Source organism: Mesorhizobium sp. WSM4840 (assembly GCF_055811755.1).
The window spans coordinates 1-53,943 of record NZ_JBVVQD010000025.1 but is presented as its reverse complement, the minus strand read 5'-3'; the positions used below and the strand labels follow the sequence as shown (position 1 = coordinate 53,943).

Below are 53,943 nucleotides of genomic sequence, written 5' to 3'. Positions count from 1 at the left end.
AGTTCTTGTTGCCGACCGCTACCGCCAGCATGTTATGGTCACCTATACCGGCGGTCCCAAGGTGTCAGCACCGCATGGCCTGTCGCTCCTCGAAGTCAGCCGCCTCTACAATATCCCGCATGCCTCGGCCTGCCGCGGGCGTGCCCGCTGCTCGGCCTGCCGGGTCAGGGTCGTCGAGGGGCTTGCCGAACAAGCGCCGGCCGATGAGACCGAAAGGAAAGTGCTCCAGCGCGTCGGCGCGCCGCTCAATGTGCGGCTTGCCTGCAGCTCAAGCCCGAGGCCGATCTCCAGATCACCACCCTCTTTCCGGCAAGCGGCGATGCGATGTCGGTCCCCATGGACAAGTTCCTATGGGGCGTCGAGCAGGAAGTGACGCTGCTGTTCTCCGATCTGCGTGGCTTTACCAAGCTGTCGGAGCACCGGCTGTCCTATGACGTCGTCTTCCTGCTCAACCAGTATCTCGGGCGGATGAGCGAGGCCATCGAGGATACCGGCGGCTATGTCGACAAGTTCATGGGCGACGGCATCATGGCGATCTTCGGGATCGACAAGCCGGTCAGCCAAGGGGCGAATGAAGCCGCCTCAATGCGGCGCGCGCAATGGGCGGCGTTCTCGATGCACTGAACCAGAGCCTGCATGAGGAGTTGCCGAGCCGGCTCGATATGGGTATCGGCATTCATACCGGCCCCGCCATCCTCGGCCACATCGGTGCGGCCGGCGGCGTCGACACAGGACGCCGCATCACCGCGATTGGCGACACCGTCAACACCGCGAGCCGTCTCGAGAGCGCCTGCAAGGAACTTGGCGTCCAGACGGTGATTTCGAAACCGGTCCTTGCCGCGGCGGGGATCGCCGCGACCGACGCGCTCGAGGAAAAGTCGATCGAAGTGGGCGGCCGCACCCAGCCGCTCAAGATCTATGCCGTCAAGCGGGCGACGCAAATCCCGCTCGGCAGCGATCAACCGAAATCCGTGAGGCGATAGATGTAATACTAGATAGTCGCGCCTTATTGCTTTCCTGCCTGGATGACAACAAACACAATCGCTGCGTGGAATAATTTCGTATCCCCATGCGTTAGCTGAATAGTTCGCGTTGAAAGTGCTTCAAGCGAGAGCATGCCGATGGTCGGCTGTTCAACTGAGGAAGGGCACGAGAATGAAAAAATCTCATGATAAACATCAGGAATCGGCGAATGCTGACTCAAGTCCAAGTCTGTCCCGCCGAAAATTTCTGAAGGTCTCCGTTACCAGCGCCGCGATTGTTGGCGCGGGAGGGCTTTCTGGCTGCATGTACAGCCCGACGATGATGCAGGCCGCCGGCACGACTCCGAAGTCCGTAGCGCGCTATCGAGGTTCCCCAAATCGCGGCCGGCGCTGCGCCGGATGCACTCATTTCCTGAAGCCCGACCGATGTGAGATCGTCGCCGGTCAGATCAGTCCCAATGGCTGGTGCCGCTTTCACATGCCAGTGCCGGTCTGATCGAAGTGTGATTTTAGCCGATCGTCCGCGTAGCGTTCCGCCACGATCCGCGCCTTTTTCTCCGTGCTTCGCGACCGCCGCCGACCAGCGCCCGTCGACGCGTTTCCATCCGTCAGTCGTATCAGCGCGGCACACACCTGCGACGTGTCCGATAGAAATGTGAGTAAAGCTCCATGACCGTTTCCCCCGATCTGGACGACCGTACCGATTTCGTATCGATCGCCGCCGATATCGTCTCTGCCTATGTGTCGAACAATCCGGTACCGACCGGCGAGTTGCCGAAGCTGATCGGGGATATCCATTGCGAAGGATCGGCACGTCTGCGACCGCAACGGAAGTCAAGCTGGAGCCAGCGGTATCGATCAGGAACTCGGTAACGCCGGACTACATCCTCTGCCTTGAGGACGGAAAGAAGTTCAGAAATGGAGCCTGCCCGCCGACTATCCGATGGTGGCGCCAAACTATGCCGCAGCGCGCTCGGCGCTGGCTAAGGCTTCCGGGCTCGGGCATCACCCCAAAATAGCCGCGCCCGAACCCGTCGTAGCGGAGAAACCGAAACGGACGGCTCGCGCTGCGAAGGCCAAAACGGCTGCAAACTCGCCGGCGAAGACAGCACGCAAGGCTCCCGACAGAGCGTAGCGCACTTAACCGAAGGGAAGGCCAGACAGCGACGGGCTTAAATATGGAGAAGGGGGCTGCGCGTGCATCCAATCGGCGGCGGTTTGCACCCTGCTGGCGGCGGTGAAGATGGCGGATGGACCGTGCGTCAGTACCTCGAGCCGCGATGCAATGGCGGGCCGCATGTTCGATACGGAGATTATTGGCGAGATCGGCCATCTACCCTTTTGCGACTTTGACCATGGCGCGCGACTGGAGTCCGGAAGCGCGTCGCTATTCACACTTTAATGATGTTCAGGAGCCTATCTGCATGGACGCTTCGGGAGCGGTAACTTTCGCCATCCTGACCGCCGCGGAAACTCACAAAGGCGTGAAGGCAAACGGCGGGAATTTTTGCTCCAATGCCGCCGTTAGCGTCTTGGGGCCAATATTTCCTTAGTATCATCAATCTGGAGGAACTTCATGAGAAAGCTCATACTCGCCATCTCAACCCTCGCGCTCGCCGGAACAGCTGCATTGGCCGACCCGATCGCCGATCGCCGGGCGGTCATGAAAGAGAATGGAAAGCACGTCGGCGTGCTTGTGAAGATGGTCGAAGGCGAGGCGCCATTCGACGCCGCGGCGGTTCTGGCTGCTTTGACAGCGCTCAACGACAATGTCCAGAAGATCGACGTCGTCGCGTCGTTCCCCGCCGGCAGCGACAAGGGTGATACATTTGCCTCCCCGAAAATCTGGGAAGACATGGCCGGGTTCCAGGCCATGGTGGACAAGTTCAAAGCCGTTGCCGCCGCTGCAGTCGCGGCCCCGGCCCAGGATCTTGAGGCGCTGAAGGCGCAGGTTGGCACGATCGGGCACACTTGCGCCGGATGCCACGAGACCTTCCGCCTCAAGAAAGAGTAGCCTTCGGCCAATGGGCCTGATCAGGAAACTGGCCGTTGCCGCCTTGGTGCTGGGCGGCGCCGGCGTTGCGGCAGCGTGGTTCCTGTCGGCGCCGCAGCGTCTTGGCGCCGAAGCGGCCTCAGCGCTCGGGGAGGGCGACGCCGGGAGAGGTGAACGCATTTTCTGGATCGGCGGCTGCACCTCGTGTCACGCCCGGCCGAAGTCCGAAGGACCTGCAAGGCTGGAGCTTGCGGGCGGCCTCCAACTCAAGACACCTTTCGGGATTTTTGTCGCGCCGAACATCTCTTCGCATCCGGAGGACGGGATTGGCGCCTGGTCGCTCGGGGATTTCGCCAATGCGATGATGCGCGGCGTCTCGCCAGGTGGCGAGCATTATTACCCGGCGTTCCCTTATTCTTCATACACGCGGATGCGGTCGGCCGACGTCGCCGACCTCTACGCCTTCATGAAAACGCTGCCCGCCGTGGAAGGAAAGGCGCCTGGCCATCAGCTTGGCTTTCCGTTCAACATCCGCCGCGGGCTCGGCCTGTGGAAACTGCTCTATCTGAGCGACGAGCCGGTATTGGCGCTCGGCGAAGGCATACCGGAAAACGTGCTGGCGGGCCAGTATTTGGTCGAAGGCCCGGGCCATTGCGGCGAATGCCATACTCCGCGGCAATTCACCGGCGGATTGAAGAAGGGTGAATGGCTGGCTGGCGCAGTCGCGGCCGAAGGTGAGGGGATCGTGCCCAACATCACGTCAGGCGAGGGCGGCATCGGCGAATGGTCGGAAGGCGACATCGCGAGCTTCCTCGAAACCGGCTTCACGCCGGATTTCGACTCGGTCGGCGGCGCGATGGTCGCGGTCCAGAAGAACATGGCGGAACTCTCGTCCGAGGACCGCGAGGCGATCGCTGCCTATCTCAAAGCCGTGCCGCCGCACCCGAACGGCTATCCGGCGCGGCAGGCGTCGCAGCCGGAGGGACAGGGGCTTGTCAATTGCTGCAGGCGCAGGCCTGACGCCCGAAGTTGCTCCTTTGTATACTCTTACGACCGTGGTCAAGGGTGATTGGGTTGAACCCCATATCGTCCGAAAAGCCTTCCTCATAGCTCTGTTCCATCACTGGGAGCGATATTGCAACAAATGCCTCGGCTGGCAGAAATATAGTCCTCCCCGGAAATGGCTAGAGAGCCATGGGCATGCCGATTGCGCCGTCTCGATCCGCGAGCTTCAGAAAGCTGCAAACCGCGCGAAGCATGGTCCGGGGAATTCCTGCAAGGAATTGTACCGCATGCGGCCTGAGCTGTTTCCTCGTGTAAAATCGCCAACCAGTTTGCCATTCTCGACGTTTGCCAGAAGCAAGCTCCCCAAACCTCCGTAGCTGTTTCCTGTCTCATAGCCGATGACGATGAACTCGTCGCGCTGGACGCACTTGGTCTTCACCATTCATCACGCCGGCCAGATCGATATGAGCTGTCACGAAGCTTCGAAACAATGTCCTCCAAGCCGAACTTGCACGCATGCGCGAAAAGCGCGTTAGCATCGCCGCCAATCTCATCACTGAAGACGATGCCCTCCGGCGGCGGCTCTCCGACCAGGTCGCGGAGCGCGGCTTTCCGTTCCATCAGCTGTCGATCGCGGAGATCTTTACCGTTGAACTTGAGCAGATCAAAGACGGCAAGCATGATGTCATGGCGCCGGCCGTGTCGGCCAAGCGCCTGCTGAAGCGATGAGAAATGCGACAGCCCTTTCTCTGTTAGGGCTGCTGCGAAGAGGCAAGCATTGACATGCTTTGGGCACCATCAGGCGGTTTGGCCGCCATCGGGAGCGGTCCGCCTTAATCGAGCCCCGGGACAGTTTTCGTCTTGCCGCTCAGTTTTGCTCCGAACGTCAGAATCGCAGGGAGCATGTCGACGAGCGGACCGACGATTGCAGTGCTACCGGGGAAGGCGACGATGCGCGCGAAGGCCGCAGCTGCCAGGATGCGCAGGCGAAACTGCTGTCGCCAAACTGCCGAATATCGGTGGCCGATGTTTTCACGCACGCTTTTTTTGTCCAGATCGCCGGCTCGGGCAAGTTCCGCGGCGAGCAGCCAACCCGACTGGATCGCCATCGAAATTCCTTCGGCAATGAGCGGATGCGACTCGCCTGCCAGATTGCCGACACGAAAGGTATCACCAGCATAGCAGGGGCGAATGCCCGGACGAACCGGCCCGGCTGCGAGCCAGCCGCCGTCGAGCGATCCGCCTCCGACCGCTTCGTCAACGCCCCGGCAGCTTGCCGAAATGTGCCGGAACACGGCCTCACCTCACCCGCAGGGAGACTGCCGCCTTCATTGCGGGCTTCAGCCAAAACATCGCGCCTTATGCAGCTGGAGATCGAAAGCCGGCCATGGTCGGACCACACCATGCCGCCGTAGCCGCCGGGAAAAATGAAGAGCGGCATCAATTCGGTTGCGAGCCGCGCATCCCTAAAATGGGCCTTAAAGCCGAACAGATCGGATGGACGGTTGGTCTTTTGCAATTGGCTCGGCAGTTTCCCTTGCTCCCACGACCCGTGCGCGGCAATGACGACGGGAGCGCGCAAAGCGTGCACCTCGTTGCCTGAACTGATTCTGACTGTGCGGAACGTGGAATCGTCGGCGATCCCGACGGCATGCCAAGGCTGAAAGACTTCTGCGAGGGATGAATGACAGGTGATCCCCCAAAGGCAAGTATTCTGTTCCGACATAAAAGCTAGATGCCGACGACGCTGGCGCGTCCGAATGGCAGCGTGTGACAGCCATCCGCGTCGCCACGTCCCGCCGATCCATTTGAGACGGCAATTGAGAGCGACAACCTGCCGAGCTTTACAGCCAAAAGGAAAGTCGGCGGCCCATCCTTCAATGAGCATTGCCTGAACCCGCCGACCTGCGGATTGCCAGTGGCCCCGCGATTCGCAGCTTTGCCGGAACGGAGGTGTGCCGTCTAGCAATGTAGGCGTGTACCGTTCAAGGTGCGGAAGTTTTAAGACTCTGCCTTAAACCGCAGCGGCCGGCCGATGATCCCGGGTATTTCGTTCTGTGGACCTGCTTCTTGCGCGATCCGACTTTCCCCCATACGAAAGCGGACTTGCAATAGGAGTTGATGAATGACCGAAGAGAACAGTCGCCAGAACGCGGAATTGATGGAATTGACCGCGGATATTGTCGCGGCGTTTGTCCAAAATAACGCCGTGCCCGTAGCAGGCCTGCCCGATCTTATTTCTTCGGTGAACTCCGCTCTCGTCAGCTTAGTCAAGCCCGCTGTGGTTGAGCAGCCAACACAGACCCCGGCGGTCAATCCCAAAAAGTCTGTGTTTCCCGACCACATCATTTCCTTGGAAGACGGCCGCAAGTTCAAGTCGATGAAACGGCACTTGGGCTTGCTTGGCATGACGCCCGATGAATATCGAGCCAAGTGGGGGTTGGCGCGGGACTATCCTATGGTGGCACCAAGCTACGCTGCACAACGGTCAGAGCTGGCGAAGTCAATCGGACTTGGTCGCAAGGCGGGCGCCAAAATGCCCACCAAGAAGGAGCCAGCCAAGAGGGCACCAGCCAAGCGGGTGAAGGCCTAAGAAGACCCTGCCTCAGACGAGGGCACGACGTCCAGTGATCTTCTCGATGTTGATGCGGAAGAAGAGGTGGGGCGGACTGGCCACCTTGTCCTCGGAGTGAAGTGTCTCGCTGCCAGGTTCCCACCAGTTGGGGCGCGCTTCCTGCAACAGCGACCATGCATGGTCGCGCTCATTCTGCCGGGGGCCCGCTTCGGAGAGTTCTTCGTAGCGACCGAAGGCAATGACACTCCACCAGCTGCGAGGGCTGCGAATCTCGTCGACTTCGAAGCAAACCTGAGGATGTCCCCGCATCGACCAGACCTTGTGACCAATCAGGGAGAAGCTGTAGATGTGGCCGTCTTCGTAAACGAAGCTGATTGGCACGACGTACGGCATCCCGTCTCTTACGCAAGCGAGGCGCCCGACCCTGCTCGCGGCCAGGTGCATCCTGCATTCTTGGGCGGTCATCTCACTGACGATCACGGGACTCCCCTGGTGAACGAGCGAGCTTCGCTCTGTGCATCTCGATGCCGCGGAAGCGGACTTCTTGCTTCCACTGGATTCGCGATCGCTCGCGGGGCTGCTATACGCCATGTTCCATGCGCCACGCCGGCAAAGACGGCGAAGGGGTGCGCCGATGCAAGCTGCGCCGGACTCAGGCACCTCCTTGTTTAGCCGGCCGTCTCAAGAAATCGATCAGCGAAGTCGGCGAGGGCGTTCCAGTCAGTGAATTCGTGATCGCGCTCGGGGCTCTGATCGCTGCTGCGTTTCATGACGACGAATTTGACGAACTGCTCCTGGAAGTAATCGTACTTGGTGAAGCGCAAAGCACCCCCGAGAAGGAGGGTCATGCGTGGTTGCCACCCTGTCACGGACACGAAGCGATCCACGTAGTTTTGCGCTTCCGTCTTTTGGTCTTCCAGCGCCGCCGACAGACTGACGGATATGAGGGCTGAAGGCTTAGTGTTCAGCAGTTCGTGATGGGCAAACACGAAGTTCGTGACGATTTCCTGGTGGTGCTCCTGGTGGACCGACGCGGCAATGACGAACGCGTCGAAAGGTCCGAGCTTCAAATCGGATGCGAGCGCTGCGCTATCTTGCAGCTCGACCTGGTGCCCGCGCTCGCGAACATGCGTTGCCGTCCACGCGGCAATTTTCCGCGTCTGCCCCTCGGTCGTTCCATAGACAATCAGGACGTTCACGATGTCCCTCCGACAGTGGAAGAGACATTCATAGGGACGACCGATACGAGCCCCGGCATGCCGGTACCTCAATGCTTCGCAACCGCAATTGGCCGCATTATAGCCCATGGAATAGGCTCCACGAACTGCTTTTCGCTGCGACCTGGGTGCTTAGAGCACAAAGAACCCGATTGTGGCCAGAGCCATGATCAGCACCGCAAGCCATCCGACTACGACCATCCACCGCGGGGCGGTCAGCCTTCCCATGACGCGTGGGCTACTGGCCATCATCACCATGATTGCCATGAGTGGGACCGCAAGTATGCCATTGATGACCGCTGTCCAGTAGAGCGCGCGGATTGGATCGAGTGCGGTAAAGCTAACTACAACACTGCCGAGGGTCGCTGCGGTAATCGTTGTATAGAAAGCCTTGGCCTCACGGGGCCGCCGATCCAGCCCCTCCGGCCAGCGGAACATCTCCGCGACGGCATAGGCAGCCGAGCCGGCAAGCACCGGGACGGCCAGCATGCCGGTGCCGATGATGCCGGCGGCGAAAACCGCGAAGGTGACTTCGCCGGCAATCGGCCGGAGCGCCTCTGCCGCCTGCGCTGAAGTCTCGATCTGCGTAGTGCCGTTGGCGTGGAGCGTGGCTGCGGTGGCGATGATGATGAAGAGAGCGATGAGATGGGAGAATGTCATGCCGAAAAGCGTATCTGTTCGAATGCGGGCGAGCTCGGCACCTGCCGTACGCGGATGAGTGCTGAGCCGTACAAGGTGGCGACGATGCAGCTCCTCCACTTCCTCACCGGCTTGCCAGAAGAAGAGGTAAGGGCTGATCGTCGTGCCGAGAACAGCCACCAGGGCCATGGCATGGTCGTGATCCAAGGCGAATTGCGGAATGAGTGCGCCGCGCAGCGCGGCTGCCCACGGCACGCCCACAGCCAGCACCACCGCGACGTAAGCAAACAGCGAGAGGGTTAGCCACTTCAGGATGGTCACATAGCCCTTGTAGGCAATGAAGATCTCAAGGCCGGCGCAGAGCAGTCCGAAGGCAGCGGCGTAGAGGAACTGAGATCCACCGACGAGAAGCTTAAACGCGGCTCCCATCGCCGCCAGATCGGCGCCGATGTTGATGAAGTTGGCGACGAGCAACAGGAGAACGGCAAAACGCATCACCCAAGGCGGATAGTGTCGCCGCAGGTTCTGCGCGATGCCTTGACCGGTCACGGCGCCGATGCCCGCGCTGATCCCCTGGATCACGACCAGGAGGGGGTAGCTGAACGGTATTGTCCAGCAGAGGGTATAGCCGAATTGCGCGCCAACCTGGCTGTAGGTGGCGATTCCACTGGGATCGTCGTCCGCCGCGCCGGTGATGAGGCCGGGCCCCAACGTGTGCAGGAAGCTGGTGCGCCGACGCGGCGAGTCTCCGGGCAACATTGGTGATTGATGCTCCATCTCAGTTTCTCGCCTGTCGCCGCAACGCGTCCCGCTCCGGTGTCGTTTCAGTTCGCATTTGGTTCGATGGCAACGGTCGCTGGTTCCGTCCACACGATGAAAACACCTGGCCCTGCACTGATACATTGTAAGCGGGTTCTTATGTACTTCTCATGTCGAATGGCGGGCTGTTGTGCGTAATGGACGCGTTCGCAACGTCCGCAGTTTGTTGATGAACGGACCTTAGGGGTACATCCGCGAAGTGACACTAATGGCGCAACTACGATGTCCAGAGTGATCGCCGGCAACGTCTGCTATGGGCAACAGCAAAGATCACCTCAATGGCCGACATGAGGCGCATAGCTGCCACTCGGCACGGAGACCTATACCGCCTTTCGTGCTGACGTTAACGACCTACAAGGTCGCGAGCGTCAGAAAACCGAAGCCCTCTGAAACCTATCCTAAAATCGAATCTAGTGGCCTAATTCGTCCATAAGCACACGCAATTCGGATTGAGGCTCCACCCATGTCCCTCTGGGGGCTTGGCCGCTTCCCGCGTGGCAACGACGTCAATAATGCTCTCCGCAAACCGCAGCTTGGCCACGATCTGATTATACCGCCTCGTGATCTATCGCGCGAGAGATTCGATAGCCAACTTTGATGAGCAGCCACTCGTCGCACATGCGGTGGGCGTCCAGACGGCGTGTGACCAGTACGCATACTGCGTAGCGTTCTAAATACCGATTGCGCAGCCGTCCTTGCGTGGGTCTGAACCGCCCTGCAGCGTCCCATTCATCCAGTCGATCATGATCGCTTGGGCGCCCCCGATCGGCTCTGCCGCCGGGACGATGCGGAACCCTCGACCGGCCAGTTCTTCCTGAACCGCGACTGGAAGCGTGTTCTCGACCTCCACTTCCATCGTGCCAGGAATTGGAAAGACGCGGGGCAGATCAATGGCTTGCTGAAGGTCGAGGCCAAAATCAAGAACTTTTGACAGGAAGTGCGCGTGACCCATGGCCTGATACGCGCCACCCATCACGCCGAAAGGCATGACTGCGCGCCCATCCTTCACCAGCATGCCCGGAATGATGGTGTGTAGCGGGCGCTTGCCTGGTTCGATGACGTTGGGGTGGTCGGGATCCAGCGAAAAACTTATACCGCGATTGTTGAGTATCACGCCCGAGCGCGCCGCGACGATGCCTGAGCCAAAACCATAATAGATCGAGTTGATGAAACTGACGGCGTTGCGATCCTTGTCGACGACGGCAATATAGACCGTGTCGCGATGCACCGGCATATCGAATGAAGGAAGATCCGCGCGCGCGCGCCCAAGATCAATCATCCCCGCCAGACGATCCGCGGTCGCGCTGGAAAGCAGTTGCTCAACCGGCACCGCCACTTTCGCCGGATCGGCGAGCAAAGCATCGCGCGCCGCATAAGCAAGTCGCGTCGCCTCGATCTCGATGTGCAGCCGGTCGGCGGATTGAGGGTCACCCTTGGCCTCGAAGCGCGACAGGATATTGAGGATCATGAGCGCTATGACGCCCTGGCCATTTGGCGGACATTCGTAGACGTCGTGGCCGCGGAAACCTGTCTTTATCGGCGTCACATATTCGCCCCTGGCGCCCATGAAATCATCCAGTGTGTGCAAACCGCCGAGGCTTCGCAGGCGCGAAACCATGTCCTCGGCGACCTCCCCCATGTAGAAGGCGTTGCGTCCATCCGACGCGATCTTGCGGAATGTTGCGGCGAGTGCGGGTTGCCGGTGCACCTCGCCGATTCTTGGCGCCCGCCCCCCAGGGAGAAAGATGCTTTTTGCGGCAGAATCGGCGGAAAGCAGCGCCGCCTCCTGTTCCCAGTCGAAATGCACGCGTGGGGAGATGGCGTAGCCGCTTTCGGCGAACTCGATCGCAGGAGCGAGAAGCTTGCCCAGCGGCAGTTTTCCATGATCGGCATTGAGCTGGGTCCAGGCGTCAACCGCACCAGGAACGGTTACTGCATGCGGTGAGTGACGCTCAATTTCTGTGATGCCCTGAGATGCATACCAATCGGCTGTTGCGGCCACCGGGGCACGGCCGGATCCGTTGTAGGCGATGATCTCGCTGGACCCTTGTTTCGACATCAGTACGAAACAATCTCCGCCGATACCGGTCGATCCCGGTTCGACCACGCACTGGACGGCGCTGGCGGCGATGGCCGCATCGAGTGCGTTGCCGCCCGCCTCCAGAATCCGAACGGCTGCAAGCGTGGCCGAGGGATGGGACGTCGCAGCCATGCCATGCCGTGCGACCACGACCGAACGGTTTGGTTTCTCGAAATCCCTCATATGCGAAAAAACTTCCTAAAACGATTGCTGTGAGGGCCCGCCGATCACATTGGACTGGTCGCTAGGCCCGATGCAGGGCGCAGATGCCGTGACAGATTGTATTCGAGCCTACCCAGCGTCCGGGTGATGATGAAATTTAAGATCAGGTAGATAGCGCCTGCGCAGACGAAAACTTCCATTGCCCGGTAGGTTTGCGAGATGATGCCCTGGGCGATGCCGGTGATTTCCATCAGCGTAACGATGGATGCAAGTGAGGTTCCCTTGACCATCAAAATGATTTCGTTGCCATAGCTTGGCAAAGCCTGGCGCAGTGCGATCGGCACGACGATGCGGCGCAGCGTCATCAGTCGCGTCATGCCGAAGGCCTGCGCCGCCTCAATCTGGCCCGTCGGCACCGACTGCATGGCGCCGCGGAGGATTTCACTGCCATAGGCCGCGGTGTTGAGGGACAGCGCCAGGATGGCGCACCAATAAGGTTCGCGGAAAAGGCCCCACAGACCGAGTTCCTGCAACGTCGGCCGAAACTGGCCAAGGCCGTAGTAAATCAGGAATATCTGGACCAACAGGGGCGTGCCGCGAAACACCGCGACGAAACCCTTGATCGGCCAGTCAATCAAAGGCTGCCGGAGGCGCTGGGCCAGCGCCAAAGCCAAAGCGAGGATGACGCCGAGCAGGATGGACGTGCCGGCAAGCTCAAGCGTCAGCGGCAGGCCGGCAAGCAGCTTTGGCAGTATTTCAGCGAAAAAGGCGAAATCCATCACACCCTCCGAATGCCCCGAAGCGCGCGGCGTTCAGCGCGCTTGAACAGCAATCCCGTCGCTGAGGCGATGGCCAGGTAGAGCGCAGCGGCAGCCGTGTAGAAGAGAAACGGCTCGCGAGTCGATCCGGCCCCGATCTGTGCCTGACGCATCAGCTCGACAAGTCCGATTACCGAAATCAGCGCTGAATCCTTGAGCACCAGTTGCCAGACATTCCCTAGGCCTGGGATGGCATGACGCATAAGCTGGGGTGCGATCACCCGGCGCAACATGAGCGCAGGCGGCATGCCATAGGCGCGCGCTGCTTCGATCTGACCGCGGTCGATGGCGATGTAGGCACCGCGGAATACCTCCGCCTGATAGGCACCCGAAATTATGCCGATTGCCGTTGTGCCTGTGGCGAAAGCGGGTAATCCGAGGAAGCCCTGGGCGCCAAACCAATGGCCGACCGCAGTCAGCGCCATGCTACCGCCGAAATACAGGAGATAGATGGTCAAGAGGTCGGGAACGCCCCTAAATACCGTGGAATAGGCATCGGCGAGCAGGCCGAGGGAGCGCGACCCGCTGACCCGGGCCGCAGCTGCCAAGGCGCCGATCACTGAGCCGAACATAAATCCGGCGACCGAAAGCAGTAGCGTTACGAGAGCAGCGCTGAGCAGGGCCTCCGCCCAGCCACCGTCGCCAAACCCTAGCAGACGAACGCCATCCAGCATCAGCTAGTTCGCTCTCCGGGAAGGGATGCTCACTTGGGCGGCGTGACGTCGGCCTTTAGCCATTTCAGCGAAAGCTTTTTGATGGTGCCGTCGGCAATGGCTTCATCGATCGCCTTGTTGAACATCGCCTTGAGCACCGTATCCTGCTTGCGCAGCCCTGCCCCGGTGCCCCGTCCGAAAACCCCGCCGACAAAACCGGGACCGGCGACGGTGTAGCCTGAGAATTCCGGCTTAGCCAACGTTGCCGCCAAAGCGGTCTGTTGTGCAAACAGGGCATCCACACGGCCGGCCGCGAGATCGAGGTCGTGCTGTTCCGTGGTTTTGTACTCGCGGATTTCGACCGTGCCGTCGAAATACTTTTTCAGGAACTCCAGGTTCGACGTCGCGGCCTGGACGCCGACGATCTTGCCGGCGATTAGCGGCTTGATCTTGTCGATTGCCGCCTTGGCAGGGGCCTCGTCTTCCAGTTTTATCTTCTCGGTCGAGCCGGCCAACGCACCGAGCGGGCTGTCCTTTGCCACGGCGAATCCGGAAGGATCGATGGCGTAGGGCTGAGTGAAGTCGATGACTTCAAGTCGTTTGTCGGTGATGAACATGCTCGCCATGATGACGTCGAACTTACCAACCGTCAGCGCCGGGATGAGCCCGTCCCAGTCCTGCGTAATGATGGTGCATTCGACTTTCATACGTTCACAGAGATTGCGTGCGAGTTCGACCTCCATGCCATCAGGCTTTCCATCAGCGGTGGTAAAGTTCCAGGGCGCATATGCGCCCTCCGTCGCTATGGTGATTTTTTTTGGCGTATCCTCAGCCGAAGCCGACAGAGCGGCAGCTAAGCTCAATGCGGCCGCAAGACATGCAATGGGTAATAGTTTCATGGTTCTGTTCCCCTTTTCCAGCCCTTGGAGGGCATTTTGTCGAAGTCGAGTATGCCTCTAGCGACCCCTTAACGTCGGCTCGGGCTCGCGAACTCGGCCAGCAATGGCGCCGTGTCGAGAATGTGGCTGCGCATCACCGCTTCGGCGGCCCCGGCATCGCCGCCGCGTAGCGAATCGATCACTGCCAGATGCTCCTCTTCGGCGCTGAGCGGTTTTTCGACATAGTCAAACCAAATGCGCAGATAGGGTTCGATGGTCACATGCAGTGATGCGATATGGCGAATAAGCTTCGGGCGGCCGCTAAGATTGCAGATGTAGCCGTGAAATTCCTGGTGCCGTGTTACCCAATCGGCGCCACCAGCAGCGCCACTGCGTTCCATCCGGCTCAATAATCGCTCAAGTTCGGCAATGGTTTCGGCGTTCATCCGAGGCATTGCCAGGCGAACGGCAAGCCCCTCCAGCACCGACCGAATCTCGAACGTCTCGTTGATCTCGTCCAGCGTCAGCCCAGCAACTATACAGCCACGATTTGGGCGGATCACCACCAGCCCGTCGACTGCCAGTCGCTGGAAGGCCTCCCGCACAGGCATCCGGCTCATGCCAATCTCGGCCGCGATCTCTTCCGGGATGAGCCGGTCGCCTGCACGGTAACGCCCGAGGCGTATTGCAGATTGCAGATGTAGAAAAGCTTCCTGCTCCGCAGTGGCAGGCGTCTGGGCGTAGGGAACTCCGGAATGGCTCATCTAGGGATCTTTTTTTTGCACGAATTTCTGATCATCGCAAAATTGGATTTTTGTATCCACAAATACAGTAGAGTTTTCTCGTGCAGTCAAGGCAAATCGGCAAGAGCTCTTGGAGGCGGCGTAAAGCGCTGCGGCAGGACGATCACGGCCTCGACAAGCTGTGCCGTTCGGCCCGACCCGGAAACCTGGGGAGGTCGGAGTGGCTGAGACTTATATCGACTTCCTGTGGTTCGTGCCGCCCAAGCTGCCTGACCGACCACGCCACCGATACGCCCGGTCCTGCCGCTTGAGGGTGGCTGGAGAATTTCGATTCTGCTCTCGCCGAACCACCCGTCGCCTGCAAAAACCCTCTTGCGCTGAAGAACGGCGCATCGCCGCGCATCTCTTTAAAATGACCCACATGGCCTTGGTGCCACCGGCATCGGCCTCGACGAAGTCGACGCCACGAGGCTCCGCCGTAAGCGCCGTCCAGTGTTCGTCATTCCAGTCGATCGCCTCTTCCGGTGAGAGCTGCTGGCGGCTCTGCGCGACCAACGCCTCGTAGTGCCTTTTGTTGGCTTCGCTTTGCTTGCTCGCCATTTTCTGGATCTCCATCTCTTGAGCCGAGTGGATCGAAGAACTGCCTTCGACCGGTCAGACCCGGATACGGACAAGCGGGAGAAAGGGATACAGGCACGACGGCATTCTGCAGCGCCGGCACCGCCATGCGCTGGACGAGGAACAAAGGTCGGGGCCACTGCCCAGCCATCTCGCATACTTGGGCATGTGGTCTCGTAGTCGCTTTGAAGTCTGGGGGAGAGCTTCTGGCAGCAGAGCGGACACCCGTGAGCGGCCGCGTTTGCCCGCCACGTTCGGCTCGGCCACGGCATTTCGAGAACGCAAGGCCGCGGAATTTTGCAGAGCAAATCTTCGCAGCACCGTCGCCCAATTTGCGTGGTAAGACCGCGACGGCGGAACCAGCGGAGTCTCATTTGACCGTGCCTTCTTCTACCACCAAGCGTGCGCTGATCACCGGGGCGGGTGCTGCCGATGGCATCGGCTTTGCCATTGCGCGGCAGCTCGGCCTTGCCGGTCATGCCGTTTTCCTGAACGGTGCCAGCGCGCGTGTACTCGATCGCGCCGCCGAGCTTTGCGCCGAAGGCATCAATGCCAAAGCCGCGGTCGCCGATCTCACCATCGCAGCCGAAGTCGCGCGGCTGCGGGCTGATGTCGGCGCTGTCGACATCCTGGTCAACAATGCAGGCATGGGCTCGCTGGCATCGCCTTCGGCCGATAAGGCGTTTCTCGCCATGACCGAGGCCGACTGGGACCAAGGGATCGACGTCAGCCTGAAGACCGCGTTCCTGGTCACCCGCGCGTTTCTGCCGGCGATGGTAGAGGCAGGCTATGGGCGCATCGTCAATGTGGCGTCGGTTACCGGGCCGCTGGTGTCTTTCGAAGGCACATCAGCCTATTCCGCCGCCAAGGCCGGCATGGTCGGCCTGACGCGCACGCTGGCGCTCGAAGTGGCAAAATGCGGCATCACGGCCAATGCCGTGGCACCCGGCTGGATCGAAACGGGCTCGTCGAGCGCGATGGAGCGGCAAGCTGCCCTCCACACGCCACCGGCGCGGGCCGGGCGACCGGACGAGGTTGCCGCAGCGGTGGTGTTCCTGGCATCGGAAGGCGCCAGCTACGTCAACGGCGCCCTGCTGGTGGTCGACGGCGGCAACAGCCTTCAGGAGCGCAAGGGCTGACTCCGAAACGACCGGTCGTTCACGATCGGGTCGCGGGGTGATGGAAAGCATGGCCTGTTGCACGCCCATAGCTCAGCTGGATAGAGCACCAGACTACGAATCTGGTGTCAGGAGTTCGATCTCTTCGGGCGCGCCATTGCAACTCGATGAAATTCTTTGCATTTTAGCAGTTAACCGGCCGCGAGATACACCATCCCCTCTGGCACACCAACGACCGCCCGGCGATATGCGCCGGCTGGCCAGAATGGATAGCCGCCGAGGCAACATCCGGGCTGCGTATAAACGCAATGGCAATGAGAATGCGAGTTCCGGAACGGCGCGTCCGTAGCGGTCATTCGCCGCCAGTTCTTAACGGCCGCATTGGGGCCCTTCAGAAGCGACCCATAGCTGCCGTTCCCGCGATACAAAAGCTGTTGCAAGCTGGACAGCAATTGAGCCGTCGCTGAGTCGTTGCGGAACGCGTACGGAAGCATAATCTTGGGCAGTGCGATGCTGCGCGAGGTTCCCCAATGGCTTACGAGGCCGCCAAAAAACCGTTGTTCCGAAAACTCGACAACTATCTACTGCATGTAAGCGATCTTGAGGAAGCCATATCCTTTTATCGGGATCGGCTCGGCCATGCCCTCATCTGGCGGGACGCGGAAGCCGCCGGCTTCGCGTTGCCTGAAACTGATGCAGAACTAGTAGTTCATCTTCGTATTGGTCCAGAGACCGATATTCTGGTTGATGACGTGGACGCGGCATTTCGAGAACTTTTGGCAGCGGGCGGAAAGGCAGTGGAACCACCCTTCGACATCGCGATCGGGCGATGCGCCCGTGTTTGTGACCCTTTCGGCAACGTGCTTGTAATATTGGATCAATCGAAGGGAACGTTCACCACGGACGAGGAGCAGAATGTTGTCGGCGTAGAGCCCGCGCGTTAACCAACCTGACCGTCGACATTCACCTAAGCTCGGCCATCAGGCGGAGGAGCGGATTGCGCTGGAAGCGGCCATCCAGCGCTGCCAAATGGCCGCTCCAACGTCAGATCTCGGTGCGTTCGGCGAGCAAGAGCGCATCCTCTATGTCGACGCCCAAGTATCGCACGGTGTTCTCGATCTTGGTGTGACCGAGCAGGATCTGGACGGCTCGGAGGTTGCCGGTCGCCTTGTAGATCATCGATGCCTTCGTGCGTCGCAATGAATGGGTACCATACTCCGCTCGTGCTCATGTGTCGCGAGTGATCCACGCGGCTTGGAAATGCGTGGTCCGCGACCGATCCACCGCGCCTCTCCAGCCAGGCCAGCAAGCTCGCACGCACGTCGGCAGTCAGCTCGAACTGCACCGGACGCCCCGTTTTCTGCTGGACGACAATCGCCCGGGTTCGGATGCCTGATCCGGCAACCAGATCGCCGATCTTGGTCTTGACCAAGTCGCATCCGCGCAGCTTACTGTCGATTGCCAAGTCAAACAGCGCCCGATCCCGAACGCGCCCTTCCCGATCGAGAAAGAAGCGGATGGCCCAAATCTGTTTCTGGGTCAGCGGCCGCTTCGTACCTACCGTTTTCCCTGCGTTCCAAGCAGCGCGGCCTTGCACCGCCGGATCATATTGTGAGTAGCCCATTGCTTTTCTCCTTGGCCTCAATGGCCGCAGGAGAAACGGAACTGACGTTCAGCCTTGGGGCCGACAGCAGACCGGCAGCTTCGGGCTGCGAATATTCAAGAGCGGCCATTCAGGTTGGTGTGGGCATCGTCGTGACCTGACCCAAACGCGACCTTGAATTCGAAAAAGTGAATGCCGGCCTCAGAGCGGAAAGCTGACGTTCAATCCATGAGGTCATTGCGGCCGGGCACTACACGATCAACGGCAGCATCAGGCCGCTTGCAGCATAGTTCAGCACCCCACCATCATCGGCGTAATAACGGGAAGGACGCAAAAGCGATCTGCCCGGCGAGGCCGAGCAGATGCGCGGGGCCCTTGTGGAGCGCTAGCTGTTCAGTGATCGTCCGGTCCGAAAGCACTGCCGACAATGCCGCTTCGGCCAGCATCAATAGCACGAAAGCCACCGCACCGGTGCCCGCAGCTTCGGAGAGCGTTAGTTCACGGTCGCAAAGCAGCCATCCGCAGATGATCCATGCGGCGGTCAGGATCACCGGCAGCTCGACCGCTACGGCGCCAAACTCCCCCAGCCGCGGAACCGGGACCAGCGTGCGGATCGTGCCGAGCGCGACCCCGCAGCAAAAACGGCTGCGAAGTAGAGCGTGCCGAGACGAATTGCCCTCATGCCGCAATCACTTCCCGGACAGGGCGGCGCAGCGAGCGCGGCATCGGCGGAGCGTAGCCGAACCGCAAGACCAGATCGGGTCGGCGATCACCAAGCCCGAGAAGGGCCTGCAGTTCCCGGCGGATGGACGGCACCTCGACCGGCTGGTTCAGATGCGTGTGCCGGATACCGAGCACGGTCGCCTGCAGGGCAAATCGCTGGTAGCTACGTCCCGCCTGGACCCAGTGCGCGGGATCGTCGCGGTCCGAGACGACCACGGCGAGCCCGCTGCTCGACCGCACCTGTCTTGCGTAACGGTCGTTCTCCGCATCGGGTTTGAAGAAGGCCCCGAACATGATCCGCCCCAGGAAAGTCGGCAGCGTCGGATTCCCCGAGGAGCCGGAATAGAGCCCGTCGCCCGTCTCGATCGCCGCGCGCGCGTTGAAGCGCAACCAGGATCTCAGTTCCGCGGCAAAGGCCGGATCCGAAACCTGTGCAGTGTTTGCTGCGAGGATCAACTCCAGAACCTGTTCGATCTTCGCGCGATCTTCGATCAGCACCACTTCGCACCCGGAAATCCGCGCCGCGCCTCGCATCACGCTCAGATCGGCGCTAGGTACCGCGCGGCCGCTGTAGTCCGACCGCGTGCACTGGCGTTCGAAGATCGCGTCGAACAACCCGTCGCGGCTTCCCGCTCGCCCGAATGCGATCTCGATCCGCGCCTCGCCATCGGTGGCGAATTCCATCGCCGAGGACCGTCCGGCAGCGCCCGCCGCAAACATCAGGTTCTCGGCCGCGCAACCCAGTGAAGCGTAGAGGTGGTGGTGATCGGAATCGGCCACCGGCAGAGCGCGTGTCTCGTCGGGTAAGATCGCTACCCCCTCGGCCGTCTGACGGAAGCGCCAGGCCTGCGCATTGTGGCTGTTGGCGGCGAGCGTGGCGTAGTGCACCAGGCTCGTGAACTCGGCCGGGTCTCGGTGGGACCGAAGCGCAGCGGCGGCGGCATCGTAGTCAGGTCCCCAGTTCAGCATGAGGGTGCCTGCTCCGGCAATTGCGGCAGCTCCCCCGGCTATCAGGACGGATCGGCGCGAGACCATGGAGATTCCTTTCGGTAATGACCCGCCGACTGTAGCCCGGCTCACAATGCCCAGCATGATCGAGATCAAGCGGATGGATGAGGCAGTGCGCAGGGAAAGGCCTAACGCGCCAGCGCGCATCTCGCAGCTGCTCCATGGCGAAATACTAGGCGTTCAGGGTACTGCATCCGCCCCGGGCGGCGTTCATGAGCTTGAGCCAAGTCAATAGGCTCGCGAAACGGACCGATAGAATGTCGGCAGTCGGGCCTTCGGAAAACAAGGCAGCAGGGAAAGCTAATGCGTCGCACCAAGCCGCTGCTGTCCCGCTACAGGTGCGCCGATCCTAGGCCAGGGCCCGGGATTCGTGGCCACGATCGCGCAGGACAATCACAGGAACGGCGATCACGCCAGAAACCAGAAGCGGCCAATCTTGGACTACACCCAGCAGCCAAGCTGCACTGCCGCCGATCAGGCTCCAGATGAACGGAATGACGAGAAGCCAGCGCGGAACGGGAGCTTGCGTGAGCAGAAGAAGACCGAAGGTAAAGATCGTCAGTGGGCAGGGCGTGACGCCGAACATTGGGATTTCAGGATAAACGTGTCCGGACAAGATGCCGATGAAAGGATAAAGGACAGCAGCATAGCCAAGGTACGCAACTCCTAACCAGCCGACAGCGCCGGATGGTATGTCGAACTGAAGCTGATCACGAAATACACCGAAATACAGGAAAAGGACTCCCTGCACGGCGAAGAACGCTCCGAAAAGGAGTGCTGCTGGGTTAATGGCCGCAAAGTAGACCCCATGGTAGACAATCCCGGTCCACAGCCACATTGTGGCCAGCCCCCCGACAACAAGCCGATAGAACGCCTGCGACCGCCGAAACAGCATCACGGCGATTCCAAAGCCGATCAGGTAGGCAAGGAATTGTACGGGCCAAATGGCAAGATTGTAGTCGACGAAGACCGCAATAAGCTGTTCCCTGGTGAAAGGCAGCATAGCCAAACCTCCTGATTTTTGCCGATGCTAAGCGTCCGACGCGGTTCCCTCTGACGAGAGTCTAGCTGGCTGGAGACGGGCCGCACCTGATCATCAACCATATTCAAGTGAACTTTAGCGGGACGCCCGTCAGACGACATCGGCGCGAGTTCAGGAAGCTTTCGCCAACGGCTCGGCGTCGGCTTTGGCGCGCGCAAACTGATCGAAGGCCTCGATCGCATGGCTCGCATACATGGCCGACGGACCGGCGCCCATATAGATCGCCATGCCGAGCGTTTCGAGCACCTCTTCGCGGCTCGCTCCCTGCTCCACGGCGGCCTTGGCGTGGAAGCCGATACAGTCGTCGCAGCGGATCGCGACGGAAATGCCGAGCGCAATCAGCTCCTTGGTCTTGGTGTCGAGTGCATTGGCCTTGAGCGCGGCTTGGGCGACGCCGGAAAAGCTCTTCATCACCTCGGGCGCCCCGCCGCGCAACTCGCGCAGCGGCCCGATGAGTTCGCCGGTCAGGTTCTTCCAGTCGATATGCATGATGTCTCCATGAGCGATGTGTTTAATCAGGCCGGCTCGAGCTCCTGCTGTGGCCTATGCGGCTCCGACACGTCCGGCTCCTCGTCCGCTCCCGGCCTCCCCTTCCGCCCGTCACCCCTGAGTGCGATGTAGATCGCCGGGATGACGAGCACGGTGAGCGCGGTCGAGGAGGCGAGGCCGAACAGCAGCGAGATCGCCAGGCCCTGAAAGATCGGATCCGTCAGGATCACTGCTGCGCCGATCATGGCCGCCACCGCCGTGAGCAGGATCGGCTTGAAGCGAATGGCGCCGGCTTCGAGCAGCACGTCGATCAGCGCCCGGTCCGGCGTGCGCGCCTCGCGGATGAAGTCGACGAGCAGGATCGAGTTGCGCACGATGATGCCCGCCAGCGCGATGAAGCCGATCATGGAGGTCGCCGAGAACGGCGCGGCGAACAGCCAGTGGCCGATCATGATGCCGATGAAGGTGAGCGGGATCGGCGTCAGGATGACCAGCGGCAGCTTGAACGAGCCGAACTGCGCGACGACGAGGATGTAGATGCCGAGGATCGCGACCATGAAGGCGGCGCCCATGTCGCGGAACGTGACCCAGGTCACCTCCCACTCGCCGTCCCACAGCAGAGTCGGGACCGACTCGTCGTCCGGCTGTCCGTTGAGCTTGATCACCGGCTTCGGCACATCGCCCCAATCGGCGGCCTCGATCGCGTCGGCGACCGCCACCATGCCGTAGACCGGTGCCTCGAATTGACCGGCCAGTTCCGCCGTCACCATCTCGGCAGCGCGGCCGTTGTGCCGGAAGATGGGATAAGAGGCGGGCTCGCGGCTCATGGTCACCACGTCGCCGAGTTCGACGATGCCGCGCCCGCCCGGCAGCGCATTGGCAGGGACCGGCGTGGTAAGCGCTCGCTCACCGACCACCTTCTGACCCTTGGCGAGCGCGATGCGGATCGGGATCGGCTGGCGACCCTCGCCGCGATGCGAATAGCCGACAGTCGAGCCCGCATAGAGATAGCGGATCGAATCGTATACGTCGCCCTGCTCGACCCGGTAATATTCGAGGTTGTCCTGGTCGACGCTGAGGCGAACGCGCTCGTGCTGCACACCGAAGGAATTGTCCACATCCACGACGAACGGGACGCTCTCGAAAGTCTCCCGCACCTTGGCGGCGACAGCGCGCCGGGTCTCTGGATCCGGGCCGTAGATTTCGGCGAGCAGCGTGCCCATCACCGGCGGCCCAGGCGGTGGCTCCACCACCTTGATCGACGTGCCGGCCGGCAGGTCGAGGTCGCCCAGGCGCTCACGCATGTCGAGCGCGACGTCGTGGCTTGCGTGATCACGCTCGCCCTTGGGTAGGAGGTTGACCTGAACGTCGCCCATCTCGGGCGAGGAGCGCAGGTAATAGTGCCGCACCAAACCATTGAAGTTGAACGGTGCGGACGTGCCCGCATAGCTCTGAAACGAGACGATCTCGGGGACGCCGGCCAGACGGTCGACGACCTGCTGGAGGACGCGATCGGTCGCCTCGACGGAAGAGCCTTCCGGCAGGTCGACCACCACCTGCAGCTCCGCCTTGTTGTCGAACGGCAGCAGCTTGACCGTTACGTCCCTAGTGTAGATGAGGCCGAGCGAAGCCATCGTCGCGAAGCCGACGAGAAGCAGGAATGTCCAGGCTCGCGCGCGCGACTTCAGGATAGGCCGCGCAACCGCGACATAGGCCTTTCCGAGCCGGCCGCCGTGTTCGGCGCCGTGACCGTGGCCATGGCCCGCCGCGCCCGACTTGCCGGTGAACTTGATCATCAGCCACGGCGTCAGCGTTACCGCGACGAAGAAGGAAAACAGCATGGCGGCCGAGGCATTGGCCGGGATCGGGCTCATATACGGCCCCATCAGGCCCGACACGAAGAGCATCGGCAGGAGCGCGGCGACGACCGTCAGGGTCGCAACGATTGTTGGGTTCCCGACCTCGGCGACGGCCTCGATCGCTGCCTGGGTGCGCGTGCGGCCATCCTTCATGGCCCAGTGACGGGCGATGTTTTCGATCACCACGATGGCGTCGTCCACCAGGATGCCGATCGAGAAGATCAGCGCGAACAGGCTGACCCGGTTGAGCGTGTAACCCATGATCCGGGACGCGAACAGCGTCAGCAGGATCGTTGTCGGAATGACGACCGCGACCACGAGCGCCTCACGCCAGCCGATCGCGAAGGCGACGAGGAGCACGATCGAAACCGTGGCAAGACCGAGATGAAATAGAAGCTCGTTGGCCTTCTCGTTGGCGGTCTCGCCGTAGTCACGCGTGATCGTCATCTCGACATCTTCAGGAAAGATCTGCCCGCGCACCTGTTCGAGACGGTGGATGATGTTCTCCGCGATGACGACGGCATTGGTGCCGGGCCGCTTCGCGATCGCCAGCGAGACTGCCGGCATGCGCTCGAGTCCGTCCTCGGTCCTGCGCACTTCCGTCACGCGCGTCTCGTTCGGCTCCGTTGCCAGCAAGACATCGGCCACGTCGCGCACATAGACCGGCCGCCCGTCGCGTGCGGTAAGCAGGAGATTTCCGATCTGGGCCTGCGTCTGCAGCGTTTGGCCGGCGACCAGCGTGCGTTGCTCACCGTCGTCGCGAACACGCGCGGCCTGGAACGACCGGTTGGCGCCTTCGACCTTGGCGGTCAGCTGCTGGAGCGTGATGCCGTGGAGAGACAGCTTTTCCGGATCGGGCTCGACGCGGATTTCCTCGGGCTGCTCGCCGACGATATAAGTCAGCCCGATATCGGGCAGCTTCGCAACCTCGACCTGCAGTTCGCGTGCAAGCCGCGTCAAACCGTTCGCTGTCCAACGTGGCGCCGCCTCTGGCTTCGGTGTGAGGGTCACGACGACGATGGCGACATCGTCGATGCCGCGTCCGACGATCAGCGGCTCCGGAACGCCGACCGGGATGCGATCCATATTGGCGCGGACCTTGTCGTGCACGCGCAGGATTGCTGCATCGGCGCTCGTGCCGACGAGGAAGCGGGCGGTGATGAGCGCGCCGTCGTCCTGTGTCTGCGAATAGACATGCTCGACCCCGTCAATGCTCTTGACGAGGGTCTCGAGTGGCTCGGTGACCAGTTTGACTGCATCCTCCGCCTTCAGCCCGTTAGCCTGGACATGGATGTCCACCATGGGCACGGAAATCTGCGGCTCTTCCTCGCGCGGCAGCGTGATCAGCGCGACGAGGCCGAGCACGAAGGCTGTAATCAGGAAGAGGGGCGTGAGCGGCGAGGCGATGAACGAGCGCGTCAGGCCGCCGGCTATTCCGAGCTTCATGGGATCCGCACCTCGTCGCCGTCGCGCAGGCCGGTGAGTATCTCCACCAGCGGACCACCTTCGTCCAGGAAGGTCTCTCCGAGGATGACCGCGACGTCCGTCTTGCCGCCAGCGGTTGCCACGCCGACATAGTCGACGCCGTGGCGTGTCGTCACCGCCTCCGGCGGGACGGCAATGGCGCTGCGGCTGCCGACGGGAATCCGCACGAGCGTGCGCTCGTTCACGAAATAGTCGCCGAGGCCGTCCACCTCGACGTCGGCGATGACGCGGCCTTCCGAGATCTCGGGATAGACCTTGACGACACGTCCCTCGCGCTCGGTCTCCGCCTCCGGATTCCTGCCGAGCCCGCGCCTGCCGATCAGCACCATGTTACCTTCGGTGATCTCGGCGGCATGCCGCTCGGGCAGCGAGAGGCGCAGATAGTATTGCCCGGTTGCAACGCGCGCTATCTCCTCGCCGGGCATGATGACGGAGCCGGGCGTGACCGGCACGGTCAGCACGCGCCCCGATGCTGGGGCGAGAATCGCACCCTCGCGCGCCTGCTCCTCGATGACCGCCTTGCCCGCCTCGGCGGCGGCAAGCTGATTGACGGCGACCTCGAATTGCGTCTTGGCCTGATCAACACGGCCCTGGGGCGCGATGCCGCGCGCGAAGAGCTGTTCGGCCCGGTCGAGTTCGGTCCTGGCGTTATCGAGCTGCGAGCGCAGTTCCATGATCTTGGCTTCGGCCGCGCCGAGCTCGAGAGCGATCTTCTCATCGACGACCGTGGCGACGACCTGCCCTTCCTCGACCTGGCTGCCCTCGGCGACATTGACCTCGCGGATCGTGCCGCCGATGCGGGCGCGCGCCGGCACCACCATCCGGCTCTGCACCTGTCCGAACACCGCCTTCATCTCTGGAATGGTGATCGTCCTGGCCGTGAATTCAGCGCCCGCGGCCGGAAAAGCGGCACCGGCTATTAGCAGGGCTAGGACAAGGGCTTTGGACCGAGACATCGGAACCTCTATGGAAATGCGCGGAAGGTGCCGCGGGCCCTTTTCAGGCCCGCGGGGAATCAAGCAGTTTTGGTATTCCGCTACTTGAAGGCGACGCCCGGCTTGCAGCCGAGCTTCCTGAAGGCGATCGCCACCGGACAAAAGCCGGTGACGGAGGCCTGCATCATGTTCAGCCCTGCGAAGGCCGTCAGCAGATACCAGTAGGGCGACACGTAGAAGCCAAGCGCGAGGGAGGAGAGCACCAGGAACCCGGCAAACATCAGGACGGCACGATCGAGAGTCATCTTCATCTCCTAGTATGGGAACCGCACTCATTCGGTCGGTTCGAGGTGGACTTGCTTGAGCTTGTTGATGCCCAGCATGTCGAGGACGAGGTTCTCGTAGAACGTCTCGCTCTTGCCCTGCCGGACCTTGCGGAGGAATACTTCTCGAAGCCGATCTTGGCCGCGTGCACCCACTTGCCCTGCGACGACCAGTTGACGTTGCGCGGCGGAATCTGCGGCTGCGCCACGAAGGCGATGTCCTCGTCGCCGAAGTCGGCAAGACAGACCGCATTCCAGCTCGCGACCGCCCTCGGCTCTTTACCACGCAGGAGGGCGCCGACATTTTCCGCAGCCGCCGTCACCATCGATTCGATCATGAAGCCGGTCTTCGGCACGCCGACCGGCAGCGACGTCTTGCCGACGGGGGGAATGGCGACGCCGACGCCGATCGCGAATACGTTCGGGAAATTCGGGTTGCGCTGATGCTTGTCGATCGTGACGAAGCCGCGCGGATTGGTGAGTCCTTCGATCCCGTAGACCGCCGGCACGCCGCGGAAGGCGGGCAGCATCATCGAGAATGCGAAGGGAAGCTCATGGGCGGCCTTGGTCAGGCCGTCCTCGTTGACCTCCTCGACGAACATGCGGCCCGGCTCGACCTTCGTCACCTTGGCATTGGTGATCCATTTGATGTGACGCTCGCGCATCGCGCTCTCGAGCAGGCCCTTGGTATCGCCGACGCCCTCGAGCCCGAGATGGCCGATGTATGGCTCCGGCGTGACGAAGGTCATCGGCACCTGGTCTCGCTTCTTTGCGCGCCTCAGGGCAGTGTCGAGTATGAAGGCGAACTCGTAAGCGGGGCCGAAACAGGAGGCGCCCTGAACCGCACCCACCACGATCGGCCCTGGCGACTTGACCAGTGCGTCGAATGCGCCTTTTGCATCAACTGCGTGGGCGGTCTGGCAGACGGATTGCGTGTTGCCGGCCGGTCCGAGGCCGGGAATCTCGTCGAAGGCAAGATCGGGGCCCGTGGCGAGGATCAGGCAATCGTATTCGAGAAACGAGCCGTCGTTGAGCTCGACCCGATTTTCCGCGGGATGGACGCGCCTGGCGCCCTCGGGCTTGAGATCAATGCCCGTGCGCTTGAAGATCGGCGCGAGATCGACAGTTATCTCCTCCGGCCGGCGCCAGCCGACCGCGACCCAGGGATTGGACGGTACGAAAGAATAGGTGGAGCCGAGATTGACGACCGTCAGCCTGTCCGACGGGCGCATCTTGTCCTTCATCTCGTAGGCCATGATGACGCCGCCGAGATCGGCGCCGAGAACGACGATATGCGACATGGGCATTTCCTCCTTGTGCGGGACCGCCGACATTGTTTCTTCCACCCGCCGCGCGCTTGCGCCTTGATCCGGCTCAAATCCCGCTGGAAGATGACCGACTGCGCATCACGGCAAACACTCCGATTTCGACCGGATAGTGTTTCGGCACCAACCGGCTTTCGTGCTTGCATGTAACATTCAAATATTTTAAATTCAAGATCATGAATGTAAAAGAAATGATCCCCGCCTCCGACAAGGCTGCCGAGCTGATGCGCAGCCTGTCGCATCCTCAGCGATTGCTGGTGCTATGCGCGTTGGGTGGGGAAGAGAAATCAGTCGCCGAACTGCGTGAGGCGCTCGGCATCGATCAGGTGCCGATGTCGCAGCAATTGATGCGCTTGAGGGCGGACGGGCTGGTCGAATCGCGCCGGGTGGGAACGACGGTCTATTACCGGATCACCCGACCCGAGGTCCTGACCGTGGTCGAGGCGCTCCACGCGGCGTTTTGCAAGTCAAGGTGAGGCCCCCAGTCCAAGGAGCGCCCCGAAGCTCTCCTTCGCCCGAATCCGCGATGACAGGACCTACCAGTTGCCGCCAAAGGGCTTGCTGCCGGATCGATGAGGCCGAGTCGAAGCGGCGCGAGAATTCGTCGTCATGACAGGCGGCATCGCCGGCATCAGCGCGCTCGAAGATGCGCTGGATATCATCGAAGGTCGCGCCGGCACCAGGATCGCCAGTCGGGAACCCACTCGGCCGAAAGTGTGGCGTATCGATGCGCCGCTTTGACCTGATCTGTTCTGAGGTCAAGGTTCCTCTTCGAAGTGATGACCTTCCGCCATCCAATACGCGTCCGTCACACAAACGCTGGGCGCCAAGGTCGTGTTTCAGACGCTAACCGGATGCACAGCAAGGACCGGAGCAACGACTGCACTTGGCACAACAGGCTCGTTCCGACGGACGCAGGGAACGACAAAGTTCCACCCACAGCCGTCGTTTAGCATGCTCTAATATCTGGCGGGCTCCACTCGCTAACGTTGTGCTACATTATTCACGCGTGGGGGGCGATCGATTGGGCCGCGAGGTTTTCAATTCCGGTGTTAGGCGCATTGCTACCGCGCACTGCAGCGTGCGTCCGGATGCCGCTTGGCGTGTCGCCGAAGCGCGCACGGAATAAGCGATTGAAGTGCGAAATGTCGGAAAAACCGACCTCCAACGCGATGTCGGAAATCCGACGTGGGCTGTCGCGCCCATCGGTGAGCAGCGTAAGGACCCGTTGCAGCCTCAACTCATTCACGCGCTCGGTGAACGAGGTTGCCGCCATCTCCAACAAACGCTGCAGATAGCGCGGCGAAATGTTGAGATGTCGCGCGACAGACCCAATGCTAAGTTCCGGATCTTGGAAGAACGCGGCGATGTAGTCGAGAACCTCACCCAGGCGGGCGGCTGCAACAGCGCTTAAGCTGCTCTCTCCGAAAGGGGCGTGTGCCCCACCGCGAGCGCTACAAGATCGTAAACGTGCGTCGCTACCGCATCGCGCAGTTCGGATGGGGCCGGACGGACCTTCCCACGCACCAGCCTCAGATAAGCTAGCAGAAGACGCAGCGCCTCGTTGCGCTGCGAGATAAGCCGCATGGTCGCGTCGTCGATATCTGTCAAGCGTGACTCAAGTGCTTCGCGTGGAAGTACCAGCGCAAGATGCGAGCCCCGTGCATAAGTGACAGTGGCCGGCTCCGTGTGCAGAAGAGCGATAGCCTCACCGGCACTAAGCGCTGTATCCCGATCACGCTGCGAAACGGTCGCGCTCGCGCTCAAGTTGACAATCATGCCGATAGTTTCATCGCCATCAGCAAGGTTCGCTTGCGTGCGCTGCAAGCGCATGGGCGAGCTCGTAAACGAAAGGGTGCGCAAACCATGCAGCGAGTGCAGCGTCGCATCAACATGAAACGGCGCACCCGGCAAGGGTTCGATGTCGACGTGCAGCATCCTCTGCCCGAATTCCTCGCGCCACATCGGCATGCACTCACGATCGGGAAGCTCGCTTGTCAAGAATCTCAGCGCCACAACGTCCGACGCGCCCGCCAGCATCGGCACGGCGCAACGCGACACCTTCAGCACGCGTATCCCCGACTTCGGCGACCCCGCGCTGATGCCGGAGCTGCGCAAGCAGCATGTCATGATCGACGTTAACGTTCCGTCGGCATGGGCCTGGCTGCTCGGGCGCGTTCCCTTCCCGATACTGATCTTTCTCGGCATCATGGTCGTCGGGGGCCTCGTCAGGCTTGTGGGCGGATCGAGGGCATCACCAGGGTCTGCCATGCCCACGTATGGGCTGATGGGACTTCTCGCCGGTCTTTTGGGAAAACAGCAGCAAGCGGCGAGCCCGCCAGCGCACGAGAGCGACGAGACGAAAAATCCTTAGATAGCTCCCACCGGGGATCGCGAGAGTTCGCCGGTCGCAGTCTCTAGCCGGCCGTCGCGCAACCGGAATATATGGTCGAAGCGGTCCAGAATCATCTCGTCGTGCGTGACCACGATGATGGCTGCGTTCTGGTCGATCGCGATCCGGCGCAACAAATCCATCACGATGCGCGCGCGCACGGAATCGAGCGGTGCAGTCGGTTCGTCCGCGAGAATAATTCGCGGCCGATTGGCGAGCGCGCGGGCGATCGCCACGCGTTGGGCTTCGCCGCCGGAGAGCTGTGCTGGCATCGCATGCTTGCGGTGACCGACCTCCAGATAATCGAGCAGGTCGACGGCGCGGTTGCGCGCTGCCGCAGCGCCGAAGCCGGCGAGGTGGAGCACGATGGCGACATTGTCGCTGCCGTCGAGGAACGGCAGCAGATTGGGGTACTGGAAGATAAAGCCGATCTTGTCGAGCCGAAGGCGGCGCAGATCGGACTTGAGCCAGCGGTCATCATAGACGACTTCGCCGTCCAGCGTGATGCGACCGCTGCTCGGCTCCAGAATGCAGGCGACGCAATTGAGCAGCGTGGTCTTGCCGGAGCCGCTCGGGCCCATCAGTCCGACGACCTGGCCGGGAAAGACCTCCAAGTTGATGTCGATCAACGCGTCGACCCGCGCACTCCCCGCGCCGAAATGCTTGGAGAGATGTTCGACGCGCACAACGGCCTGTCTGTCCGTCTCCGCCATCGTCCTACCCCGAAGCTGCGAGCGCTGCGGCGGGGTCCACCTTCAGGGCTAGCCGAATGCCGAGCGTGCTCGCAGCCAGGCAGACCACGATCGTGATGACGAACACGACCGTGATGCTTTCGGGATCCAACACGAGCCGCCTCGGGAAATAGGGCTTGAATGTAAGAACCAGAGCGAGGCCGGCGAAATAACCTAACAGCCCCATCGACAGGGCCTGCTGGACGACAAGGCCGACGATGGTGCGATCAGGAGCACCGACGAATTTGAGCGTGGCGATCGAGCGCACCTTGTCCATCGTCATCGTGTAGATGATCAAGGCAATAATCACCGCCGATACAATCACCAGCAGCACCATGATCATCATCTGCTGACTGCGCGCTTTCTCGATGACGAATTTGCTCAGCAAGGTCTCCTGCTGTTCCTGCGTGAGTGTAGTGAGGTGTTTCCAGCGCGACAGCGCCGTGGCCACCTCATTGATCGGGACAAAGGGCGACACCTTGGCGATGACCGCGTTGATCTGGTCGTTGGTTTCAGCCGTTCCGCCGCGGGCGGCCTCGCGCCGCGCGGCCGGAGGGGCAAGTTCGAACTGCAGCGCTTGAGCGTCGTGCAAGGTGATGTAGCCGACGGGATCGCCGGACGATGTGACTTCCGCACGCATCAGGCCGACGACCGTGAAGTTGTGCCCGTGGGTGCCCAGCGGCACTTCCTGTCCGAGCTTTAGACTGGCGGAGCGATCGATGATCATTTCGTAATGGTCGCGCAGAACGTCGCGCCCGGTCGACAGCTTGCGGGGCCCGCCGGGCCGGCCGGGCTCGAAGCCGATGAGGAACAGGCGGAGCGGCTTGCCGTTCAGCTCGGTCTGCACCGATTGATAAGTGACGGCGCCGGCGCGCTCTATACCGTAAACCCGGCTGACTAATTCCCTGGTGTCGCCCGGAATACGCGATGACTCGGCAAACGGCCCGTTGGTCCCGGCCTCGACCACCCAGAGATCCGCGTTGGCCGCACGGGCCTGACGCAATGCGTCATCGATCAGGCCGCCATAAACGCCGGTGATCATGATCACGATGCCGAGCAGCAGACTCAATCCGAAGTTGGTCAGGACGAAACGCAGCAGATTGTGCTTGATGTCCCGGTAGGCCAGATTCATCGACTTGACCCTTCGGCGACCTTTGCCGCACGGCCGACGCGCAGTCCGCTTCGTAACGTCGTGACGACGAGGGCGTGCTCCGGGACGCCCCCGGTGATCTCAAAGCGCCCGTCCAGCAACCGGCGCCCAAGCGTCACGTTGCGCTGCTCCAGGTATCCGTCCTCGACGGTCCATACGGTTCCTTGATTGGCGCCGAGCCCGGTGATCGCCGCTTCCGGGGCCAATAGGGCTTGCGGAAGCCGGACGGTCGTGATGTGGGCCTCGGCCTGTTCGCCGAGGTACAAGTCAGCCGGCAGCGTGTCGAAGGCAATCTCGACGCGCCGTTCCTCGTTGACGCGATCGCTTTCCGGCTGGATGCGCACCACGTGGCCAGCGATGCGCCGACCTGGCTGAGATCGCAGCACAATCTCGGCGGGCTCGCCGACAGAGATCTCGCCGGCCTTGCTCTCGTCGATATAGGCGAGCGCCCACACGGTCCTGGGATCGATCAGCGTGAACACCGGCTCGCCCGCGCCGAGCGCCGAGCCAAGTTCCTTGAGGCGCGCGGTCACCATGGCGTCGTAGGGTGCGGTAAGGGTGTAAAATTCCAATATAGTTGATTGCAGCAACTGCTGTGCTTTGGCATCGCCGATGTTGGCCTTGGCCACCAGGACATCGCTCTGTGCCAGATTCACATCGGCAAGCGCCGCATCCTGTGCCGCCTGCGCCGTCTGCGCGGCTTCGACAGAGGTGCTGTTGCCCTTCAGCAGCATTTGCCGACGCTCGTTGATGCTCTTGGCGTTCGCGTAGTTCGCCTGAGCCTTTTCGACGCTTGCAGTAGCCCTTTGAAGATTGGCTTCGGCCTGTTGGACCATCGCGTTTGCCCGGGCGACCTGTGCGCTCTGCTCCCGGTCATCAAGGCGGGCGAGAACCGCACCCTTGGCGACGTGCTCGCCAACATCAGCGCGCAAATCGACCACGACGCCGGATACCTTGAAACCGATCTTGGATGTGACGCGCGCCTCGACCGTCCCGAGGCCGAACACCTGCACGGGCACGTCTCGTTCGACGGCCGCGACGTGAACCTCGATTGGGCGCAGGAACATCGCCCATGCGCCGAGACCCGCGCCAATGGCGACGGCCAGCACGATGGCGAGCAAGAGCACACGAGCGGTCACAGGTCGACGTGCCTTCCCGACGACTTGGTCCTGTGCCTTTCCGGCGACGGAAGGGGTCTCCTTCATGATCGGCTTTGGAACTTCAAGCATATACGTTCCTTACGATGAGCACGGCACGGCTCATGCTGTCTTGCTGCACCTTGGCCGCGGTACTCGCAATGACCTGAATCAAACTGCGGCGTCTGTTCGTCAGGCAGGAAGGAGGCCGTTGTGCCGTCGACCTGCCAAGCCGCCCCCGATAGGCAACGTCCACTTTTTGGGCCTAACCGACCGTTGGATTACAGGGGGCCGACGTCCGGACATGGCGCAACCGCGACCTCCAGCGTAGTCGCCGGCGATGTCTGCTTTCAGACAGCGTCACCAATGTACTTTGTCTGAATAATAAGAATGGACCTGATGGTCGGCCGGTCCTTCGTGGCAACCGCCGGTCCCGATCCGCGCCATTTCCGAAGAGGCGGACAGCGCGACGGTTCGCCACCTCGGCTGAAGTGCAGCGAGCCATCGGCTTCAATATCGACGTGCTGGTTGTCTGGCAGCAGGAGGCAGACGCCCGTCGGCGGGCATTGCAGCCCAGTTCGATGCCGCGTCTGGTCCACGACGGCCGGATCCAAGTGGAGGTGCCTCCCAGGGCCGCTCCCGGCAAAGTGGTGCCCCGAACCGCCCCCCAGCGGCAGGCATTGATCTCACCGTCGCCGACGTGACCACGATCGAGGCGACCCGTACCTTTTGGGACAAGGTGGTGATCGCCCATGGATTGCGCCGCTGGTACGAGCGGCGCGGCGAACTGCGGCAGGAAGGCCAGCGGGTGTCTCGGCACTACTATGACCTGCACTGTCTTCTCGGATCCGAGACCGGAAAGGCCGCGCTCGGCGATCTCGATCTTGGCGCCGATTGTGTGCGGCACGCACGAATGTTTTTCGACCGTCCCGACTATGACCTCGCTTCAGCAGTCCCAGGCAGCTTCGCAATCGCGCCGAGCCCCGAGATGGTGGACGCGCTCGCGCGCGACTATGCCAACACGACCGCCATGATCTTCGGCGCACCGCCGAGCTTCGACGATATCCTGGCCTCGGCCCGGCAGATCGAGCAGAGCATCAACGGCAAGTAGCTGTTCACAACCGCGTCCGCCTTCTCTCTCATGAGCGAGCCGCCTCTTTGCGGCCCTTAGTTCGTCGAGAGTTGGCTGCCACCAAACGGCGCCATCGATCTCCGTCTTGGAACCCCGAGCGCGAGAGCCAGGTTTGATGAGCTCACCCAGGTCGGCAGGACGCCATTGCCCCCAGACTGTGAATCGGCGGCATCCATTGCCCCTCCTACTTGCAATGAAATCAACTGAATAGGACGCCGAACGGCATCGAGACCCCACTCCGATTCACGCCGGAACATCAGGCCATTAGTGATGGATGGGATCCGGCTGAGGCCCGCTGTTGGGTTCCGCACTGCAATCTTATGCGACTTTGACCCTTAGGTTGATTGGCGATCCTGCCCAAGTCCACCCGGTTCCCGCGCGGCAACGCCCCGAAGCCACAGCTACCGTCGGGGCGGCCGTCTCAACTTCAGGCGCGCCGGCATTCTGCCGACAGGCGCTCGAGCAGCGCGCCTCAGCAAGCTGACGGCGCTTCCCCCTTCCACGCACGTGCCAGCAACGCCCTGAGGCCAGACGCATCAAGCGGGCGTGGATTCCCGTAGGGATTGGCAAGCGCCTCGTCGACGGCGGCGTCAATGCCCTCTTCGGGCATGCCGAGATCGCGGAGCGCCATGGACGCGCCGAGGGACATCGCAAGATCGTGGATGCCTCGCGACGCGTCCGGCGCGTCGATGGCCCGCGATATCCGCTCCATCGCATCAGGCGCGGCGGCCGCGTTGTAGGCCATGCTGTGCGGCAACAGGGCCGTGTGGGTCTCCGCATGCGGCAGATCGAACATCCCGCCCAGCACATGGGCGAGCTTGTGATGCAGCGCCATCGTCGTCACGCCGAGGACAGAGCCGCACAGGAAAGCCCCGTAGAGGGCGTCCGTCCTGGCCTCCGCGTCGCTGGGGTCGGCGGCTATCCGCGGAAGCGCCCGCGCCATCCTTGCTATGCCTTCCTCCGCCATGAGCAACACCACCGGGTTGCCGTCCTCGGCGTAAAGAGCCTCCACCGCATGCGCGATAGCGTTCATGCCCGAGGTAGCAGATACCGAAGCGGGAAGGGTCAGGGTCAGCTCGACATCGTAGATCACCGTCTCCGGCAGGACCTTCGGGTTGCGCTGCGTCGTCTTGCGGCCCTCGGCCGTCTCGCCGAGAACGGGAGTCATTTCCGACCCGGCATAGGTCGTCGGCAGCACGATCTGGGGCAGGTCGGAGCGGAGCGCGAGCGCCTTGGAAAGCCCGATCGTGGAGCCGCCTCCGACCGCAACAAGAATGTCAGCGCCCGTCTCCTGCACGGCTGCGAGCGCGCTCTCGGTGACCTCGACGGGCGTGTGCATCGCGGCCCGGGCGCACACGCCTGCGCCGAGGGAGCCGAGATGTCCGGCGATGTCTTCGGCCAGGCGTTCCCCCCGTCCTGGAGTGCTGAGCACGATGGCCCGTCTGCCGCCGAGCCGCTCGGCCTCGGCCTTTACGTGCGAGACCGTTCCGCTCCCGAACACGACGCGCGCAGGAAGCGCCTGGTAAATGAAATTCTGGATCATCGCGAACTCATCCCGGTCAGCAACGGTGCGTCGCAATGACGCCCCGGCTGGATCACATAAGGAACTTGCCAAGCGCGGCGAGTTCTTCCTGCCGTATTTCGTGGCCGCCGCCATGCAGCGCGAGTTCCACTTGAGCGCCCTGCGCTTCCAGCCAGGCGACCAACGACTGCGTCATCGGAAGGGGGCAGATCGGGTCGCGCTGTCCCGCCGTGACCAGCACCGACACTGACTTCAAAGCCGGGTTGGGCGTGGGCGTCCAGGGGATGAGGGGATGCATCAGCACCACTCGCTCGAATAGCTCCGGCGCTTCGAAGATGACGGAGGCCAGGATGTTCGCGCCGTTCGAGTACCCCAGCCCATAAACGGGTGCTCCGGGATTGACTTCCTTATGGGTCCGGATGAACCCCTTCATCTTGTCAGTGCGAGCAGCGAGGTCATCCATGTCGTAGACGCCTTCTCCTGTCCGGTGGAAGAAACGGGCGGCGCCGTGTTCCGAGACATCGCCGAGCGGCGAGACGATTCCCGCATCGGGCAGGAGTTGCTGGAGCAGCCCAGTGAACTGGTGCTCGTCGCCTCCCGTGCCATGGAAGGTGAAGACCAGCGGAGCGCCTGCGGCGGGCGCCTTGGCGATGTGGTGATAGGCCGATTTGGACATTGTTCGAATCCTTCGATGGGTGAAAACCGCCGCACCTGGGCGGCGGTTTCGTTTGGGACTTCACCCTGTGATCGGCGTCAGGATCTGCTCGATCCGGGGGCGCAGGTGCTCGTGCTGGGCGGGGATCTTCAACGCCTCGCCGAGATGAGCCGTGTCCTCGTCCCTGTCGAAACCCGGCTCGTTGGTCGCCACCTCGAACAGCACGCCGCCCGGCGTGCGGAAATAGATCGCCCAGAAGTAGTCGCGGTCGATCACCGGGGTGACGTTGTAGCCCGTGTCGATCAGCGCCTTCCGCACCTCGAGCTGGTCCTTGCGGTCCTTGACCGCGAAGGCGACATGATGGACCGACCCTGCGCCCTGACGCGCGGGAGCCGCGCCGGGCAGGACCTCGAGGTCGATGAAGTCGGCGCCGTTGCCGCCGGGCATGGCCAGCCGGGTCAGATCACCCTGGCGGTCGACTTCCTCGTATCCCATGTATTTCAGCAACTCGCTGGTGGCGCCGCCGTCCCGAAGGCGCATGGTCACGCCATGGAAGCCGTGCACCCCGACGCTCTCCGGCACCGGACCGCCGTCGAAGGGCTTGCGGTTGTCGCCGTCCACTTCCACCAGCGCGAAGCCGTCGCCGTCGGGTCCGAAGAAACGAAGCCGCTTCCCGCCGAACCGCTCCTGCTCTTCCAGCCCCGAGACGCCCTGCGCCTCAAAACGCTCCTTCCAGTAGCCGAGCGTTCCGCGCGGCACGGCGAAGACGGTTTCGGAAGCCTCGCCGGCGCCCCGGCGTCCCTTCGCGATGTGCGGGAAGGGAAAATAGGTCATGATCGTGCCGGCGCTTCCGGTCTCGTCGCCGTAATAGAGGTGATAGACATCGGGAGCGTCGAAGTTGACGGTCTTCTTGACCCGGCGCAGGCCTAGCTGCTTGGTGAAGAAGTCGTTGTTCTGCTGGGCGTCCGCCGCCATCGACGTGACGTGGTGCAGGCCCTTGATCTGTTCGATCATTGTGGATCTCCGTGGGTTCTGGTGTTTCGTTGCCCAGAAGGTAGGGTTTGCCGCAGAGCAACAGAATAGACATAATCCGGCAGATATTGTTGCGCCCTTTGCAATGGTGATGAGATGGGCGAGCTCGAATCCCTTCGTGTCTTCCTGGCGGTCGCCGAGCACCGGAGCTTCAATGGAGCCGCTCGCCAGCTCGGCATGACTCCCGCCTCCGTCACGCGTGCGGTGGCCGCGCTGGAGGAAAGGCTTGGCGTGCAGCTTCTCCTGCGGACCACGCGGCAGGTGTCGCTCACCTCGGCAGGAGCGGTTTATGCCGCGCGCGTCGCTCCGCTGGTGCACGGAATCGCCGAAGCGGCTTCCGAGACGATGGAAGCGCAGGGCATCACGTCAGGCCTGATCCGTGTCAGCGCGCCTATGTCGTTGGGACTGAAGCTACTGCCGGCGGTGCTGTCGCAGTTCGCGACGCTCTTTCCGCAGACCCATGTCGCGCTGACGCTATCCGACCGTTTCGTCGACATCGTCGAGGACGACTACGACTTGGCCATCCGTATCTCCGGTCCTCCCTCTGACAAGTCGACGATCTGGCGGAAAGGTCTGCAGGGTGCCCCGGACGCTCGTCGCCGCTCCCGCCTACCTGGCCCAGCGGGGCGCTCCGGAGAAGCCGGAGGACCTGACCGGGTTCTCGTGCCTGAGCTACAGCCAGGACGCAGGGATAGAGACCTGGGAACTGTCCAAGGGAGCGAGCCGCCGCAGCCACAGGGCGGAAGGCGGCTTCAGCGCCAACAACGGCGCCTTCCTTGCGCGGCTCGTGATGAACGGGGAGGGCATAGCGCTCCTGCCGCGCTTCATTGTCGAAGACGATCTTGGCACAGGACGCCTGGTGGAGGTCCTGCCGGAGTGGACCGCGCCGGAGATCTGGCTGACGCTCTACTATCCGCCCTACGCGCAACTGCCGCTGCGGGTGGCGACGTTCTCGGATTTCTTCGAGCACTACGTGAAAGACACCCGGCCTCTGTGAGCCGACAGAGTAGTCGGGCAAGTCGGGGGGTGCCGTCGGCCGCTTCTCCGCTACCTCCAAAGAAGGGAGGACCCTCTCGATCCTGATTGCCTGCCTCGAGAGGAGCGAGTTCGGGAAGTCGTTTCTCGCCGACTTCGGTGTTCGCGCGGGCTCTCGGGCTAAGATTGAAACCTACACGAAGTCGTCCTGAAAAAGGGCGGAGACAAGACGTTCCGGCCCGATGGCCTGCTGATCCTGAAGACAGGAAGCAAAACCTGGACGGCATTGGTGGAAGCCAAGGTAGGGAACTCGGAACTGACACCGCAGCGGCTCGACAGCTACCTCGATATTGCGAAGATGAACGGTGTAAACGCGCTCATCACTATCTCGAATCAGTTCGCACCGTTGCCTTCGCATCACCCGGTGCAGTTGAGCGCCGCCTCCGTGAAGAAAGCGACCGTCCTTCACTGGTCATGGATGTACCTGCTGACCCAAGCGACGCTCCAACTCGGGAACGGCGATGTCCAGGACAAGGAGCAGCGCGTCATCCTGAACGAGATGGTTCGCTTTCTCAGTCATCCCAGCGCGGGAGTGAAAAGCTTCGACCAGATGCCCGCGGCATGGTCGGCCATCGCCAGTACCGTGCAGGCCGGGGGAACGGTTTCCCCGAGGTCGGACGAGGCATGCGAACCGCGAAGCGCTTTACGACTGTTTCCCGATTGCGATCTGGGACGATCCGGCCGAGGACAGCATGAATATCGAATGGGCGCGTGCGATGTGGAACGCGCTGAGGCCCTATTCGACGGGAGGGGTCTACGCCAACAATCTCGGCGACGAGGGCGAGGATCGCGTGCGCGCAGCTTACGGCGCGAATTATCCGCGCCTCGTCGCACTCAAGACCACATACGATCCAACCAACTTCTTCCGCTTGAACCAGAACATCCAGCCGACGCTCTAGCTTACGGCCGGTCACGAAGAGCGGGGCCCCGCCCGCACGCCATTGGCGCGCGGCTATGGCCGTTCGATTCACGGCGCTGCGGCCCACACACGCAAGCTCGTCTCGTTACAAACCTCACAGGTTGGATCGGCTCCGATCTTGCAAGGCTTTCTGGTCAGAATGGCTGAGTATATCGCGCTTTGGCCGCTCGAGCCGGCGCGTCCGTATTGCGAAGCGCCCGCGCACGGTGAGCGGCTGGGCTGGCTGGCGCTCTGTCCAGATATGCCCGAGGCCGATCGCGCTGCGTGAGGCGGTGGATATGGCTCAGGTCTCGCACGGCTGGGCATTCGCGGGGCGGACGCTGCAGCGCGCGCTGCCGATTTGGAGGAACTCTGCATCGACGTTGCCGCCCTGCCACGGCGACGCGACCGCATGGTGGAAGGGCTGCGGGCGGCCGGCTACGACGTGCCGAGGCCAGAGGGCACCTTCTATCTCATCCCACGCTCCCCGATGCCGGACGATGGGGCATTCGCCGCGCGGCTTGCCACCGAGGGCGTCTGGGTGCTGCCGGGCAGCCTCGCCGGGCTGCCGGGCCGACTGCGGGTCAGGATGACCGCCACCGACGCCATGGTCGACCGCGCTCTGCCGGTCTTCGCGCGGGCTATCTCGGAACTGCTGAGCTGAGCCCCAGTTCTCGAAAGGGAAGGGACACTTCAGGTCGAATGCGACCTTAGCTGTGCCCGGCGCAGACGTCCAGGAGTTGGTGCGACCGCAGGGCGGGTGGCGCGGCTTCGCAAAGCGCACATGATTTCGTCACGAGAGATGCCGATGTCGCCAAGGACGCCATCGGGTAAACGGCTCAACTGGTCCGTTGCCGATAACAGAGCCTTTCGCTCGGCGTGGAGGCGTAACCACCTGCGAAATGGACCAACTGCGACAGCATGAATTGCAACCATGATCAGATCGTCCCTTCATTGATCTGAATTGACCGGTACGGAACGGCGCGGCTGGCACTCCGGGCAAGAGCGCCAGCCGTCCGCGAAGCAGGTTACGCGTAGTGGTCGATGGACCGGTTTTGCTGTGGCGTGCCCGCACGGCGGGCGGTGGCTGGCCCCGGGCCACGCATATAATAAAGCTCCGGCCGGTAGCGCCGCGCGGCGAATTTGCGAAACGCCGCAGCAAGTTTTGTGAAGGGAGCCAAGAATTTCATGACCGTTCCCGTTCCCTTTCCCTTCGCCTGCTTGAACACGAGCCGGCGGGCCTGGATGTTGCAAACAAGGATATGCCAGTCGGACCAGGCTCGGCTGTGGGAATTCCCACACGGGGGAAAACATTGGAAAAATCCGCTCCCAGTTTTGCTTTCCGGAAAGCGGGGCCTGCGGCCATCAAATTTCCTTGGATAGGGAGTAAGATGAAGTACACCTGATTGAACAAGAGACCGTTGTGACAGGCTCTCCGGCCTTCATCTCAAGACTTTGCGATGCCGACCTCGCCGCGCTGACCAAACGGTGGCACGAGCGCAGCTATCGACACAACGAGCTGATCATTTCCCACGGCGACACTGGTCGCGAAGTCTACTTCCTGCTGGAAGGACGGGCTCGCGTGACACTGGTTTCAGCGGACGGCAGGGAGATAGCGTATCGCGATGTCGAACCGGGTGACATTTTCGGGGAGCTCGGAGGCATTGACGGGATTGCACGCTCTGCTAGCGTCGTCGCGCTGGAGGCAACCCGCGCTGCACGGCTGTCCGGCACAGCATTCCGGGATATCGTGATGACCCATCCGACTTTCGCCTGGATGCTGCTTGAGCATCTGTCTGCCCAGCTCCGGCGCATGACCGAGCGGGTATTCGAATACAGCACTCTGGTCGTGCGAAAACGGCTGATCGTCGAACTCCTGCATCGGGCGGAGAAAGCCGCACCCGTGGACGGCGAGGTGTCCATAAGCCCGGCACCGACGCACTCCGAGCTGGCGGCAACGATGAGCACGCACAGGGAGGCGGTCTCGCGCGAAATGAGCGACCTCGCCAAGAGAGGGCTGATCGAAAAGCACGGCAGCCGGTTGTTGCTGCATGACGTCTCGGCACTACGGGCGCTGGTCGACAAGAAGGAATAGCGGAAGGCTGTCGCTGCGGCGAGGGGGCGATCTCGAATTGTACCGGCCGCCCCGTCTTCCTTTGGACAATCACTGCTCGGTCGCGGACTACGCCGGAAAGCGCAATGTCGCCGACCGTGATGGTGACTAGGTCGCAACTTCGAAGCTTGCTATCGATGGCGAGATTGAAGAGTGCCAAATCCCGTTCCGCGCCGGACACCTGCAGTCGTGTTCGAATGCTCCAGACCTCGCGCGGTTTGAGAGGAGGCTTCTGACCGACGATGTGGCCTCTGTTCCTGTTAGGCATGGTTCTTCTCCCATGCCACCCTCCGCAGCCGCAGCGCTCAACACGAGCAAGCGAATGTAACAATGGGCTGAGAGCGTCGCCGAGGATTTCAGCCGAAAGGGTTACCGGGCTCCCGGTCGATCGAAGCCGCAGGCCGGTTAATGGGCGCAGTCGCGCCGATTGCCGACCTTCCTGGCGCTTCTCCAGAGCCGTTGCGCTACGGCTTGAGTCGACCCGATTCGGACTTTGGGATCCTGACGATTCGAGGTCCGCCTTGCGCCATTTGCAGACCTCCGCGCTAGATGCGCAGAAAGTCGGCTTCGCGGCCGGCTCCAGTCATGAGGTTTCGACTTTCGGGAGGAAATCTCAGCCAAGCTCATTTTCGGAACCGTTCTATCGAGTGAAGATTACCCTCCCACTTGGTATCGATCCGCAAGGCCTCATCCACACTCTTCAGGTTCATTGCGAAACCGGCACCACTTCATAGGTCCAAACTCGAAACGCCTTCAGGACGTGCGGGCCGAAGGAATTGATGAGCGGGATGTCGGCCGCATCACGGCCCCGTGCGACTATTATCCTGCCGATCCGCGGCGTGTTGTTGCGCGGATCGAACGTGTGCCATGCGCCGTCCAGGAAGACCTCGATCCAGGCGCTGAAATCCATCGGGTCGACGATCGGAACGCCGATGTCGCCGAGATGGCCATTGACGTAGCGTGCGGGAATGTTGAGGCAGCGGCAAAACGTGACTGCAGGATGCGCGAAGTCGCGACAGACGCCCACCCGTTCGTTGAAAGCCTCGAACGCGGTTCGGGTCGACCGGGCCTGCATGTAATCGAAGCGGATGTGGGCATGGACGAAGTCGCAGATCGCCTGCACCCGACCCCAGCCGGGTGCAACACCGCCGAACCTATCCCACGCAATTTGGCTGAGCAGGTCGGTTTCGCAATAGCGGCTGCCCATCAGATAGACCAGGCAATCGTCCGGCACTTCCGGCACCGTGAGTTCCCGCGCGCCAGGAACTGCCCTGTCCGGTTGGCCGTCATCCTCGATCGTGGCGTCGCCCCAAATCGTCAGGTCGGCCGCCGGCGCGACAAGCCGCCGGCATCGGTTGCCGAAGAGATCTCGATAGGTCGTTGTGGGAACATCAGGAATGGTGAACAGCGTTTCGGGAGCGCGAATGTCGGCCGCGCGGTCCTCGTGGACGATAACAGACACACCAATGCCGTCGGCTGTTGGCAGGTCAGCGTGATCTCATAACCGTAGCGGATGAGCATGGAGGATACTCGCTCCTGATCCGACTTACCCGAAATCCGCGGCCGTCAAAGTGTAGAAGTCGCGACGTCGGTGAGAATAAGCCCTGCGCGCTGCGTCGTAGATCGACGTGCGCATTGAATCAAAAGCTGCGAGGCACTTCGCCTCCGATGGTGCTGCCCCGCGCAACTGCGTGCCCGATTTCTCTAATGCACCGGCCTCTACCAGGAATCGCACTTGAGACATGCCGTCATGGCCGCTGAAGCGGACGGCGTTCTGCTCATCATCGAAGCTGCGGCTCGGGTTTGGAAAGGACAGTATCATGACCGGCACGCCACCGTTGCACCCGACGCATCCCGGGCGAGTGCCGGCAAGCGGATGCGCTGGTTGCGGCGTTCGGTGTTGTGAAGATTGAGAGACATCATGCTGCTTGTGGCCTGCGACCTGCTGAGGCCAATCAAGTCATCGTTGCCGACACGCGCCGTAACGCCCGCGAAGACATGATAGACCGTCTAGGACCGATCGGCTTCGACGAGGCGTCCATACTGATGCTCCGTGAATTCACGGCCCGGAGCGCCACCCTCATTTTCCCAGATCGCGATCGCGGTTGTATTCCGTTTAAGATCGGTTTGGTTGCGTTGACCGTTCATGGTTGAAGCCTTTCGTCATTGGCCGCTTCAGCGTTGATAACGCCGGAATAGAGTGTCGCGCCGTTCGCATCGGTGATCGTCATGGCGTCCGGTCGCTGCGGCATATTCAGTGTTTGCGAAAGCTGCCGCGCGACCTCGACAGCGTCATCGGCATTCACCGCTTCCTTCGTTTCGCGGCCCACGACGGCATGAGCGTCGTCTGCGTTCCGGGTGCGGTAAAATTCGATCACAATCTTCATTGCACGAGCGTTCTGGCCGTCAGTTCTTGCCTTTGCCACGCGGGGCATTGCTCTCGGCGAGCTTTATTTGCGCGCCGAATGCGCCTTCAGGTTTCGGCGGTGCCTTCACCTGTTTGGGCTTCCTGATCTCGCGACTGCTGCGCTTCTGTCCCTTGGCCATTGCCGAACGTCCTTTCGATGAGTGTTGCGTCATCCGGCTGATCCGTGACAACCGGCTCCAGACAATCTTGCGTCGTGACCCGCTCATGACGCTCGTGGTCATGGCGGACGCGGTATTGAAACAAATTATCCCTCGCAGGCAGCGTTCCGGTGATCCGGTAGACATCGCCAAGCTGGGGCGACGTTCCGAACCCGCCCTTCAGCCGGACGGACTGCCCAATCGAAAAAAGATGCTTTGCAGCGTCGCGCGGGATCGCACGGCGGGATCGCATGAGGGATGGGGCCGTCATGATTGTTCAAGGTCCTTTGCGAGAGCGGCTTCAAGATCTGCCGGATTGATCGGGACCATCTGCTGCGTCGAAGCGTGCTTGGCGATCGCTGGCAGGTGGATGAAAGCGCCGACTCGTAGCCAAGCAAGTCGGGAGGCGCCTTCTATGAGTTCCTCGTCGTGGTCGACGCGGTAGTCTCCCGCCGGTTGCGGCGCGTCAAAGCCCGGCAGCCGAAAATCCGATAGAAAGTGAACGACGGTTTGCGTGGTGCGGCTGGCCATGTTGCAGGTCTCCGCAGGAGCACGCGGATGCGCCTCCTGCATTATTCCCGTTCGAACTGGATGACCCTGATGCTGCCAGTACATCCGTGGTCAGCGTCAGGGTCCAATCCAGATCGAACAGAGCGCCATGCGCGCCGGATCGGCGGTATGCATTCGCTGTCGAGATTCGGGGTGTATGGCGGGTCTGGGTCTCTGACACCGCGAAAGCCAATCGGCCAAAATCAACGCGCTTTATATATGCTCCTTAATCGAGCTTCAAACAAGGCGCGAGCACTTTTAATTTTCAGGTACTTTCGCGAAACAGAACAAACAGCAGTTGAGCCAATTACGTTTCCAGCGAAATAGTCAGATGGCCCCAGATTTATATTTTTTCATGTTCCAGGTTTTGTGATTTTATTTATTTGGCACTCCTATCATTCGAGTGCCAAAGGGCCTAATACAGAGGCGCGGTCCACCTATGCGCCGGCCGCAGAAAGAATCCCAAATGAAATTCCGGCCACTTCACGACCGCGTCGTCATCCGACGCGCCGAAGGCGACATCAAATCCAAGGGCGGGATCATCATTCCCGACAATGCGAAGGAAAAGCCGCAGAAAGGCGAGGTGATTGCCGTCGGTCCGGGCTCGCGAGACGAAAGCGGCAAGCTGATCCCTCTCGACGTGAAGGCTGGCGACGCCGTCCTGTTCGGCAAATGGTCGGGCACCGAGGTCAAGATCGACGGCGAGGACCTCCTGATCATGAAGGAGACCGACATCATGGGCATCGTCGACAAGACCGAAGCGGCCAAGAAAGCTGCCTGACCGAGCGATTTTCCCGCTCTCCTCATTCAAGACTGAACTGGACGAAAATCATGTCTGCCAAGGAAATCAAATTCGCCACCGATGCTCGCGACCGCATGTTGCGTGGCGTCGAGCTGCTCAACAACGCAGTCAAGGTCACGCTCGGACCTAAGGGCCGCAATGTCGTGATCGACAAGGCGTATGGCGCGCCCCGCATCACCAAGGACGGCGTTACCGTCGCCAAGGAAATCGAGCTATCCGACAAGTTCGAGAACATGGGCGCGCAAATGGTGCGCGAAGTTGCCTCGAAAACCAACGACCTCGCTGGCGACGGTACGACCACCGCGACGGTGCTCGCAGCCTCCATTTTGCGCGAAGGCGCAAAGCTCGTTGCCGCCGGCATGAACCCGATGGATTTGAAGCGCGGCATCGATCTTGCCGTGGCCGCCGTCGTGAAGGACATCCAGGCGCTTTCGAAAAAAGTGAAGTCTTCGGAGGAGATCGCCCAGGTCGGTACGATCGCCGCCAATGGCGACGCCTCCGTTGGCGCGATGATCGCCGAGGCGATGAAGAAGGTCGGTAATGAAGGCGTGATCACGGTCGAGGAAGCCAAGACCGCCGAGACTGACCTCGAGGTCGTCGAGGGCATGCAGTTCGATCGGGGCTATCTCTCACCTTATTTCGTGACCAACACCGAGAAGATGCGCGTGGAACTGGAGGATCCGTACATCCTCCTGCACGAGAAGAAGCTGGGCAATCTGCAGGCCCTGTTGCCTATCCTGGAAGCCGTGGTGCAGAGCGGTAAGCCACTGCTGATCATCTCTGAAGACGTCGAGGGCGAGGCTTTGGCGACCTTGGTAGTGAATAAACTGCGCGGCGGGCTGAAGGTCGCAGCGGTCAAGGCCCCGGGCTTCGGCGATCGACGCAAGGCCATGCTGGAAGACATCGCCGTTCTGACGCAAGGGCAGCTGATCTCGGAAGATCTCGGCATCAAACTCGAAAACGTTACCATCGACATGCTCGGCCGAGCCAAGCGCGTGGTCATCGAAAAGGACACCACCACGGTGATCGACGGTTCCGGCGAAAAGGATGCGATCGCCGGCCGCATCCAGCAGATCAAAGCGCAGATCGACAAGACCACCTCGGACTACGACAAGGAAAAGCTGCAGGAGCGGCTGGCGAAGCTTGCCGGCGGTGTTGCGGTCATTCGCGTCGGCGGCGCGACCGAGACCGAAGTCAAGGAAAAAAAGGATCGCATCGACGATGCGCTGAACGCCACCCGCGCCGCTGTGGAAGAGGGCATCGTGGCCGGCGGCGGCGTCGCGCTTCTGCGTGCCAAGGCAGCCTTGACCGGACTTACCGGAACCAATGCCGATGTGACGGCCGGTATCTCGATCGTTTTCAAAGCGCTCGAAGCACCAATCCGCCAGATCGCCGAGAATGCCGGCGTTGAAGGTTCGGTCGTCGTCGGCAAGCTGGCCGGCGGCAAGAACCCCAGCGAGGGATTTGATGCCCAGACCGAAACCTATGTCGACATGATCAAGGCCGGCATCATCGATCCCGCCAAGGTTGTCCGCACCGCTCTGCAGGACGCGGGCTCCATCGCCGCGCTCCTGATTACCGCCGAAGCCATGATTGCCGATGTTCCGCCGAAGGATGCAGCCGCTGCGGGCAATGGCGGCGGCATGGGTGGAACGGGTTACTGAGCAGTGCCTGAACGCCCGGCCGCAGGCGGCAGGGCGCAATCTAGAGCAACACTCAAGGAGGAGAACTTTCATGGCCATGCAAACCAATGCCAAGCAATCGCTCGCCCAGCGCTGGGAATCCTATCAGCCGTCCAAATCGGCGCTCGCCTGGGCGTGCGCGGCGACGGCTGTCGCCACGATCATCGTCGGCTTCAGCTGGGGTGGGTGGGTCACCGGCGGCACGTCACTAGCCCAAGCAAAAACCGCCGGCGACGTTTCGCGTAGCGAATTGGCTTCAGCCATCTGCATCGATAAGTTCAACGCGTCTCCTGACAAAGCGGCGCAACTCACCGCACTGAACGCAATCTCCGACAGCTACAAGAGGCGGCAGTTCGTGGAGGCCGGAGGCTGGGCGACGATGCCCGGTCAGACGTCTCCCGACAGGCGCGCCGCCGAAGGCTGCGCTGCAGCACTCGCTGCCTAAGCCACGCAAAAATGTGATCGTCTTCGACCGTCTTCGCGTCCACACCAGGAGCACGACAATGATCTCATTTGTGAAAAACACGGATGCGCCGCCGCCGAGCAAGGAAGTCGAGGACAATCGCTTCGAGCAGATCCGCAAGGAGGCCGCGGAACGGCACCGGAAGGCGGATACGGACGGCACCCGTCGCCGTGCTCGCCAGACGGCCGAGGACAATCGGCTTATCTAAGGCGAATTGGACCGGCACCGTACAAAATAAGACATGGAACAGGCCGACCTAAGTGTAGTTCGGCGGCCATGGCGCGGTATTTTTTCGACGTGCGCGACAATGACCGGCTCTTTCCCGACGATGAGGGGACAAGGCTTGCTGGGGGCCTCAATGCTGCTCGTGCGGAGGCTTTCGCAGCCTTGGCAGACTATGTGCGAGAAATCGCACCACCCGACAGCCGCTGCTGCCTCGCAATCGAAGTCCGCGACGAAAACAGCCACCCGCTCTTGAAGGCGACAATGACTTTCGAAGTTGAGTTGATAGACCGCCAATGAAGAATGTAGGCATGGCAATCACGCGGGCGACGGTCGGATCGCATGTGCCACAAGCGATCTGACAATCCGGTTCGCGCGGCCGAGATAGCTAAATGAGAAAACCAGCCCCGCGTAGCTTTGGCACCCGAGGGAGTTCAAACAATCCTCCCAAGGCAGTCGCAGTGGATCACTCAGCTCCGTGGAGCGCCGCCCAGCTCACAGGATATCTGGTGTCGAAGGACCGAACCGCGACGATCGGTTTTCTGATCAAGGCGGGTGTGACGTTGTGGGTTTTCGCGATCATCCTCGTAGTGTTCTTCGGATGATGTTCGGCCAACCCTGCCGTTTTGAAGTTGATTTCGCCCCAACCTCGAACTCCACCCATTCGAAAGCTAGAGTTAAGATAAGCCCACAAGGAAACAACTCATGTCGGACGCTATCCTTTCGCAGCAGAAGATTCCCAAGCTGGTCGTCGTCATGGCGTTCGACCCCGATGACGATGGCGTGCTTCAGGTTGTATTCGGCCCAGCCGAGCAACAGAGCGAGGAGCGTGCAATCCGGACAGCGAAGACGCTGGCGCCAAGCATGCCGGCGTCATCGCCTGGTCGCGAGAAGCAAATCCGGCGCTCGGCGAGTATGGCGAGCCGTCGACCTTGTTCGTCAGCGGCGATGTGCCTGCCATGGAATGAGCGGCGGGATGATCGGGAACGCCAGCCACGCCAGACTGCTTAGGCGATCTGCGCGGAAGGGCGGCCACGCCGCCGAACCTAAGGCGACCATAATCGAAAACAAACTCGCTGTCGTGGGGGGCACATTCTCGAACATGCAGCGGCCAGGCATTGTGAATTGATGGATTTAGGGAATTAGGCGAGCATGAAACAAACGATACACGCGATCATCTGTGTGGCCTTGATCGCTGCAGGCTCGGCGTTGCTCTTTTCGATGTCTCTCGACCCCCCGGACGAACCGTTTACGTCCAGCAATTTCCAGGACCGGCTAAAATCCTGGACGCACTCGCGAACTGGCTAGCAATACCGAGGCAAGATAACCGCAGCCGCTCGCACCAGCCAAACGAAGCACGGCGAGGCGGTCAGGCCTATGGCCGCATTTGAGCTGACACGGCACAAAAACCGGTGGTCTGTATGCTAATTAATTAAACTATCGGTTCCCAGCACGCTCCAAGCGCCCGACCTCCCGGCAAATGTTCTCGAATTCGACGAGGACGCGCTGCTGGACATCGTGCAACGGCAAACGGCCCGGTATTTCTGGGAAGGCGCACATCCCGTCAGCGGCCTTGCCCGAGATCGACAAAAGACCCCAGGTGCTCGGGCCAACGATCTCGTGACGATCGGTGGCTCTGGCTTCGGCATCTTGGCCATCATCGTTGCGGTCGGACGCGGATGGATCGATCGCACGGCAGCATTAAGCCGATTGCAGGGAATGCTGGACTTCCTGGACAGCTCGCCGCGCTATTACGGCGTGTTTCCACATTTCATCAATGGCCGCACTGGTGCGACAATTCCATTTCGACGCAAGGATGACGGCGCTGATCTGGTCGAAACCACTTTCCTGTTTCAAGGTCTGATTTGCGCCCGCGAGTATTTCGCCGGGATGGCAACCGAGGAGGCGCGCCTTCGCCAGAGCGTAGACGAGCTATTGTCACAGGCCGAATGGAACTGGTTCACGCGCGGGGCTCGGCAACTCATGTGGCACTGGAGCCCCAACCACGGCTGGGCGATGGACAGCCCCATCAGGGGTTGGAACGAATGCTTGCTCACTTTCGTGCTGGCGGCGGGATCAGCGCGCCACTCCATTGATCCGGGCATCTATCACGAAGGCTTTGCTGGTGGACCCGACTTTCGAAACGGGCGCGATCATTACGGGATCGCCCTGCCGTTGGGAACAAATTCTGGTGGTCCGCTCTTCTTTTCGCACTATTCCTTCTGCGGGCTCGATCCACGAGGCCTAAGCGACCGATACGCCGACTACTGGCAACAGAACCTCGTCATACGCAGATCAATTATCGGCATTGCGTCCGCAATCCCCATAACCGTTTGGGATACAGCCCCGACTGCTGGGGTCTGACCGCCAGCCATGGGCCGCGGGGATACATCGCGAGTGCACCCGACAAAGCGCATCGCGGATCCCCGTGGACCTGCCAGACGATCACTCAGGGAAGAAGCCACCCCAGGGCTATGGCCGTGGGAGCTCTTGGCCTGTGCATACGTTGATGTTGTCCAGACGGTGGCTGGTGAAGCCCAGCCTCGCCAAGCCCCTGTGCACCTCCGGCGCGCCCATGAATAATCTCCACAAAAGGCCTGTACGATGGTTCTCGATCATCGCGATGATTGGCCCCTGATTGATCGCCAGATAGGTTCGGGAGTACCAGTTGCGACCTTCGCAAAACGCGTCGACAAAGCCGAAGCGGCCCCATATGCGTTTTCGAGGTTTGGTCAGGAAACCGCGCAGTGCGCGCATCGCTTCCGCCGGAGCATAAGGCAAACTCGACAGGGCAGCGGACGGAGCGATTACGCCAGCTGCGGCGGGGGAGTGAGAAATGTCAGGGAATAGTCGCAAGAAGGTCTAATCGTTTAACCTAAACGCTACCATGTATTCCCAAAGATCATGGCATAAGTGGCGGTGCCAATAAACAACACGATCGACATTCTCATGAAAAGCTGAAATGAAAAATAATCTTTCATCGCGGCCTCCTTTGTTTTTGTTGATTTTTTGTGGCCAAGATATCACCATATCACATATGAATGCGCGCTGGTAATTTATTTCCAGGGCTTCTGGAACAGGTCCCGATCAAGCAACCGACCGTTTGCAGCCGCAGATCGAAGTCCGGTTTCGTTGGATCGCCCGGTTTGATTGCCTCTCGATTCGACGATATTCGCTCGCTCTTCGACTTTGGGCTGGATCGCACCGCAAAGAGCTCGTCAGCGCATGGCGGGCGTCCATGACAGGGTGAGCGTGGTGACACCGGAGGGCACCCCCTATCCGGATCGACCGCGATCTTCTCACCCGCATGGTCAAGTCCCGCGGCTTCGCCGGACGCTATCGGGCGTTAGCTGCTTTCTGTTCATGACGTAACATCCGCGACAATCGCGCTCGGTCGAGGCTGCTGCTGTGGTCTACCGTCCCCACTAAGCGGCGCGGGCTACCGACCAGCGTCTGTTCTTTGTGGTACCCGACATTGGCGTATCGGCCGGAGAAGGTCGCCTAAGGGTCACGAGTTCTGGTTGGCGCCAATGTCGGGTTTCTGGAAGGAAAATGGGTCCCGGAAGGTCAGAATTGGGTCATGGGCGTGAATTCGGCCGAGGCCGAACGAGCTCCCGCAATGGGGTGGTTAGCTGCTGTCTCGTAATGGTTTGAGAAAATCTTCAGTCGACAGACCATCTGGCAAAGCCGCGGGAACCCGGCTGCGCGCAAGAATGTGGGCCCCCACAAGCCATCCCCCGCCTTCGGTCAGCCGGGGCGGCGGAGGTGCCGGGGGCCGGCCCTCCACCTCGGCCTTCATCAAAGGCGACTACTTCGTTTTCATCATCTGCGCGCGTCGTATCCCGGCCATGATCGCGTCCTTGATCGTCATCAGGTTCTGCCTCGTCGTCGGCGATGGCAAAGCGCGTGGTAGATGCTGTCGATGTCCGCTGAAGGATATCCCGCACCTGCGTTGCCGCCCATGAACGAGTGATCGGCGCCTGTGCTTACCGAAGGCGCCAAGCGAGCCAAGTAGGCCCGGCCCGATTTTCAGGGTGATCTTTTACTGCGCCCGGTTGGGGCATAGAGCCATGAACTGGTCCAAAGCGACATCGTATCCGGAGGCACTGCTTCCATCGAGAGGTTCGTTGCTGCCTACCTCAATGAGCAGGTATTCGGTGTTAAATGCTGTCGGATCGTACTGTGTGTTCGAGCCGAGGAATTGATAGCCCCGCCCATTGGCCGTCACAAACTTGCCGGTCTTGCAGTTGGCCGAAATCTCCGGCAGCAGCGACACCTTCATTTCATCCGCGATGCATTTTGGCGTGACCTTCTGGACGTAATCCCGACAAAAAGCAGTTGCGTTCGCTTTGGTATGCTTGAGCGCGATTTTGGCGTGCGTCGTGCCGATGTTTGACTTCTTCAGCACGGTGACTTCCATTCCCGCCCGCGAGCCATAATACAGGGTCTCGGCTTGCGCTGCATTACCCAAGACGAGTGACAATCCCAGAACTGCTAGAACGCGCATCTGTCCCTCCCATAATCCCTAACCAGGTTCCACTCGTATAAAGGCTGAAGGCTTGGTGTTCAGCAACTGGTGATGCGCTAACACAAAGTTTGTGATGTCGTCTTGATGGCGCTCATGGTGGACAGACGCGGCAACAATGAACGCGTGGAGGGCTCCAAGTTTCAAATCGGGTGTGAGCGCTGCGCTATCACGCAACTCGACCTGGTGCCCGCGCTCGCGTATATGCGTTGCCGTCCATTCGGCAATCTTCCGGGCCTTCGGTCGTTCCATAGACAATCAGGATATTCACGATATCCCTCCGACACCAGCGCCCACGTCGGTTGCGAAGAGGACCCGGCGCGAGTCATGCAGTAGGCTCTGCTAACCGCTGGCGAGCGCGGCGTCTGCGCAATCTTCCTCGATCGTCAGGAAACCGATCTAACCTCGATCCGCTTTGCCGCTGCCTCCGGAGCTCTCGGGATGGCGAGGTGAAGCACACCATCCTTCATGTTCGCCTCAATTCCGTTGATGTCGAAATCCCCGGAGAGAGTGAACTGCCGCTCGAAATCGCCGACGTCGTACTCGCGATAGGCCTGGCTGTAGCCCTCGGGCGTATCCTCTTCGACGCGGCCATAGATCGACAGCACCCGCTTCTCCAACGTGACCTCCAAACCCTCCGGGCTGACGCCGGGCAGATCCGCAACGACGCCAAGGCCCGTTTCAGTTTCGTAGATGTCAACCCGTGGTACGAAGACCAGCCTCTCATGGGTCCGCTCGCCCGCGTCCTGCTCCGCGGACAGCTTACCCTCCAGCTCCGGTTGGCTAGTCGGCGTGGCCTGAGACTGCTTGCTCCCCTTCGTTCCCGCTCTCGTGGTCTCTCGCTTAGCCATGACCCGCCTCCTTGCTCGCCTTAACGTGAATGCGCTTGGGCTTGTCCTCTTCGGCCCGAGGAAGATCCAGAGTCAGTACGCCATTGACGAGATCCGCTTCAACCTTGTTCGGGTCGACCACAAACGGCAATGACACAGTCCGCACAAACCGGCCTCGACGACGCTCACGCCGGTGGTATCCCCGCCGGGCTTCCTCAGTTTCGGTTTGCCGCTCTCCGCTGAGCGTAACGGAATCTCTGTGAATCAAGATGTCCAAGTCTTCTGATCTTACCCCAGGCAGTTCGGTGATGATGATGACGCCGTCCTGGTTTACGAAGACATTCACCGCCGGGAATTCCAGTCGGCTCACTTCGTCTTGGAGGCGGCGTATGTTGCGGAAAGGATCTGCGCCGAATAGCATTCGTGCGATCATTGTCTCCTCCTCGGAAAGCCGCGCCGCAAGGCCCTCGGGTTCCCTCGATGTACAGCAGGGCCATCCCCGCTCTTCACCGCCCATCGGCGGTGCGCCGTAGAGCGACGAGTGCCGAGCCCGCGGCTCCCACCTTCCAGCTCTGAACTTAACTCCAGAGTCGCCTAGGTGGTGCCGCAGGTTCGCCCATCATGTTTCACTGGCAATCTGGTTTACCTGCCCGGGTTCCCATTCGCTTGAACGGTCCTCCATGGTGTATGGCCAGTTTGTCTCCGCATGACGATGAAGAAGAATGCGCGGATGGCACTTTGTTGCTTTGATCTGAATCAATTCGAACACCTCATTGGATGGTTCCGTCCCCAATCCCCCTTTTAGTGGCGATGAGATGGGCGTAGCTCTGAGATTAGCGTACTCAGGCCACGGACTCTGGGTCGGGGAAGCGAACCAGCCGGCTCGTTCCGAGGCTTCGATTTTACGCCAGCCACCCTCTCATCCCGTTCTGGATCGCGGGTCTTCGAAGCTGATTATGGCTCCATCGATTTCCGAGGTCTGTCGAACGCAGATACGCTGAACACCGGAATGGCGGCGCCGATCTATCCCTTGATCAGCGCGACGAGCGGCAACCCGACTGCTCCGGCTTGGCTCGGCGGCCTCATGTTCGATCTGCTGTTCCACTGTCGCACGTCGTGGCCTATGACGCTTCGGCGCATGCGAGGAGAGATCGGCGTAAAGGTCTTCTTTAGGCGTTCAACCGTTAACCCGGCTTCCACATCCGCAGTTGGGCGAGCAGGCACCGGAGGTTCTGGAGCCGGTCTATGGATCAAAATTCTGATGTGCCGACCTTATGCCAAGCATTGGTTCACTGTGGCGTCTGCGAGGCGCTCGATCCGCGGCAACTGGTGGGATTCGCCAGGACATCCTCGAAGGCGCGCCGTCGCTGCGGACGTTCAAGCGAAGGGCGAGACTCCGAACAGCCAGCCGTGCAG

59 protein-coding genes and 7 pseudogenes are annotated in these 53,943 nt (G+C 61.3%); 26 read left to right on the top strand and 40 right to left on the bottom strand.

The features are described 5' to 3' along the window. Positions 1-34: 34 nt before the first annotated feature. The 7 genes and pseudogenes from AC0L3I_RS27180 to AC0L3I_RS27150 all read left to right on the top strand — a co-directional run bounded on the left by AC0L3I_RS27180 (position 35) and on the right by AC0L3I_RS27150 (position 4,045). A complete protein-coding gene (locus AC0L3I_RS27180) occupies positions 35-373 on the top strand; it encodes a 2Fe-2S iron-sulfur cluster-binding protein (protein ID WP_473528898.1) in 339 nt (112 codons plus the stop codon). Continuing rightward, the gene (locus tag AC0L3I_RS27175) at positions 325-624 is read left to right on the top strand and encodes an adenylate/guanylate cyclase domain-containing protein (RefSeq protein ID WP_473528897.1); all 300 of its coding nucleotides are present in this window, start codon (positions 325-327) and stop codon (positions 622-624) included. Before AC0L3I_RS27180 ends, AC0L3I_RS27175 begins: the two co-directional genes overlap by 49 nt. After that, a complete protein-coding gene (locus AC0L3I_RS27170; protein WP_473528896.1) occupies positions 600-983 on the top strand; it encodes an adenylate/guanylate cyclase domain-containing protein in 384 nt (127 codons plus the stop codon). The genes AC0L3I_RS27175 and AC0L3I_RS27170 overlap by 25 nt, the downstream gene beginning before the upstream one ends. 172 nt (positions 984-1,155) lie before the next feature. Continuing rightward, a complete protein-coding gene (locus AC0L3I_RS27165; protein WP_473528895.1) occupies positions 1,156-1,479 on the top strand; it encodes a twin-arginine translocation signal domain-containing protein in 324 nt (107 codons plus the stop codon). 173 nt (positions 1,480-1,652) lie between these two features. After that, positions 1,653-2,118 (top strand): annotated as a pseudogene (locus tag AC0L3I_RS27160) (Ros/MucR family transcriptional regulator). A gap of 441 nt (positions 2,119-2,559) precedes the next feature. Then, positions 2,560-2,997, top strand: a complete 438-nt coding sequence (locus tag AC0L3I_RS27155; protein WP_473528894.1) for a c-type cytochrome — start codon at positions 2,560-2,562, stop codon at positions 2,995-2,997. A gap of 10 nt (positions 2,998-3,007) precedes the next feature. Beyond that, complete coding sequence (locus AC0L3I_RS27150; RefSeq protein WP_473528893.1) at positions 3,008-4,045, top strand: c-type cytochrome; 1,038 nt, start codon at positions 3,008-3,010, stop codon at positions 4,043-4,045. A 162-nt stretch (positions 4,046-4,207) separates the two neighbouring features. Here the strand turns inward: AC0L3I_RS27150 and AC0L3I_RS27145 are convergent, their stop codons facing one another. From AC0L3I_RS27145 to AC0L3I_RS27135, 3 genes are all read right to left on the bottom strand, one after another. Continuing rightward, on the bottom strand, positions 4,208-4,423 hold the full coding sequence (locus AC0L3I_RS27145; protein WP_473528892.1) for a hypothetical protein: 216 nt from the start codon (positions 4,421-4,423) through the stop codon (positions 4,208-4,210). Further along, complete coding sequence (locus AC0L3I_RS27140) at positions 4,417-4,662, bottom strand: ATP-dependent DNA ligase (protein ID WP_473528891.1); 246 nt, start codon at positions 4,660-4,662, stop codon at positions 4,417-4,419. The genes AC0L3I_RS27145 and AC0L3I_RS27140 overlap by 7 nt, the downstream gene beginning before the upstream one ends. A gap of 152 nt (positions 4,663-4,814) precedes the next feature. After that, on the bottom strand, positions 4,815-5,090 hold the full coding sequence (locus AC0L3I_RS27135) for a hypothetical protein (RefSeq protein WP_473528890.1): 276 nt from the start codon (positions 5,088-5,090) through the stop codon (positions 4,815-4,817). 1,016 nt (positions 5,091-6,106) lie between these two features. Here AC0L3I_RS27135 and AC0L3I_RS27130 point away from each other — a divergent pair. Further along, positions 6,107-6,574, top strand: coding sequence for a Ros/MucR family transcriptional regulator (locus AC0L3I_RS27130; RefSeq protein ID WP_473528889.1), 468 nt, complete (start codon positions 6,107-6,109; stop codon positions 6,572-6,574). 12 nt (positions 6,575-6,586) lie between these two features. On the opposite strand, the gene AC0L3I_RS27125 is transcribed toward AC0L3I_RS27130, so the two are convergent. From AC0L3I_RS27125 to AC0L3I_RS27085, 9 genes are all read right to left on the bottom strand, one after another. After that, a complete protein-coding gene (locus AC0L3I_RS27125; RefSeq protein ID WP_473528937.1) occupies positions 6,587-7,021 on the bottom strand; it encodes a pyridoxamine 5'-phosphate oxidase family protein in 435 nt (144 codons plus the stop codon). A 203-nt stretch (positions 7,022-7,224) separates the two neighbouring features. Continuing rightward, on the bottom strand, positions 7,225-7,755 hold the full coding sequence (locus AC0L3I_RS27120) for a flavodoxin domain-containing protein (protein WP_473528888.1): 531 nt from the start codon (positions 7,753-7,755) through the stop codon (positions 7,225-7,227). Positions 7,756-7,905: 150 nt separating this feature from the next. Next, positions 7,906-9,171 (bottom strand): Nramp family divalent metal transporter, encoded by a 1,266-nt coding sequence (locus AC0L3I_RS27115; RefSeq protein WP_473528887.1) that lies wholly within the window; start codon positions 9,169-9,171, stop codon positions 7,906-7,908. Positions 9,172-9,901: 730 nt separating this feature from the next. After that, positions 9,902-11,494 carry a gamma-glutamyltransferase gene (ggt, locus tag AC0L3I_RS27110; RefSeq protein ID WP_473528886.1) on the bottom strand — a complete coding sequence of 531 codons (1,593 nt, stop codon included), beginning with the start codon at positions 11,492-11,494 and terminating at the stop codon, positions 9,902-9,904. Positions 11,495-11,538: 44 nt separating this feature from the next. Further along, on the bottom strand, positions 11,539-12,252 hold the full coding sequence (locus AC0L3I_RS27105; protein ID WP_473528885.1) for an ABC transporter permease: 714 nt from the start codon (positions 12,250-12,252) through the stop codon (positions 11,539-11,541). Further along, positions 12,252-12,965 (bottom strand): ABC transporter permease, encoded by a 714-nt coding sequence (locus AC0L3I_RS27100; RefSeq protein ID WP_473528884.1) that lies wholly within the window; start codon positions 12,963-12,965, stop codon positions 12,252-12,254. The genes AC0L3I_RS27105 and AC0L3I_RS27100 overlap by 1 nt, the downstream gene beginning before the upstream one ends. 29 nt (positions 12,966-12,994) lie before the next feature. Continuing rightward, on the bottom strand, positions 12,995-13,843 hold the full coding sequence (locus tag AC0L3I_RS27095) for a transporter substrate-binding domain-containing protein (RefSeq protein ID WP_473528883.1): 849 nt from the start codon (positions 13,841-13,843) through the stop codon (positions 12,995-12,997). Between the two features lie 68 nt (positions 13,844-13,911). After that, positions 13,912-14,586, bottom strand: coding sequence for a GntR family transcriptional regulator (locus tag AC0L3I_RS27090; protein ID WP_473528882.1), 675 nt, complete (start codon positions 14,584-14,586; stop codon positions 13,912-13,914). 210 nt (positions 14,587-14,796) lie between these two features. After that, a complete protein-coding gene (locus AC0L3I_RS27085) occupies positions 14,797-15,165 on the bottom strand; it encodes a hypothetical protein (RefSeq protein WP_473528881.1) in 369 nt (122 codons plus the stop codon). 398 nt (positions 15,166-15,563) lie between these two features. Here AC0L3I_RS27085 and AC0L3I_RS27080 point away from each other — a divergent pair, with 398 nt between their 5' ends. Further along, complete coding sequence (locus AC0L3I_RS27080; protein ID WP_473528936.1) at positions 15,564-16,322, top strand: SDR family NAD(P)-dependent oxidoreductase; 759 nt, start codon at positions 15,564-15,566, stop codon at positions 16,320-16,322. Between the two features lie 509 nt (positions 16,323-16,831). Next, positions 16,832-17,245, top strand: coding sequence for a VOC family protein (locus AC0L3I_RS27075; protein WP_107647531.1), 414 nt, complete (start codon positions 16,832-16,834; stop codon positions 17,243-17,245). Between the two features lie 100 nt (positions 17,246-17,345). Here AC0L3I_RS27075 and AC0L3I_RS27070 read toward each other — a convergent pair. From AC0L3I_RS27070 to AC0L3I_RS27030, 9 genes and pseudogenes are all read right to left on the bottom strand, one after another. Continuing rightward, positions 17,346-17,925 (bottom strand): annotated as a pseudogene (locus tag AC0L3I_RS27070) (tyrosine-type recombinase/integrase). A gap of 284 nt (positions 17,926-18,209) precedes the next feature. Then, positions 18,210-18,593 carry a hypothetical protein gene (locus tag AC0L3I_RS27065; RefSeq protein WP_473528880.1) on the bottom strand — a complete coding sequence of 128 codons (384 nt, stop codon included), beginning with the start codon at positions 18,591-18,593 and terminating at the stop codon, positions 18,210-18,212. After that, positions 18,583-19,596, bottom strand: a complete 1,014-nt coding sequence (locus AC0L3I_RS27060; protein WP_473528879.1) for an Acg family FMN-binding oxidoreductase — start codon at positions 19,594-19,596, stop codon at positions 18,583-18,585. The genes AC0L3I_RS27065 and AC0L3I_RS27060 overlap by 11 nt, the downstream gene beginning before the upstream one ends. Before the next feature lie 388 nt (positions 19,597-19,984). Beyond that, positions 19,985-20,638, bottom strand: a complete 654-nt coding sequence (locus AC0L3I_RS27055) for a DUF6064 family protein (protein ID WP_473528878.1) — start codon at positions 20,636-20,638, stop codon at positions 19,985-19,987. Positions 20,639-20,788: 150 nt separating this feature from the next. Beyond that, positions 20,789-21,166 carry a carboxymuconolactone decarboxylase family protein gene (locus AC0L3I_RS27050; RefSeq protein WP_473528877.1) on the bottom strand — a complete coding sequence of 126 codons (378 nt, stop codon included), beginning with the start codon at positions 21,164-21,166 and terminating at the stop codon, positions 20,789-20,791. 26 nt (positions 21,167-21,192) lie between these two features. Beyond that, positions 21,193-24,471, bottom strand: coding sequence for an efflux RND transporter permease subunit (locus AC0L3I_RS27045; protein WP_473528876.1), 3,279 nt, complete (start codon positions 24,469-24,471; stop codon positions 21,193-21,195). Further along, a complete protein-coding gene (locus AC0L3I_RS27040; RefSeq protein WP_473528875.1) occupies positions 24,468-25,466 on the bottom strand; it encodes an efflux RND transporter periplasmic adaptor subunit in 999 nt (332 codons plus the stop codon). The genes AC0L3I_RS27045 and AC0L3I_RS27040 overlap by 4 nt, the downstream gene beginning before the upstream one ends. A gap of 80 nt (positions 25,467-25,546) precedes the next feature. After that, positions 25,547-25,750 (bottom strand): YgaP family membrane protein, encoded by a 204-nt coding sequence (locus AC0L3I_RS27035; protein ID WP_473528874.1) that lies wholly within the window; start codon positions 25,748-25,750, stop codon positions 25,547-25,549. Between the two features lie 27 nt (positions 25,751-25,777). After that, positions 25,778-27,069: pseudogene (locus AC0L3I_RS27030) on the bottom strand (NAD(P)/FAD-dependent oxidoreductase). A gap of 215 nt (positions 27,070-27,284) precedes the next feature. On the opposite strand from AC0L3I_RS27030, the gene AC0L3I_RS27025 reads away from it, so the two are divergent. Further along, entirely contained in the window at positions 27,285-27,569 is a 285-nt protein-coding gene (locus AC0L3I_RS27025; RefSeq protein WP_473528873.1) for an ArsR/SmtB family transcription factor, read from the top strand. A gap of 133 nt (positions 27,570-27,702) precedes the next feature. Further along, positions 27,703-27,834: a hypothetical protein gene (locus AC0L3I_RS27020; RefSeq protein ID WP_473528872.1), complete on the top strand. Its 132-nt coding sequence runs from the start codon at positions 27,703-27,705 to the stop codon at positions 27,832-27,834. A gap of 262 nt (positions 27,835-28,096) precedes the next feature. Here the strand turns inward: AC0L3I_RS27020 and AC0L3I_RS27015 are convergent, their stop codons facing one another. Both AC0L3I_RS27015 and AC0L3I_RS27010 read right to left on the bottom strand, forming a co-directional pair. After that, the gene (locus tag AC0L3I_RS27015) at positions 28,097-28,369 is read right to left on the bottom strand and encodes a helix-turn-helix domain-containing protein (RefSeq protein WP_473528935.1); all 273 of its coding nucleotides are present in this window, start codon (positions 28,367-28,369) and stop codon (positions 28,097-28,099) included. 134 nt (positions 28,370-28,503) lie between these two features. Continuing rightward, positions 28,504-29,031 carry an AraC-like ligand-binding domain-containing protein gene (locus AC0L3I_RS27010; protein ID WP_473528871.1) on the bottom strand — a complete coding sequence of 176 codons (528 nt, stop codon included), beginning with the start codon at positions 29,029-29,031 and terminating at the stop codon, positions 28,504-28,506. Here AC0L3I_RS27010 and AC0L3I_RS27005 point away from each other — a divergent pair. Next, positions 29,015-29,467 (top strand): hypothetical protein, encoded by a 453-nt coding sequence (locus tag AC0L3I_RS27005; protein ID WP_473528870.1) that lies wholly within the window; start codon positions 29,015-29,017, stop codon positions 29,465-29,467. The genes AC0L3I_RS27010 and AC0L3I_RS27005 overlap by 17 nt on opposite strands. Here the strand turns inward: AC0L3I_RS27005 and AC0L3I_RS27000 are convergent. From AC0L3I_RS27000 to AC0L3I_RS26990, 3 genes are read right to left on the bottom strand one after another with little or no spacing between them, the layout of a single operon-like run. After that, positions 29,464-30,198 (bottom strand): ABC transporter ATP-binding protein, encoded by a 735-nt coding sequence (locus AC0L3I_RS27000; protein WP_473528869.1) that lies wholly within the window; start codon positions 30,196-30,198, stop codon positions 29,464-29,466. The two genes, AC0L3I_RS27005 and AC0L3I_RS27000, sit on opposite strands and share 4 nt — an antisense overlap. 4 nt (positions 30,199-30,202) lie before the next feature. After that, complete coding sequence (locus AC0L3I_RS26995) at positions 30,203-31,348, bottom strand: ABC transporter permease (RefSeq protein WP_473528868.1); 1,146 nt, start codon at positions 31,346-31,348, stop codon at positions 30,203-30,205. After that, positions 31,345-32,505, bottom strand: coding sequence for an efflux RND transporter periplasmic adaptor subunit (locus AC0L3I_RS26990; protein WP_473528867.1), 1,161 nt, complete (start codon positions 32,503-32,505; stop codon positions 31,345-31,347). The genes AC0L3I_RS26995 and AC0L3I_RS26990 overlap by 4 nt, the downstream gene beginning before the upstream one ends. A gap of 697 nt (positions 32,506-33,202) precedes the next feature. Here AC0L3I_RS26990 and AC0L3I_RS26985 point away from each other — a divergent pair. Next, complete coding sequence (locus AC0L3I_RS26985) at positions 33,203-33,613, top strand: nucleotidyl transferase AbiEii/AbiGii toxin family protein (protein WP_473528866.1); 411 nt, start codon at positions 33,203-33,205, stop codon at positions 33,611-33,613. A 493-nt stretch (positions 33,614-34,106) separates the two neighbouring features. On the opposite strand, the gene AC0L3I_RS26980 is transcribed toward AC0L3I_RS26985, so the two are convergent. From AC0L3I_RS26980 to AC0L3I_RS26970, 3 genes are read right to left on the bottom strand one after another with little or no spacing between them, the layout of a single operon-like run. Next, positions 34,107-35,177 (bottom strand): maleylacetate reductase, encoded by a 1,071-nt coding sequence (locus tag AC0L3I_RS26980; RefSeq protein ID WP_473528865.1) that lies wholly within the window; start codon positions 35,175-35,177, stop codon positions 34,107-34,109. A 52-nt stretch (positions 35,178-35,229) separates the two neighbouring features. Next, a complete protein-coding gene (locus AC0L3I_RS26975) occupies positions 35,230-35,832 on the bottom strand; it encodes an alpha/beta hydrolase (protein WP_473528864.1) in 603 nt (200 codons plus the stop codon). A gap of 60 nt (positions 35,833-35,892) precedes the next feature. Beyond that, the gene (locus tag AC0L3I_RS26970; protein WP_473528863.1) at positions 35,893-36,825 is read right to left on the bottom strand and encodes a ring-cleaving dioxygenase; all 933 of its coding nucleotides are present in this window, start codon (positions 36,823-36,825) and stop codon (positions 35,893-35,895) included. A 114-nt stretch (positions 36,826-36,939) separates the two neighbouring features. Here AC0L3I_RS26970 and AC0L3I_RS26965 point away from each other — a divergent pair. The 4 genes and pseudogenes from AC0L3I_RS26965 (at position 36,940) to AC0L3I_RS26950 (ending at position 40,871) form a co-directional block, all read left to right on the top strand. Next, positions 36,940-37,840, top strand: a pseudogene (locus tag AC0L3I_RS26965) (LysR family transcriptional regulator). A gap of 730 nt (positions 37,841-38,570) precedes the next feature. Then, a complete protein-coding gene (locus AC0L3I_RS26960; protein WP_473528862.1) occupies positions 38,571-38,777 on the top strand; it encodes a BBE domain-containing protein in 207 nt (68 codons plus the stop codon). A 318-nt stretch (positions 38,778-39,095) separates the two neighbouring features. Continuing rightward, positions 39,096-39,440, top strand: coding sequence for an aminotransferase class I/II-fold pyridoxal phosphate-dependent enzyme (locus AC0L3I_RS26955; RefSeq protein ID WP_473528934.1), 345 nt, complete (start codon positions 39,096-39,098; stop codon positions 39,438-39,440). A 759-nt stretch (positions 39,441-40,199) separates the two neighbouring features. Next, complete coding sequence (locus AC0L3I_RS26950) at positions 40,200-40,871, top strand: Crp/Fnr family transcriptional regulator (RefSeq protein WP_128188049.1); 672 nt, start codon at positions 40,200-40,202, stop codon at positions 40,869-40,871. Between the two features lie 28 nt (positions 40,872-40,899). Here AC0L3I_RS26950 and AC0L3I_RS26945 read toward each other — a convergent pair. From AC0L3I_RS26945 to AC0L3I_RS26920, 6 genes and pseudogenes are all read right to left on the bottom strand, one after another. Beyond that, a pseudogene (locus AC0L3I_RS26945) lies at positions 40,900-41,157 on the bottom strand (site-specific integrase); the annotation flags it as partial. A 438-nt stretch (positions 41,158-41,595) separates the two neighbouring features. Further along, positions 41,596-42,410, bottom strand: a pseudogene (locus AC0L3I_RS26940) (transglutaminase-like domain-containing protein). Between the two features lie 25 nt (positions 42,411-42,435). Then, complete coding sequence (locus AC0L3I_RS26935) at positions 42,436-42,711, bottom strand: DUF1488 family protein (protein ID WP_473528861.1); 276 nt, start codon at positions 42,709-42,711, stop codon at positions 42,436-42,438. Positions 42,712-43,033: 322 nt separating this feature from the next. Beyond that, entirely contained in the window at positions 43,034-43,276 is a 243-nt protein-coding gene (locus tag AC0L3I_RS26930; protein WP_473528860.1) for a hypothetical protein, read from the bottom strand. A gap of 19 nt (positions 43,277-43,295) precedes the next feature. Beyond that, on the bottom strand, positions 43,296-43,436 hold the full coding sequence (locus tag AC0L3I_RS26925) for a hypothetical protein (RefSeq protein WP_473528859.1): 141 nt from the start codon (positions 43,434-43,436) through the stop codon (positions 43,296-43,298). A 285-nt stretch (positions 43,437-43,721) separates the two neighbouring features. Further along, positions 43,722-43,985 (bottom strand): hypothetical protein, encoded by a 264-nt coding sequence (locus AC0L3I_RS26920; protein ID WP_473528858.1) that lies wholly within the window; start codon positions 43,983-43,985, stop codon positions 43,722-43,724. A gap of 484 nt (positions 43,986-44,469) precedes the next feature. On the opposite strand from AC0L3I_RS26920, the gene AC0L3I_RS26915 reads away from it, so the two are divergent. The 7 genes and pseudogenes from AC0L3I_RS26915 (at position 44,470) to AC0L3I_RS26885 (ending at position 49,682) form a co-directional block, all read left to right on the top strand. After that, positions 44,470-44,784 carry a co-chaperone GroES gene (locus tag AC0L3I_RS26915; protein WP_473528857.1) on the top strand — a complete coding sequence of 105 codons (315 nt, stop codon included), beginning with the start codon at positions 44,470-44,472 and terminating at the stop codon, positions 44,782-44,784. 50 nt (positions 44,785-44,834) lie between these two features. Further along, positions 44,835-46,469, top strand: coding sequence for a chaperonin GroEL (gene groL / locus AC0L3I_RS26910; RefSeq protein ID WP_473528856.1), 1,635 nt, complete (start codon positions 44,835-44,837; stop codon positions 46,467-46,469). A gap of 70 nt (positions 46,470-46,539) precedes the next feature. Further along, positions 46,540-46,932 carry a hypothetical protein gene (locus AC0L3I_RS26905; RefSeq protein WP_473528855.1) on the top strand — a complete coding sequence of 131 codons (393 nt, stop codon included), beginning with the start codon at positions 46,540-46,542 and terminating at the stop codon, positions 46,930-46,932. Positions 46,933-46,990: 58 nt separating this feature from the next. Further along, positions 46,991-47,158 (top strand): hypothetical protein, encoded by a 168-nt coding sequence (locus AC0L3I_RS26900; protein WP_473528854.1) that lies wholly within the window; start codon positions 46,991-46,993, stop codon positions 47,156-47,158. A 68-nt stretch (positions 47,159-47,226) separates the two neighbouring features. Then, positions 47,227-47,472, top strand: coding sequence for a DUF6894 family protein (locus AC0L3I_RS26895; RefSeq protein ID WP_473528853.1), 246 nt, complete (start codon positions 47,227-47,229; stop codon positions 47,470-47,472). Between the two features lie 405 nt (positions 47,473-47,877). Beyond that, positions 47,878-48,183 carry a hypothetical protein gene (locus AC0L3I_RS26890; RefSeq protein WP_473528852.1) on the top strand — a complete coding sequence of 102 codons (306 nt, stop codon included), beginning with the start codon at positions 47,878-47,880 and terminating at the stop codon, positions 48,181-48,183. 708 nt (positions 48,184-48,891) lie between these two features. Further along, positions 48,892-49,682, top strand: a pseudogene (locus AC0L3I_RS26885) (glucoamylase family protein). Here the strand turns inward: AC0L3I_RS26885 and AC0L3I_RS26880 are convergent. The 5 genes from AC0L3I_RS26880 to AC0L3I_RS26860 all read right to left on the bottom strand — a co-directional run bounded on the left by AC0L3I_RS26880 (position 49,645) and on the right by AC0L3I_RS26860 (position 52,960). Further along, a complete protein-coding gene (locus tag AC0L3I_RS26880) occupies positions 49,645-50,028 on the bottom strand; it encodes a glucoamylase family protein (protein WP_473528851.1) in 384 nt (127 codons plus the stop codon). The pseudogene AC0L3I_RS26885 and the gene AC0L3I_RS26880 sit on opposite strands and share 38 nt — an antisense overlap. A gap of 1,186 nt (positions 50,029-51,214) precedes the next feature. After that, positions 51,215-51,679 carry a hypothetical protein gene (locus AC0L3I_RS26875; protein WP_473528850.1) on the bottom strand — a complete coding sequence of 155 codons (465 nt, stop codon included), beginning with the start codon at positions 51,677-51,679 and terminating at the stop codon, positions 51,215-51,217. An 18-nt stretch (positions 51,680-51,697) separates the two neighbouring features. Next, positions 51,698-51,949: a flavodoxin domain-containing protein gene (locus tag AC0L3I_RS26870; protein WP_473528849.1), complete on the bottom strand. Its 252-nt coding sequence runs from the start codon at positions 51,947-51,949 to the stop codon at positions 51,698-51,700. Positions 51,950-52,083: 134 nt separating this feature from the next. Beyond that, positions 52,084-52,548 (bottom strand): Hsp20/alpha crystallin family protein, encoded by a 465-nt coding sequence (locus AC0L3I_RS26865; RefSeq protein WP_473528848.1) that lies wholly within the window; start codon positions 52,546-52,548, stop codon positions 52,084-52,086. After that, on the bottom strand, positions 52,541-52,960 hold the full coding sequence (locus tag AC0L3I_RS26860) for an Hsp20/alpha crystallin family protein (RefSeq protein ID WP_473528847.1): 420 nt from the start codon (positions 52,958-52,960) through the stop codon (positions 52,541-52,543). The genes AC0L3I_RS26865 and AC0L3I_RS26860 overlap by 8 nt, the downstream gene beginning before the upstream one ends. Before the next feature lie 576 nt (positions 52,961-53,536). Here AC0L3I_RS26860 and AC0L3I_RS26855 point away from each other — a divergent pair. Next, positions 53,537-53,943, top strand: a 407-nt coding sequence (locus AC0L3I_RS26855) for a hypothetical protein (protein ID WP_473528846.1), incomplete at its 3' end; no start/stop codon positions are given.

Bases quoted from the DNA above. Each gene is read 5' to 3' on its own strand.
- AC0L3I_RS27045 (WP_473528876.1), bottom strand. From the start codon at position 24,471: ATGAAGCTCGGAATAGCCGGCGGCCTGACGCGCTCGTTCATCGCCTCG.
- AC0L3I_RS27095 (WP_473528883.1), bottom strand. From the start codon at position 13,843: ATGAAACTATTACCCATTGCATGTCTTGCGGCCGCATTGAGCTTAGCT.
- AC0L3I_RS26895 (WP_473528853.1), top strand. From the start codon at position 47,227: ATGGCGCGGTATTTTTTCGACGTGCGCGACAATGACCGGCTCTTTCCC.
- AC0L3I_RS27040 (WP_473528875.1), bottom strand. From the start codon at position 25,466: ATGTCTCGGTCCAAAGCCCTTGTCCTAGCCCTGCTAATAGCCGGTGCC.
- AC0L3I_RS27075 (WP_107647531.1), top strand. From the start codon at position 16,832: ATGGCTTACGAGGCCGCCAAAAAACCGTTGTTCCGAAAACTCGACAAC.
- AC0L3I_RS27100 (WP_473528884.1), bottom strand. From the start codon at position 12,965: ATGCTGGATGGCGTTCGTCTGCTAGGGTTTGGCGACGGTGGCTGGGCG.
- AC0L3I_RS27150 (WP_473528893.1), top strand. From the start codon at position 3,008: ATGGGCCTGATCAGGAAACTGGCCGTTGCCGCCTTGGTGCTGGGCGGC.
- AC0L3I_RS26905 (WP_473528855.1), top strand. From the start codon at position 46,540: ATGGCCATGCAAACCAATGCCAAGCAATCGCTCGCCCAGCGCTGGGAA.
- AC0L3I_RS27135 (WP_473528890.1), bottom strand. From the start codon at position 5,090: ATGGCGATCCAGTCGGGTTGGCTGCTCGCCGCGGAACTTGCCCGAGCC.
- AC0L3I_RS27145 (WP_473528892.1), bottom strand. From the start codon at position 4,423: ATGGTGAAGACCAAGTGCGTCCAGCGCGACGAGTTCATCGTCATCGGC.
- AC0L3I_RS27165 (WP_473528895.1), top strand. From the start codon at position 1,156: ATGAAAAAATCTCATGATAAACATCAGGAATCGGCGAATGCTGACTCA.
- AC0L3I_RS27140 (WP_473528891.1), bottom strand. From the start codon at position 4,662: ATGCTTGCCGTCTTTGATCTGCTCAAGTTCAACGGTAAAGATCTCCGC.
- AC0L3I_RS26920 (WP_473528858.1), bottom strand. From the start codon at position 43,985: ATGGCCAGCCGCACCACGCAAACCGTCGTTCACTTTCTATCGGATTTT.
- AC0L3I_RS27010 (WP_473528871.1), bottom strand. From the start codon at position 29,031: ATGCTGCACGTCGACATCGAACCCTTGCCGGGTGCGCCGTTTCATGTT.
- AC0L3I_RS26865 (WP_473528848.1), bottom strand. From the start codon at position 52,548: ATGGCTAAGCGAGAGACCACGAGAGCGGGAACGAAGGGGAGCAAGCAG.
- AC0L3I_RS27020 (WP_473528872.1), top strand. From the start codon at position 27,703: ATGACAGGCGGCATCGCCGGCATCAGCGCGCTCGAAGATGCGCTGGAT.
- AC0L3I_RS27015 (WP_473528935.1), bottom strand. From the start codon at position 28,369: ATGGCGGCAACCTCGTTCACCGAGCGCGTGAATGAGTTGAGGCTGCAA.
- AC0L3I_RS26930 (WP_473528860.1), bottom strand. From the start codon at position 43,276: ATGAAGATTGTGATCGAATTTTACCGCACCCGGAACGCAGACGACGCT.
- AC0L3I_RS27175 (WP_473528897.1), top strand. From the start codon at position 325: ATGTCGGTCCCCATGGACAAGTTCCTATGGGGCGTCGAGCAGGAAGTG.
- AC0L3I_RS26900 (WP_473528854.1), top strand. From the start codon at position 46,991: ATGATCTCATTTGTGAAAAACACGGATGCGCCGCCGCCGAGCAAGGAA.
- AC0L3I_RS26915 (WP_473528857.1), top strand. From the start codon at position 44,470: ATGAAATTCCGGCCACTTCACGACCGCGTCGTCATCCGACGCGCCGAA.
- groL (WP_473528856.1), top strand. From the start codon at position 44,835: ATGTCTGCCAAGGAAATCAAATTCGCCACCGATGCTCGCGACCGCATG.
- AC0L3I_RS27055 (WP_473528878.1), bottom strand. From the start codon at position 20,638: ATGCTGCCTTTCACCAGGGAACAGCTTATTGCGGTCTTCGTCGACTAC.
- AC0L3I_RS27090 (WP_473528882.1), bottom strand. From the start codon at position 14,586: ATGAGCCATTCCGGAGTTCCCTACGCCCAGACGCCTGCCACTGCGGAG.
- AC0L3I_RS27115 (WP_473528887.1), bottom strand. From the start codon at position 9,171: ATGTTGCCCGGAGACTCGCCGCGTCGGCGCACCAGCTTCCTGCACACG.
- AC0L3I_RS26890 (WP_473528852.1), top strand. From the start codon at position 47,878: ATGTCGGACGCTATCCTTTCGCAGCAGAAGATTCCCAAGCTGGTCGTC.
- AC0L3I_RS26860 (WP_473528847.1), bottom strand. From the start codon at position 52,960: ATGATCGCACGAATGCTATTCGGCGCAGATCCTTTCCGCAACATACGC.
- AC0L3I_RS26925 (WP_473528859.1), bottom strand. From the start codon at position 43,436: ATGGCCAAGGGACAGAAGCGCAGCAGTCGCGAGATCAGGAAGCCCAAA.
- AC0L3I_RS27105 (WP_473528885.1), bottom strand. From the start codon at position 12,252: ATGGATTTCGCCTTTTTCGCTGAAATACTGCCAAAGCTGCTTGCCGGC.
- AC0L3I_RS27005 (WP_473528870.1), top strand. From the start codon at position 29,015: ATGTCGACGTGCAGCATCCTCTGCCCGAATTCCTCGCGCCACATCGGC.
- AC0L3I_RS26960 (WP_473528862.1), top strand. From the start codon at position 38,571: ATGAATATCGAATGGGCGCGTGCGATGTGGAACGCGCTGAGGCCCTAT.
- AC0L3I_RS27060 (WP_473528879.1), bottom strand. From the start codon at position 19,596: ATGCTGAACTGGGGACCTGACTACGATGCCGCCGCCGCTGCGCTTCGG.
- AC0L3I_RS26870 (WP_473528849.1), bottom strand. From the start codon at position 51,949: ATGGAACGACCGAAGGCCCGGAAGATTGCCGAATGGACGGCAACGCAT.
- ggt (WP_473528886.1), bottom strand. From the start codon at position 11,494: ATGAGGGATTTCGAGAAACCAAACCGTTCGGTCGTGGTCGCACGGCAT.
- AC0L3I_RS26995 (WP_473528868.1), bottom strand. From the start codon at position 31,348: ATGAATCTGGCCTACCGGGACATCAAGCACAATCTGCTGCGTTTCGTC.
- AC0L3I_RS27170 (WP_473528896.1), top strand. From the start codon at position 600: ATGGGCGGCGTTCTCGATGCACTGAACCAGAGCCTGCATGAGGAGTTG.
- AC0L3I_RS26935 (WP_473528861.1), bottom strand. From the start codon at position 42,711: ATGATACTGTCCTTTCCAAACCCGAGCCGCAGCTTCGATGATGAGCAG.
- AC0L3I_RS27085 (WP_473528881.1), bottom strand. From the start codon at position 15,165: ATGGCGAGCAAGCAAAGCGAAGCCAACAAAAGGCACTACGAGGCGTTG.
- AC0L3I_RS27155 (WP_473528894.1), top strand. From the start codon at position 2,560: ATGAGAAAGCTCATACTCGCCATCTCAACCCTCGCGCTCGCCGGAACA.
- AC0L3I_RS27025 (WP_473528873.1), top strand. From the start codon at position 27,285: ATGATCCCCGCCTCCGACAAGGCTGCCGAGCTGATGCGCAGCCTGTCG.
- AC0L3I_RS27125 (WP_473528937.1), bottom strand. From the start codon at position 7,021: ATGACCGCCCAAGAATGCAGGATGCACCTGGCCGCGAGCAGGGTCGGG.
- AC0L3I_RS27180 (WP_473528898.1), top strand. From the start codon at position 35: ATGGTCACCTATACCGGCGGTCCCAAGGTGTCAGCACCGCATGGCCTG.
- AC0L3I_RS26975 (WP_473528864.1), bottom strand. From the start codon at position 35,832: ATGTCCAAATCGGCCTATCACCACATCGCCAAGGCGCCCGCCGCAGGC.
- AC0L3I_RS27130 (WP_473528889.1), top strand. From the start codon at position 6,107: ATGACCGAAGAGAACAGTCGCCAGAACGCGGAATTGATGGAATTGACC.
- AC0L3I_RS26875 (WP_473528850.1), bottom strand. From the start codon at position 51,679: ATGCGCGTTCTAGCAGTTCTGGGATTGTCACTCGTCTTGGGTAATGCA.
- AC0L3I_RS27035 (WP_473528874.1), bottom strand. From the start codon at position 25,750: ATGACTCTCGATCGTGCCGTCCTGATGTTTGCCGGGTTCCTGGTGCTC.
- AC0L3I_RS27000 (WP_473528869.1), bottom strand. From the start codon at position 30,198: ATGGCGGAGACGGACAGACAGGCCGTTGTGCGCGTCGAACATCTCTCC.
- AC0L3I_RS27050 (WP_473528877.1), bottom strand. From the start codon at position 21,166: ATGCATATCGACTGGAAGAACCTGACCGGCGAACTCATCGGGCCGCTG.
- AC0L3I_RS26980 (WP_473528865.1), bottom strand. From the start codon at position 35,177: ATGATCCAGAATTTCATTTACCAGGCGCTTCCTGCGCGCGTCGTGTTC.
- AC0L3I_RS26970 (WP_473528863.1), bottom strand. From the start codon at position 36,825: ATGATCGAACAGATCAAGGGCCTGCACCACGTCACGTCGATGGCGGCG.